Consider the following 44,675-nt stretch of genomic DNA (forward strand, 5'->3'; position numbering starts at 1 on the left):
TAATCTGCATTTTTTATTTCCTTTCTGCGGCATAAAATTGCAGCTGGTGCAGTAATCGTAGAACGATATTCTACCCTGCGTGCTTCCCAAATGGGAGCAACATTCCGTGGTGCACCAGATTACTGAGGTCCGTCTATAAGTCGGACTCGAAGTACCAAGGTTTTTCGACCTCATCGCCAGCCGCAGTGTATATTTTCTACTCGAGGGGGTTTTCATCCTTCCGATGGTGCCGCAGGCGGCATGATGGTCTATAATGATATTCAAATATGGCTTTGTGTCCTATTTTGCCATATTATTCAATTTTATTTTATTCGCTATAACTTTAAATTATCCTTCTTAATTCTGTCTTTTTTACATATATTTAGTTTTTTTTTTACAAAAGAAAGCCTGAAGTTAACACCTCAGGCTTTTATCAAACTAATGACATTTAATTTACGGCCAGCAGTCTATGAGCCTCATCCAGACCGGCAAAAAAGGCCCTCTTGTTCACTTCCAAAAAACCGGGCTTCCCTGTAAGCTTCTCGCCAATGGTTCTTTCGACTTCTTCCGGGTCCAATGCCCTCGTGACAGCGATAAATGCTCCCACCATAACCATGTTGGCTGATTTAGCGGAACCCAATTTTTCCGCAATTTCGCTGGCCGGTATGTACACGGCCCTGATGTCTTCCCTCCTGGCTTCCCTTTTTACCAGGGAACTGTTGACAAGAATAACTCCTCCCGGTTTTACTTCAGGCTCAAACCTGCCCAGGGAAGGCTCATTCATCACAATGACCGCGTCAGCCTGGTTGACAACCGGGGAACCTATTTCCTCCCCGGAGATGATCACGGTGCAGTTGGCGGTCCCTCCCCGCTGCTCCGGGCCGTAAGAAGGATAGTACGTGGCATATTTCCCCGCATAAGCGGCAGCATGACCCAGGATTTGACCGGCCAGCATAACCCCCTGGCCGCCGAAGCCGGCTATCAGCAAGCTAGTTTCCACGGCTTTCGCTCCCTTCCGGCGTCTTATACTCTCCCAGAGGGTAATAAGGAATCATGTTTTCCGAGATCCAGTTGAGCGATTCCTCCGGGGAAAGCCCCCAGTTGGTTGGGCAGTTGGAAAGAAGTTCAACAAAAGCAAATCCTTTATTCTCAAGCTGGAGGGTGAAGGCTTTTTTTATGCCTTTTTTTGCTTTGAGGATATTGGCAGGCGTGTTTAAGGCAAACCTGGCCACGTATACAGGCGCTTTGAGCGTCGACAATAGTTCGCACATGCGGATGGGATAACCGCTCATCTCAACCTGGCGGCCGCCCTGGGCAGTGGTCGACTTTTGTCCCACCAGGGTAGTCGGCGCCATTTGGCCCCCTGTCATCCCGTAGATGCTGTTATTGATAAAGACCGCGCTGAATTTCTCGCCCCTGTTGGCCGCATGGATTATCTCCGCCAGGCCTATGGCTGCCAGGTCGCCGTCACCCTGGTAAGTAAAAACAAAACTATCCGGCCTGCTGCGCTTGTATCCCGTGGCCACAGCCGGGGCTCGCCCGTGTGCCGCATGAATCGTGTCAAAATTTAAATAGGTGTAAGCTAAAGTGGCGCATCCCACCGGCATAATCCCAACGGCTCTTTCCCTGAGGCTCATCTCGTCCAGGAGTTCGGCAATCAGCCGCTGGGCCACGCCGTGCATGCAGCCGGGGCAGTACCCGCTCGAGCTTTTATACAATGATACCGGTCTTTGATACGTTTTTTCCATATTGCTATTTTCTCCCTCCTCCGGCCAACTCCAGCACCTTTTCTTTAACTTCCAGCGGCGAGACGATGACCCCGCCTGAACGGCCAAGAAAATAAACCGGTAATCTGTCGCCGACTCCCAGCCTCACATCTTCAATCATTTGGCCGGGAATGGTCATTTCCACTACAAGTATTCCCTTCACCTTTTTCTCGCCAAGACCAGCAAACGAGTCGTAAGGAAAAGGGACCAGCGTTGCCGGGCGGATCAGTCCAGCCTTAAGGCCCTCTTTTCTTAATTCCCTCACCGAAGTCCTGGCGACTCTTGCGCTGGTACCATACGCGGCTATCACGTATTCCGCGTCATCAGTCATAAACTCCTCCACGACGGCATCTTCTCGCTGCCACCTTTCATACATACCGGCCCGCTTTTTATTGAAATCCTCCAGGGCCAGAGCGTCAAGTATAAAGGAACGGATAAGTCGGGGTTCCCTTCCCCGGCAACCGTCGGCAATCCAATCCCCCTTGTCCGGTAGTTCCTTTTTGTATGGCGGCAGCGTCACAGATTCCATCATCGCCCCGATAACGCCGTCAACCAACACCATCACCGGGTTGCGGTCCCGGTCCGCATAATCAAAAGCCCGGCAGGTAAGATCAACCGCTTCCTGGACAGTGGAAGGCGCCATCACCATGATTTTGAACCCTCCATGACCCGGGGCTTTTGTAGCTTGAAAGTAATCGTTCTGCCCCGGCATGATATGACCAAGGCCCGGGCCAGCCCTCATGACATACACGATAACCGCCGGCAAGGCAGCGCCAGCCAAGTAAGAAATGCCTTCCGCTTTCAGGGAAAGTCCCGGCCCCGAGGAGGAAGTCATGGCTCTTTTGCCTGCTGCCGAAGCGCCATACAGCATATTAATTGAGGCCACTTCACTTTCTCCCTGGATGAATACCCCGCCTAGTTCCGGCAGCCTTCGCGACATGTATTCCGGAATCTCGTTCTGAGGGGTTATGGGATACCCCGCAAAGAAAGAACATCCCGCGCGCAGGGCTGCCTCAGCGATGGCCTCGTTCCCCTTCATAAACAGCTTTTCCATCATATCCCCCTTTAAACCAGTTTTATTTATAAACCTCGATGGCCGCATCCGGGCAAATCACGGCGCACAACCCGCAGCCCGTACATTCTTCGGCCCGGTACTGCTCGGCAGGCCTGTATCCCTGGGAATTGGCGTAATCTCCTGTTTTGATGATGTTCTGGGGACAGACCCCGATACACAACCTGCACCCTTTGCATAGTTCCACGTTGACCTCAATTTTGGGCATTTCACGACCTCCTCTCCCTGCCAATACATACTGCCTGGCTGCGGCACTATTTCACTTCACCATATATTTTAACTTATTTATGAAGGATTTTAAAACTGTTTATTTTAATATACTAGTCTGAGTATTTTTGAATAAGCCGGCAAAAACCAGGCTTGTCGCCTCGCATTATACCCTGCGCTGCGACAAGCCTGTACAAAACTTGCGGCTCTCGGCATGCTTTCTTTATTTCGTGGGGCTTGTTCACCATCCGGCATACATGTTGCCGTAAGGTCGCTTGTTGTAAGGAATCAACTTTAAAAAAGGCTTATCATAGATCTCTTCCTTGCTTTTTTGGAAATAATCAGCGAAACGACTAACGTATTTTTCCAGCACGGCATGGTCTTCTCTTTCCAGGGGTACAACCCTGACTTCTTTTCCCAGCTGGGAATCATCCACCTCGCCCCGCAAGTAAATAACGCCGCCGTGCATGCCCGTGCCGCAATAATTGCCAACTATCTTTTCTCCAGGTTCAAGTCCCAATCCCAAAACAATTTGGACCCCGCCCGCCATGTACTCGGCAAAAAAATCACCCGCTTTTTTACCGACAACAATCACCGGTACCTTATCGAGAAAACCCTTCATATGGATGCCCACCCGGCATCCGACATCGCCCAGGATATAGATTTCGCCGCCGCGCATGGCATAACCCAGCGTGTCACGGGCATCCCCGTAGATAACGACGGTCCCGTCATTCATGGTATTCCCCACCCCGTCCTGGGCGTTCCCATGCACCTCGAGAACGGGACCGTCCATGAAGGCGGCCAGGTCGTTCCCCGGGACGCCCTTGATGATGATCCTTCCCCTGCCTTTCAGCCCATCTCCAATGTAACGCTGCCCATTGACGTTTTTAATTTTAACCTCCCTGGCCCCATGTTCCAGGAAGTGTTTGACCATCTCGTTCAACTCTTTGTAATGCATGCCGCGCGCGTCAATGGAAACCATTATAACCCGCCTCCCGCCAGCACTCTTTCCCTGCGCAGTTCACACGGCCAATCAAGATAGCCGAAATCAGTTTTCACCAGTTTTTCTTTAAAAGACCCAACGTTCGTTCCTTCCTGAATCAGTCCGGTCAGCATGCCTATCCGGTTAATATCCTTCATGGCAATAAACCCCACCAGCCGGTTATTCTTTAGAACAATCTTCCGGTATGTCCTCTCATCCGGGTCCAGGACTGCCAGTTCCTCGTAATCAGGACCGCCCGGCACGCCGGCTGTGGCAATGGAATAACCGAAAAACCCGATGGCATTCATGGCAAACCCTCCGGAAAAGGCGGCCTCATCTCCCGCCATGTTCAACCCGGCTATCTCTCCCTGCCGGTAAGCATTGGGCAGGATGGGGATCACACGCCGCACACCCAGCACGGCATCATCGCCCTCCGCCACATCGCCTGCGGCATAAATGCCGGGAAGGCCGGTCTCCATTTTTTTGTTAACCACAATACCCCTGTTTACCGGAACCGGGCTGTTCTTCACCAGGTCCGTGTTGGGAATAACACCGATGGCCACAATAAGCAGGTCGCATTCCAGCCTGTTCCCATCCGCCAGTTCCACGCCTGTTACCCGCTCTTCGCCCAGTACCCGCTTCACAGTATTTTCGAAAACAAACCTGATCCCGTGATTTTCCATTACGTCCCTAACCAGGGCACCCGCCTGTTCGTCCAGGATCGAGCTCAGCACCCTGTTGGCCAGTTCCACCACGATAACTTCCGCCCCAAGACAGGACAGTGCTTCCGCAGCTTTCATGCCTATTAAGCCTGCCCCTATTATGATCGCCCTTGCCCGGCCATCAAGAGCTTTTTCAATCGCCTTAACATCATCGAGTTTATGAAAGGTGAAAATGTTTTTCTTATCCAGCCCGTCGATAGCCGGTACAAAAGGTTTTCCGCCCGTGGCCACAAGCAGCCTGTCATAGGGTATCTCATCCCCGCAGGCCAGCACAACCTTTCTGCCTTTCGTATCCAGAGCGGCGGCGGGTTTTCCGCCAATAAAACGGATGCCGTTGTGCTCATAAAAGCCCAAAGGCCGGTAATACATCTTATCTATCTTCACTTTGCCCGCCAGGTAATAAGATATCAGGGGGCGGGAATAAGTGTGATAAATCTCCGCCGAAACAACAGTAATTCTGCCGGTTTTATCCCTTTTGCGTATTCCTTCCACTGCGCCGATGGCTGCAGCTGAGTTGCCAACAATGCAGTATTCCACTGCGCCTCCCTCCTTCAAGCCTCTTTCTCTCTTTCACCACGATACTCCAGCGCCCCGTTGGGGCAACCGGCGACACAGGCCGGGACCTCATGGATACCGCTGCACATGTCGCATTTTGACGCCGCTTTTTTTCCCCGCTCATCGCGGGCAACAGCGCCATGCGGGCAGACCAAGATGCATGTCCAGCAGCCCACGCAGCGCGACTCGTCATTATTAACAACACCTGTTGCCGGGTCCCTTTGCATCGCCCCGGTGATACACGCCTTGACACAGGGGGCATCTTCACAGTGACGGCACTGCAAGGCAAAAGAAACGGGCCGTTGTTCCTCCACAATCACCCGCGGCAAGGGCCGGGGAAAAGTTTTCTTGTAAGCCTTCACGATATTGTCTTTATAGGGGGAATGGGCTGTGATGCAGTGCACCTGGCACAAACCGCAGCCCGTGCAGTATTCTTCCCGGGCATACACCTTTTTCATGACCAAAGGCCTCCTTCTATTCTCCAGCGGCTTTTATGCCGAGAATCTCCAGTTCTTTCTCCGTCAAGCCAATGCCCCGCAGCATTAAACGGTTCCCGCGCAGGCTCTCAAGGGCGTTGATGCCCATGCCTCCCAGCATTTCCTGGATTTCATGCTTCCAGCCCCGGAGAAGATTGGCCGCCCTCTGGGCTCCCAGATCGGGATTAAGTCGCTTGGTGAGATGGGGATCCTGCGTGGCAATACCCCAGTTGCACTTGCCTGTATAACACTTCTGGCACATATGGCAGCCCAGGGCCAACAGGGCGGCGCTCGCTATATACACGGCATCGGCGCCGAGGGCGACGGCCTTGACCACATCGGAACTGCTGCGAATACTGCCCGCCACCACGAGCGAGACCTCGTTGCGGATGCCCTCATTTCGCAAGCGCGTATCCACCGCGGCCAGAGCAAACTCGACCGGTATGCCGACATTGTCACGGATTCTTAAAGGCGCGGCTCCCGTTCCGCCGCGGTACCCGTCAATGGCGATATAATCCGCACCGGCCCTGGCAATACCCGAGGCGATGGCGGCTACATTGTGGACCGCCGCTATTTTTACCCCCACCGGCTTTTGGTAGCCGGTGGCTTCCTTCAGGGAAAAAATCAGCTGCCTCAAGTCTTCAATCGAATAAATATCGTGATGGGGCGCCGGTGAAAGCGCATCCGTCCCTTCAGGGATCATCCGTGTTTCCGAAATCTCTTTGCCCACTTTTTCTCCCGGTAAATGACCCCCGATCCCCGGTTTTGCGCCCTGGCCAATTTTAATTTCGACGGCCGAACCAGCTTCCAGGTATTCGGAATGGACCCCGAAACGCCCGGAAGCAACCTGAACAATGCAATTTTCGCCGTACGGGTAAAGTTCTTTGTGCAGCCCGCCTTCCCCCGTATTAAAATAAGTTCCCTCTTGCCGGGCGGCCCGGGCCAGCGACTTGATGGCATTCAGACTGATTGAACCAAAAGACATGGCCGAAAACATCACGGGAATATCCAGTTCCAGCTGGGGCGGTATCTTTTCCTTGAGCCTGCCGTTTTCAAAAACAAGGGACGCAGGTTTGCGCCCCAGAAAAGTTTTGCATTCCATCGGCTCTCTCAAGGGGTCAATCGAGGGGTTCGTCACCTGGCTCGCGTTTAAAAGCATATGGTCCCAGTAAACCGGGTAAGGTCGATCATTGCCCATCCCCGTCAGGAGAACCCCGCCTGTTTCTGCCTGGATATAAATGGACCTGATTACCTCCGGCGTCCAGTTGGCATTTTTGCGCAATTCATTGGGAGAACTGCGAATAACCAGGGCCCTGGTAGGACAAAGGGTAACACAGCGCTGGCAGTTGACACATTTCATTTCATCTGAATAAACTTCCCCGTCTTCATCATCATAGTAATGGACTTCGTTGGCGCATTGCTGGACGCACACCCTGCACTGGATACAACGGTCCTTGTTTCTCTCTATTAAAAAATCGGGTGTAAGGTAACTCTTTAATAAAGCCATGTAAATCTACCCTTTCTCCTGTCTCATGAGTTGATGGCAATCTTCTCGCTGCCCTGCGCAGGGCCGTACTGTGAAGCTGCATTCTCCAGCAAGCCGATGATTGGTTCCCCGCCGCGTGGAGCCCAAATTTTATCTGGCTTGGGGCACACCTCGCGAATACCGGCTTCCTCGCTGGCAACGTAAAGAAAATCCCCTTTCGTGGCGGCAACGCAAGGGCGCAGCTTAATCCGGTCATTGAGAGCGATCATGCCCTGGCTGGTACCAACCAGGATGGAGAAAGGCCCGTTTACCAAAAGACTTCCGTAAACAGCGCGCACGGCTTTCACCGTTTCCTTCCTGCCGGGCTCCATCCGGTCGATTTCCTGCCAGAACGGGCTGGCCATGGCCATTACTACCACCTCTAAAGAAAGACCCTGCTTTCTCGTCAGGAAATCAAAGATATACGCCATTACCTCGGTATCGGTGAGCAACGTGCACCGGTAGCCATACATCTCCAAGAAACGGCGGTTGGCGTCATAAGAAGAAATTTCCCCATTATGGACAACGGAGCATTCAAGCAGGGTAAAGGGATGCGCTCCTCCCCACCAGCCGGGCGTATTTGTGGGAAAACGTCCGTGCGCCGTCCAGAGCCAAGCCCTGTACTCGTCAAGCCTGTAAAATTCTCCTATATCTTCGGGATACCCCACTCCCTTGAAAGCCCCCATGTTCTTACCGCTGGAAAAGATATATGCTCCTTCCAGCTCGCTGTTTGTCTTCATCACGAATTTTACGACGTACTCGTCCTCGGGCAATCCCGCCTGCATCATCATTTTGGCCTTGGGCTGCACAAAATAACGCCAGATAACGGGGGCATCCTTAATAGCCTTCATTTCCCTGACCGGTACAGGCTCGTCGTAAACCACAGTAAAATACTTGTTTAACTGGACTTCCGCCGCTTCTTTCGCCTCTTTACTGTCAAAAAAGAAATGAAAGGCGAAATCATCTTTAAACTCCGGGTAAATACCGTAAGCGGCAAACCCGCCGCCCAGGCCGTTGGACCGATCATGCATGACGGCAATGGACCTGATAATATCCTGCCCGCTGGTCAGCTTTCCTTTTTTATTCATAATACCGCTGATTGAACACCCCGATGGTATTCTCACCGCACCTTCTCGCAGCATACCCGTTCCCTCTCCTTTCTCCCAACGGGACACCTCCCGCTGAATCCATGCAGTATAATAACAATCGCTTTTGTTTTATCCTATATTATAACAGCTTCATCCTTTTTGTGAACCGTTTCCACGGAGATATAATGTATACACGGAATTATATTGTATACTGTTCTATAACACCGTGTTCAGTATTTTGTATTTTACATCCCTGGTTATAAAGCCAAAAAAGCGCGGTCCGGGGATAAAGCTCCCCGGACCGGATTTGCTTTTTACACCTTTTATAACACGCTCTTAAACATAGTTGATCATATTTCAGTCTCTTCTTCATTTTTAGCGCCGCGCACCAGAGAAACAACCATCCCTATGATTCCCACGGCCATTGCCATCAGGAAGGTGTCATGCTGAGCCAGCGTAAACACCTCATCCTGGTATAAAAAATTTTCGCCGCCCTGCAGGCCAAACTGGCCGGCATAATAGAACAGCCTGCTGGAAAGAACGGCTCCGCCGACGGCAATCCCCAGCGCCTGCCCGATGCTGCGCATGGTGGCAACCATTCCCGAAGCCAGCCCAATCTGGTCTTTGGGCACGCTGCCCATAATAGCGCTGTTATTTGGCGTTATAAACAGGCCGTTTCCAAGTCCCGTTCCAAAAAGCGCCCCGGCAACCAACCCCGGAGAACTGGAAGGTTCAAGGCTGCTTAAACAATAAATGCTGGCGGAGATCAGGCCCATTCCCAAAGAAGCAGGAACCCGCGCACCTATCCTGTCGCTAATAATCCCGCTCAGCGGCGAAGTAACTATCATTGCCAGGGGAAAAGCCGCCATTACTATACCGGCCTGGCCCGAAGAGAGGCGTAGTATATTAAGCAGGTAAAACGGCATCAAGAAAGTCACAATATACTGGGTGATGTAATTGAGACCCTGGGCGATGTTTGCCGCTGTGAACTGCCTGTTGTTAAAGAGCTTGAAATGGAGCATCGGAAAACGATAATGTCTTTCCCGGTAAAAGAAAGCGGCAAAAAAAGCCAGGAAACCTAACAACAGGCCCAAGACAGGGCGGGAACCCCATCCCCATTGCTGGCCGTGGCTCAAGGCCAGCAAAAAACACATCAGGCACATGAAAAGTAAGAAAGCGCCAAGTATATCAAATTGTTGAGGACTTCCCTTCTTACCGGGTATTACACGCCAGGCCCATATGGTGCTGGCAATACCAATCGGGATATTGATGGCAAAAATAATCTTCCACCCAAAATGGGAGAGTAAAAACCCTCCCAGGCTCGGTCCAGCAGCAAGCCCAAGGGAAACGGAAACAGAGTTAAGTCCGATGGCCCGCCCCCTGATCCCCGGCGGAAATGCGTCGGCTATGATCGCCTGGACGACGGAAATGCCCATTCCCGCTCCCACGGCCTGGACAGCACGCGAAGCAATCAAGCTCAAAATATCGGGAGATAACACGCACAACAGGGAACCCACGGTAAAAATAAGGAATCCCCTGACATAAACTGGTTTATGCCCGTACAGGTCTCCCAGACGGCCAAAAGTAAGCATGAGGCTGCTCATAATAATTAAATAAACCAGGACCACCCATTCCACGCTGCTGAGAGGCGCCTGGTAATATGATGTGATTAGTGGTAAAGCGATATTCACCACGCTTGCATTAAGAGTCATAACAAACACGCCCAGGGAAGTTGACGACAGGACCATCCATTTACCGTGATCAAACAAATAATACATGCTCATCCGCTGCTTGCACCTTCTGTCTTTTGTCTTGTTAAACTTGTTGCAACTTCTACAGTTATTAATTATAGCTCAATTTATATATGTATTGGTATAGCAAAATGCAATAAACTTTTTAATACCTGTAGCATCATTTTTCGGCGCGCATAATATGTAAATGCGCCTGAAGCAGCGAGGACAATGGCGCCCTCTCGAAAGGCCGTGACACACTTTTGAGGGGCTTTTTCTTTGATCAAAAAAGGAGGTGCATAGCTACACATGTGCGGTATAACTGGCTGGGTAGACTGGGAAAAAGACCTTACCCATGAAAAACCTATTATCGAAAAAATGATGAATACCCTCACCATGAGGGGGCCGGATGATTCAGGAACATGGATTTCTAAACACGCCGCATTTGGACACCGGCGCCTGAGCGTAGTCGACCCTGCAGGCGGCGCCCAGCCCATGGTAAGACAAAGGAGCGATAAAAAATACGTCATCTGTTACAACGGCGAGCTTTATAACACGCCCGAATTGAGGAATGAACTGCTCCGGAGGGGCTACGTGTTTTACGGTCATTCCGACACCGAAGTCCTGCTCTATTCGTATATGGAATGGGGAGAGCATTGTCTCGAACGCTTAAACGGCATATTCGCCTTCGCTGTTTGGGACGATGCAGAGCAGAAACTTCTCCTGGCTAGAGACCGGCTGGGAGTAAAACCTCTTTTTTATACAGTACGAAACCGTTCCCTTATCTTCGGCTCTGAACTCAAAGCCCTGCTCGCCCACCCCCACATCAGCCCTGTTGTGGGTGAAGAGGGACTGGCGGAGGTTTTAATCATGGGCCCGGCCCGGACTCCCGGTCACGGAATTTATGAGGGAATACGCGAAATTCGCCCCGGCTGTTTTCTAACTTTTAACCTTGCAGGGGTCAGGCACAAAAGGTACTGGTCTTTAAAAAGCGCTCCTCACCCGGATAAGCCTTTCACCACGGCGGAGAAATTGAGGACCATGCTCCAGGACATTGTTGAAAGGCAGCTGGTATCCGACGTACCCGTCTGCACCCTGCTCTCCGGAGGAATTGATTCCAGCGCTCTCACCGTTTTTGCCGCTAATGCCTTCCGGGAAAGGGGCATGGACCCGCTTGACACCTATTCCATCGACTACAAGGATAACGAAAGATATTTCGAGGCAAGCCGCTTCCAGCCTAACGCCGACCCGTCCTGGGCAACCAGGGTATCAGCCCATTTGGGAACAAACCATCACCAGGTAATCATTGATACTTCCGAACTGGTTTCCGCCCTGCGGGAAGCCACGCTGGCCAAAGATTTGCCTGGGCAGGCCGACATCGACTCTTCCCTTTACCTGTTTTGCCGGGAGGTAAAAAAAGGCGCTACCGTGGCTCTTTCCGGCGAATGCGCCGACGAGATATTCGGCGGATATCCCTGGTTCCATGACGAAGAAAACCTCAAAAGGCCCATGTTTCCCTGGGTCAGGTTCCTGGAACACCGCGTCTCTTTGTGGAACAAGAACCTGTTTAAGAGCTTTGAACCCGCTGAATACGTGACACACAGGTACAATGAAACTCTTTCCGAAGTTCCTGCGCTTAACGGAGAAGAACCCCTTGAAGCCAGGCACAGGGAAATGTTTTATCTAAACATGAACTGGTTCATGCAAGCCCTGCTTGATCGGAAAGACAGGATGAGCATGGCCAGCGGCCTTGAAGTACGCGTACCCTTTGCCGACCACCACCTGGTTGAATACGTTTGGAATATTCCCTGGAAACTGAAAGCGTATGGAAATATGGCCAAAGGGATTCTTCGCCTGGCTTTAAAAGGCCTTCTCCCCAGCGACGTGCTCGGCAGAAAAAAAAGCCCATATCCCAAGACGCACAACCCCTCTTATACCCAGGCGGTGCGTTCCTGGCTGGGCGACATTCTCAACGATCCTTCCCAACCACTGCACGACGTCATAAACCGGGCTAAGGTGGAGGAACTTTTCCTTTCCCCGGAAGACATCTTTAACCAGCCTTTCTTCGGGCAGCTTATGTGCGGCCCGCAAATGATGGCCTACCTGATCCAGGTAAACACCTGGCTTAAGGAATATAAAGTGATAATCAAGTAAAAACCAATCCAGGCCCGATTAAGGTCCTCCGTTACAACAAGCCTGAAGACCTATCATCAACGCGACTGCAATCCGATTAATTAAAATGATTTTTATAATATAATTTAATTAAAAAGCGCGTGCGGTGAAACATGCTTAAAAAACACCTGTCAAACGAAAAAGGAACGGCAATCGTGCTTCTCGCCCTGGCAATGGCTTCTTTACTAGGCCTTACGGGGCTGGTCGCCGATGTGGGCCTCCTGTATGTAAAAAAGCAAGCGATGCAGAATGCTCTCGATGCCGCCTGCCTGGCCGGCGCGCAGGAGCTCCCCGACACCGGGGCAGCAGAAGCCAAAGCCCTGGAGTATGCCGCGTTAAACGGTGTAAATGCAGCGGAAATAGAAATTTTTTTTACAAACAACAACCAGAAACTTACTTTATCCTGCAGCAAAACCCAAAACCTGTTTTTTTTGCCGGTCCTGGGCATTGATTCTGCCAGCTTGCACGCCGTTGCCGCAGCAGAAGCCGGTACGCCGGGTCAGGCCTTTGATTATGCCCTTTTCTCCGGCAGCAGTTCCAATACGCTGCGCCTGAACGGAAACAACCTGTCCATAAAAGGTTCAGCGCACACCAATCAGAATTTCCGGGCAAACGGCAACTACATCCAATTGACAGGCGCCTGTGAAGCCGTGGGAACAATTAGTGCCAACGGGAATTATATCGAAATCCCTTACCGTTACCCCAATTCCAGCAACGTAGAAATGCCCGATTACAGCGATGAAATACAAGCCCAGGCACAGGCCGCGGGCCAGGTTTTTGACACAACAGTACAATTCAACGGCAACAACATCAATGTTGATCACAGCATCTACGTGAACGGCGATGTGCATATAAACGGCAATACTATCGACGGAACCGGGGCCATCCTCGCAGCCGGCGACATCCATATTAACGGCAACTGCGTCAGCGCTTCCGTCCAGGACCAGGTATGCATTTATTCCCAGGGTAATATCAGCATTAACGGCAACAACATAACAATAGAGGGCGTCCTTTACGCACCCGGCGGGTCGATTCAATTCAACGGCAACTACATTACTATCAAGGGAAAAGTTATTGGAAACACCGTTAGTTTCAATGGCAACTACATTTCCATCGCCGGCGATAAATGTACTGTCACCTCGCTCCCCCGCAGCGGCTCCCGTCTCGTGCAGTAAAGGATTGCCCTCAAAACCTCATTCCTCTGACGCTTAAAACAACAAAAGCCGCGACTTTTGCGCAACACCATTTTTAATTTCTATAAAGCCCGCCAAGAGCCAGTATCCTTTTCAGCGTCTTTTCTCTAATTTTATCAATTTCAGCAAAATTCATAGCTCCCACGTACAGCTTTTCCAGGTCATCGTGAAGCATCTTGGCCTCGCTTAGTTTCCTCCAGGCCCGTAAAAAACAGTCCTCAAGACGTTTTTTAGCCTCCTCAATTTCCCTGGTAAACACCTGGCAAACCCTTTCGTTCAGGTATTTATTAAAATCTATAAACTCAAGGTTCTCCAGGCTGGTCAGACACTTCGGGTCAAAGACCAGCCTTTCGTTTAGTCGAACCGCAGCGGTATTTATCGCCGGAATATTAACCGCTTCCAACTTTTGGGGTTCCAAAGGGCAATGATATACTTCGCAATCCATCCCCAAACGAACAGTCTCGCTTAACAGGACCTGCAGCGCTTTTTCTTTTCCAGTTCCCGGTTCACCTTTAAAAAGATACAATTTCCTCACTCCCTCCAGGAGTGAATCCAGGTAACTGACCGGACCGTTGGGCGTATTAGCGCTGGCAAACAAGCGGCGCACCTTAACTGCCCTATTGGGTACCGGCTCTATCCCGGTTAAGACCCCGGACGAAACCTCAAAGATTTGCTTGTTTACCCCTACCTGATCCAGGGCTCCGGAATAGTAGCCGGTAAGTTCGTCATGGACAACACGCGCTTCTTTAAGGCTGTTAAAGGCTACTTGGAATAATTGTTTTATCCTTTTATTGAGATCAACAACCTGGTTCTTAGCCTTTACCAGCAAGTCCTCGTTCCAGTACTCACCCAGGTTGATTATCGCGTCTACCGCGCCGGGATACGCGGGATCAACCACATGCAGTGTCGTGTCTACCGTAGAAACTATTACCCGCAGCAGCAGTTTCGAGAATGGCTACGGTTTCGGGTATAGTGTCGGGAATTTTGGCTTTGATGTCAATGCGCTTCCCGGTAACAGCAATCTCTTCAATCAAGAGATTAACCAGGCGCTTTTTCTCTTCAAGAGAAAGAGTGTCGAGAGCATCTCCGACGTGGGCAGCAAGCTCTTCTAACCGTTCCAATTCCTGCGCCGCCAGGTCGTGCCGGGAAAGTTCCCTTAAAATCCGCTCCCGGCGGCGCGAGAGGTACTCCCAGCGCTCCTTTACTTCCCTGAGCCGCTGTTCCATTTCAACTTCCGGTATCAAATCTTTTTGGAACATGGTCGCTACCCGTGACCGTTCTTTGGAGGCTTGAACCAATTCTTTTTCGATGGTGGCAAGCTCGATTTCCAAAGCCTTGGCAGTCTCGTCAGGAAAAGCGGCCTGCAGCTCTGCGCGAAGCCTTTCCGGATTTGTCAGCCAACCTGAGACTCTTTCCCAAACGATTTCTTCTAATTCCGGAGCATTAAGATATTGGGATTTGCAGCGTTCCCGACCCGGTATGCCTGGCGATTTCGCAGTGCAGACGTAATAAGCCCTCTTCTTTCCTTTTGACGTAACAAGATTCCCGTGTATAGTCGCGCCGCATTTTCCGCAGCGCATAAGGCCCGAAAGAAGATAAGGGTAAGTACTGAAGCTGCGCCAGCGCCTTCGAGAGTTCTCAAAACGCTTTTGGGCTGCCTCCCAGGTTTGTTTATCAATAATGGCGGGGACAGAAATAGGGACCCACTCTTCGCGGGGTCTTTCTTTTCTGCTTACCCTTTCTTCAGGCGGCTTATATTTATTGAACTTGACGTCCTTAGTATCATGGCGGCGGATATACAGGATGCCCGCATAAGCGCTATTGGCTAAAATACGTTTAACCGTTTGTTTGGCCCATTGTTTGCCTTTGGGACTAGGGATGCCCATGGCATTCAATCGCCGCGCTATTTCATAAGGACTGGCGTCTTCTTCAGAAGTGAACCATTGATACATAAGTCTTATAATCTTGGCCTCTTCTTCAATAATATTCAGGGTATCTGTTTCTTTATCAAATTCATAGCCGTAAAGTCCAGGGCTGTGAGTAAGTTTCCCCGCTTTTGCCTTGGCTCTCTTGCCAATTAAGGAACGGAGCCTAGTTCTGGCCCGTTCGTATTCGTCAACGGCGCTAAGTACGGTTAAGTGAAAACGGTCTTCAGGGGTGTCGGTAAACTTGGAGTTGACAAAAATCAGCTCCGCTCCCGCTTTTTTAATCTCATCAATCAATAAAAGCTGATGGGCTACGCTGCGTGACAAACGGCTGGTATCTAAACAAATAAACCAGCGGATGCCGCCGGCCTTAAGCTTTTCCAGTGCCGCCACCAGGGCGGGGCGCTCTAAGATTGAGCCCGAGACCCCTTCGTCTACAAATTCTGTTATTTCACTTGCGCCTAATTCCCGGGCCTTGGCCCTGCATTCCTCCCGCTGCGCCGCAATGGAATAGCCGCGTTCGGCCTGTTCCTCAGTGGACACTCGTAAATATATCAGTGCAGCGCTCACCTTCCCTGCCCCTCCTTCAGCCTGACTTTACTTTGACTTGCTTGCGAGAATTTCCTGCTCTGTTCAGGAAGGCGGGACAGGAGAAAGCAAATCGCTTCCCGGTAGGCTTGTTCACGTTCGTCTCGGGAGCCGGTGCGGGTTATGATCACCTCAAATTCCCGCTTTACCACGGCCCCCACCCCTGCACTTTTTTCATTAATTCAGTTTATGCTGGAGGCGTCTATGGACGACCCGGGGAGAAATAATTACCATTAATGAGGCCTCAGCGATGGAAAGCAGTTGAGTTTGGGTATTCTATATGGTACAATTTTACAAAAGAAGCGTCGATCGCCCAAATATGTTGCGGCAATTATGGCCTTATTAAAAAAACTCCTCAATTTGTGGAAACAATAACCTTTTCGAAGGCAAAAATAAGGGGGGAACTACCTGTGGAAAAAGTTCTTGACACAGTAGTCGAAAAGATAGTGAAGACTGTAGACCCCGATAAAATTATCCTTTTTGGATCAAGAAGCAGAGGGCAGGAAGGATCGCATAGTGATTACGATCTTTTGGTGCTGAAACGAGGAATAAATAATCGCCGCGCTTTGGCCCATCAGATCTATAGAATCCTGGTCGATGTTCCTGCTGCCGTGGACATACTTGTAGAAACCCCGGAAAAACTAGAAAGGTACCGTAATTCACGAGGGTTCGTGTATGCTGAGGCCGCAAGAGGGCGGGTAGTTTATGAGCGATGAATTATGGCGACTGTGGTTTCAAAGAGCAAAAAGCAACCTCGCCAGGGCCGAACTTGGCAGGCAAAGCTCAGATATTCTCTACGAGGATCTTTGCTTTGATGCCCAGCAGGCAGTTGAAAAGTCCCTAAAAGGCATAATGGCCTTCCTGGAAATGGATGCCCCGAAAACCCATTCTATTGGGTACCTTTTGAAGTCAATTGAAGAGACCGGGAAAGTTCAGGTTCCCGAAAGACTTAAAGAAGCCGCGATTCTTACTGATTACGCTGTAACAACCCGTTACCCGGGAGACTGGGAACAAATAGATGAAGCTGAATACAAACGGGCAGTCTCGCTGGCCCAAGAAGTTTACCGATGGGCGTTATCCCTCACCAACCAGGATGGAGAAAAATAAGCCCCGTAAAAGAAACCCTCTTATACCTGCCCAGTCCAAAAACAATTCAATTATCTATAGCTATCTGATTGATAATTGGCTAAGGGGATGGAGTACCATCCCCTGCTCTCTTTTCTCTTATCCCTGCATGTTGCCTGTATTGATGTGATTTGTACATCCTACCCCTGGTCCGGCATAGCCAAGGTTACGGTTTGAGGGTCATCCAGGGGCTGACTCTTATTCATATTCTCGTGGCCGTTCCAGTCAATGCTGAGGTTCTTCTTGATTCCCGCCACCAGGTTGCTATCTCGCACTGCTAGATTCGCTGTAGGTCAGTGCGAATACCGTGTCGGTCAGCCAGCGCCGGAACGACTCGTTGTCACTGAATTGCTTGAAGAGCTCCGTGTCATCCTGGAGCAACGCGGTCATCACCCGAACGAGGGCCTTGTCGTGCTCGATACGTGCGTTCTGTTTGTCGGAATACTTGCGTGCGTTCTGGTAGGCGGTGTCGGCCGCTACGCGTGCAGGAATCTCCTCCGTGATCAGTTTGCGCACCCGATCGGCGTCGGTCCAGGGAATGTTGCCGAACTGATCGTTAAAAGCCTTGATGATGTTCGAGAGACGGTCGAGCTCCGGTTCGGGCTTGTGTCCACCACCCGCAGTGGGCACCGGTTCGATCTCGGCATCCGCATCGGGAAGCGCGATCTTCATAGTCGCCTGCTTTTCGACCCGGTAGCTGTCCATGTCGATCGCCTCGAGGATGCCCTTTGAGAGGTCTTCCTCTTTCGGCGCCGGCAGCTTGGGTACCAGGAAGTTGAGGAAGATCGATAACTTCTCCCACTGGGCGTTCGTATAGGAGAGGATGGAAGAAAGAAAGTTGTAGGTTCGCAAAAATGCCTTAGCCTTACCCTTGAAGTCGACCTGACCGTCCTCGTCGAGATGCTCCATGTAGGTGGCGACGCAGGCGTCGAGGATGGGGTCGAGCTGGTCGCGATCGGCCCCGTTTAAGTACAGCCGCACCAGTTCGTCCACTTGCGCAGGCGCGTACACCTGGTAGCCGTCAAGATCGGCCTTAAGGTCGTGCAGCTTGTTCGGGTCGGTCTCGTCGGCGAGGATGGTCGTCCGGTAGTATGGCTCGAAGGCCTTTTGGATCACCTCCGGCTCGTTGACGAAATCGAGGACAAAGGTGTCGTGCTTCTGGGGGTGGGCGCGATTGGGGCGCGAAAGCGTCTGCACCGCCTTGACCCCAGAGAGTACCTTGTCCACGTACATCGTGTGCAGAAGCGGCTCGTCATAGCCGGTCTGAAACTTGTCGGCACAGATCAAAAACCGATACGGGTCCTCCCGGATCTTGTCGGCAATCTGGCTGGACGGGAAACCGTTCAGGCTCGCCTCGGTGACCTTTTGCCCGCCATACTCGTGCTCACCCGAGAAGGCCACAATCGCCCGATAGGGGCTCTTGCGCTCGGCAAGGTACGCCTTAAAGGCATGGAAGTACTGGACAGCTCGCTCGATGCTGCCGGTCACCACCATCGCCCGCGCCTGGCCGCCGATCTTGCCCTTGGCGATCACCTGCTCATGAAAGTGGTCCACCATGATCTCGGCCTTGAGCCGGATGGCGTACTCGTGCCCCTCGACGAAGCGGCGCAGCTTCTTTTGCGCCTTTTTGACGTCGAATTCGGGGTCGTCCTCGATTGTCTTGATGAGCTTATAGTAGCTCTTGACCGGTGTATAGTGGGCCAGCACATCCAGGATGAACCCTTCCTGAATGGCCTGTTTCATGGTGTAGCTATGAAACGGCCTGTGTTTAACCGTGCCGTCGGGCTGCGGGTCGGGTTCACCAAACATCTCCAACGTTTTGTTTTTAGGGGTGGCGGTGAAGGCGAAGTAGCTGGCGTTCGGCAAAAGCTTCCGGGCCTCCATTAGCCGGTTGATCTGATCTTCGAAAGTCTCGTCTTCGTCCTCTGCACCGGCCCCCGACAAGGCCATGCTCATCTTGGCCGAGGTGCGGCCGCCCTGACTCGAATGCGCCTCGTCAATGATAATGGCAAAACGGCGCCCGCGGTGCTCGTTGCCGATTTCGTCGAGGATGAACGGGAACTTCTGCAGCGTCGTGATGATGATCTTCTTGCCGCTCTCGATGAATCGCCGCAGGTCGCCGGAATGCTCGGCGTGCCCCACCGTAGCGCTCACCTGGGCAAACTGCTTGATCGTGTCCCGGATCTGCTGGTCCAGAATGCGCCGGTCGGTCACCACGATAATGGAATCGAAAACAGGCCTGCCGTCCCTCGCGAGACCGATCAGCTGGTGGGCCAGCCAGGCGATGGAGTTGGACTTGCCGCTGCCGGCGGAATGCTGGATGAGATACCGCCGGCCCACGCCGTGTGCCGCCGCGTCCGCCAAAAGTTTTTGCACCACGTCGAGCTGGTGATAGCGGGGGAAGATCTGCCGTCGCCGTTTCTTGCCGGTCTTGAGGTCTTTCTCCTCAACGAGTTGAGCGTAGTTTTCGAGGATGTCGGTCAGACTCTCGCGGGTGAGTATCTCCCGCCACAGGTAATCGGTCTTGAGCCCCTGCGGATTGGGAGGATTGCCCGCACCATCGTTCCATCCCTTGTTGAAGGGCAGGAACCACGACGCCTTGCCCTGAAGGTGGGTGCAGAACCACACCTCGTTTTCGTCCACGGCGAAGTGCGCCACGCACCGCCCCAATTCAAATAGCTTCTCGCGCGGGTTGCGGTCGCGCCTGTACTGCTCGATGGCGTCATGCACCGTCTGTTTGGTCAGCCGGTTTTTGAGCTCGAAGGTGAAGACCGGCAGGCCGTTAATGAAGAGCACCAGGTCCAGCGCCCGCTGCGTCTCGTCGCGGCTGTAACGGAGCTGGCGCGTGACGGTAAAGCGGTTCTGCTCATAGAGCGCCCGCGCCTGCTCGTTTCCGGGGGAAGGCGTGCCGTAGAAGAGCTCAATGCGGTAAGGCCCGTGCTGGATGCCGCCTCTCAGCACATCCACTACTCCGCGCTTGCTCACCTCGCCCTGAAGACGCGCCAGAAACTTGCGCCGCGTGGGGCTGTCGTTATCCAGATCGAGCGCTTCGGCGACCTCAGGCTGCGTCGAGTTCAGAAACGCCGCGAGCTGAACCAGATCGACGCAGTACTCCCGGTCGTAATCGGCCGGGTCGCCGGGGAGCCAACCCACACCGCCGTAGGGTGCCGGCGTCTCGGCAACGAACGCCGGAGTGCCGGCAGGTCGGGGTACGCAGTCGCTGCCAGTCAGTGTCCGGCAGATGAGGCTCTCAAGCCCGGCTTCGCTGGTGTCGGTGGGTGTCATGGTTCAACCTCCTCCGTTACGGCTCCCTGCTCGGCGTCGACAGGCGCCTCACCCTCTTCGCCAGTCCCCTCGTCCTCCATGACCTCCTCTTCCTCCTCGGGCGGTTCGTCCGGGAGCTTTGCAGCCACCTCGCGCACATCCAGCTTGCCAGTCACGACGTCGGCGATCAAACGCGTGCGGAACTCCTGCAGCAGCTCGATGGAGCGACGGTCGGCGGCAATGGCGGCGTCGAGCTTGGCCGTCTGCGCGTCGAGGTGCTCTGCGATGGCGGTTTGTTCGGGAAGGGGTGGGATAGGGACCCTTAAATATCTCACAATTTCAGCATTGATGTTCGGCTGTCCACCGCCATAACTCTGCTCAATCAAGTATGGTCGAGCCAAGTTCACTATTGCTTGGAGGAATATAACGGAACATGATGTTTTTGGTTCAGCAAGAACACAGCACGCCTGATTCGTGCATGCTTCCATTGCAAGTACCCCTGTCTTGCCAATCGTGGCTCCGTACATTGCGACAAGGAGCGATCCTGGGGGGAATAGTTTTAAAGCGCTTATTTTTTCGATAGCGGCGGGCGTGACGGTTCTTTTCGTTGTTGTGATTAAGCCATCATTGAGATCGCCCGTCATTACCCAAGGAATTCCGCCTCCAAAATATTCATCACCAGAAGGTGTCGTGCCACTGCCGTGGCGCCGAAACTGAGTTTGTAACTTCCGCACATCCCAATGCTCCGGCACCTGGCCCAGCCACTCCACGCCCGAGGGCTTGTAAGCGGGGTAGGGCTTGCCCGTGCGGACCTCGATTTTTCCGGTAACCGCCTGGTGGATGAGCGCCTGCTTGTACTCCTCGAGCAGCTTGATCCGTCGCTTGCGAGCACGGATCACCCGCCGAATCCGCCGCTCTGCCCAATCCAGGAACCGCACGATGGCGGTTTGTTCAGGGAGGGGTGGGATTGGGGTCGGGAAGTTCGCTATAAACTCAACAGGCACACGCTGTTGTCCTGCCGCACCAGTCATCTCGTCGGCGCCAAGCCGCCGGAATTCTGAAAGGGTAGTGACGCGATACAGATAGGCTGAAACAATCGTCTTGGATGGCCGGATGACATGAAATTCGGTCGAACCGAACCCGAAGGCTGTCGGTAGATTCTCAAGGCAAGCACCCTTACCGTTCTCAAAGCACGGCGTGATTTTCGCGACAATAACGTCACCCCGCCGAAAGTAGGTAAACCCGTTCCAGAGATCCGAAATGGGCTGCACCTCCGATGCATCGAATCGTCCGTCCGATCCCACGTGTTCCATGGGCAGGAATACGGCTCGACCGTCACGCAACGCTAATGGCACTTCCGACTTGCTAGGGTTGAGCCGCGCGATTCGTTTGACCCGCCGCACATCCCAATGCTCCGGCACCTCGCCCAGCCAGGGCACGCCGGAGTCTTTGTAGGCGGGGTAGGGTTTGAGATTATAGACCATTCGATACATATAATTTGCCGCCATTTTTTCAATTCTTATTCTCCACCGACTAACCTAAGGGTCCGCTTCACATAGCCGTGCAACTCGTCCTCGTTGATCGGTTCTATGTCGTCGTCCGGATTCTGCTGATGATGGTACCTCTTGGAGTAGTCGTTTATCGCTTCAAGTTCGGTTAGGTCGGCCTTGGCTTGTTGCAGACCGCTTGTCTCATCAGCCGCTCGTATTTTGGCAATGAAGTCACCAAGCCACTCGTTCGGTTGAAAGTGTCCAGGAAAACGGGTTCTCAGCAGGCCTTCAAGGAAGGGCCTAATGGCTCTGGCAACTGCGCGGGGGTCGCCTTTCCTCTCCCGGTAGAACGCGCATAGTACCGAGTAGTCTTTCATATAGGAGCTTTGCACCTCAGCTTCGATGTCACATTCCCCTATGACCGTGGCATTTCCTGCCTTGCTCATTTGGAGGGTCTTGGCGTTAGTAGCCGCCGAAGGGCACTCGTCATAGAGCAGCTTCAGGAATAGCGGATCGTGCGAAAGGACGACAACCTGCTGAGCCGAATCCAAGAGCCGTTGAATGAGTTGCTGAGTGGAGGTTCGGCGGAATCGGTCAAGACTGGTAAACGGATCGTCAAAGACGACAATTCTCCGCCCGATGTCCGAATCCTGTTTTAGCGCGGCCAGAAAGAAGGCCAAGGCCAAGGCGCTCCGGTCGCCGGAACTTAAAGCCGTCTTGAAGCAAGGCGTTCCGGCAGGAGTACGCGGGTCGCCGAGGTCCAAAGGTTTCTTGTTGATCTCGATTTGATAGTGTGAACTCGGTGTGCCGCCTCTGTAGAGATGGCGGGTGTTGGTGATGCGGAAGCCGGCGTTGAACTGGTCGAGGTACTCATTGATCGACTTTTCGTATGCGCTGAGAATGGTCTGGCAATACTGGTCGAGTTGCTGACGTGCCGTGTTCTTCTCCTGCTCAAGGCGTGTTTTGAGAGCCACAGCCTCCTGATAGGCCTTACAAGCCTCCGCGATTTCTGGTTCAAACCGCTTTTTCCGTGCCTCCAGTCGAACCAGTTCGTTCTTAACCGCCGTGATGTCGGGCTGTGAGCGCGCGGCAGCCTTCTGCTCGTTAACACGCGAATTCACCGCGTCCACGGCCGCGTTGTATTTAGCGACGGCCGTTCGCAGGGCATCCACTTCCGCGAGGGCCGTAGTGAATTCCGCGTCCAACTTGACCGACTCGGTCGGGCTTTCCTGCTTTCTCGTGGCGAGCTTCAGGCATTTTTCGTGGAGTGTGGCGTACTTCTGCTGAATGTCCGGGAAAGAAATATGAGGCAAGTCAACAGCAGTGAACTGCCTCCAAAACTCCGCGAGGGCCGCGTTGGCGGCGATTGCTTGCTGCACCGAGCTAAGGGCCGCCTCACCAATGGCACTGTTCACCCGCTGGGTCAGTTGGGCGACTTCCTGCTTGAGGCCCCTGTAGGCCGCGCTGAAGTGCGAGCGATAAGCCGCGATCAAATCGTTGGCTTGCACCCCTTGCCCGCAGAAGGGGCACCGGTCATCTTTGACGTAGGCCAAGCCCTGCGACAGCCAGGACTCGCCTTGGTGCTCCATCTGGTGTCGGGCAATCTGTTCTCGTACCTTCCTTTCGGCATCGACGACGATATCCGTCAGTTGCTTTGACAGGACCTCAGAGAAGTCAGACGGCAGGGAAGGGAGTTGAACCTTTACAAACAGCTGCTTCGCCTGAATCTCGCCGGCTTTCGCGGCGGCACGCTGCCGGTTGCTCAACTCCTCAGTCTTCTGTCGTATCTGCTCCTCGATATCAGCGAGAGGTTGCCATCCCAGGTAGTTATCGAACGCGATACCGGGCGGCACGTGCTTGGAGATTGATTCCTTCTTCTCCCGTAAATCCGCGTTCACATCTCGGATTTGCCCGTCCAGCTCCTCAATCTTCCTGGCAAACTGGACGCCTTGCGCCCCTACGATGACGCGGTAGAGGTTCTTTTTGTGTTCATGCTCGACATAGTCGCCGGAGTAGACGTTCTCATTCACGAACACGGAGTCAAAGATGAGGATGTCGGGATGTGAGTTGGTCCAAGCATTGCCGTCGAACTTGTAGTCGGCATTGTTGAGCCGGATGTGCACAAATGGCGCATCCGTTGCCTGCCCCCAGGGTCTGTCGCTCGGAGATGAACTCGGGCTGGCCGCTTTGCAGGGAGCGAAGTATCGCACAGAGAGTTGTCTTGCCACGGCCGTTTTCTGCAATCATAATTCCCCCTCGATGATCGACCAGACGTGATGATAGCTCTTGCCACGCTCACCGAGTACCTCTTGCCACGTTTTGACATCTGCAGCGCGAAGCTTCGCCCGTATTTTGTTGAGTGGTTCGGAGCCCCTAATGCCAAGCGTTCGCGCGAGCGGGGCTGCGGCCATACGCGGAACGCCTAGTAGCCGTAGGGCCAGTGCTTCATCGGAGTTTACTCCGTAGTACACGCGTGCCGGCAGGTTTCTCAAAGCTTTCCGCTCTTCCTCCGTCATGGTCTCAAACGAACCATGAAGCGTAAGCGACTGCAACGCGGCAAGACCCCATGATGCAGTCTGCGTCAGACGGCCGAATATGCTTTGGCAGCACCGAGTCATGGCATCAATCGGGTCGGTGCCACCGCCTTCCTTTGTGAAGTATTCAGCCGCCATATCGGTAAGCGGGCGACCCTGCACCCAATCGCAGATGATGCGCGCGAGCGTGTCGCCATCGGGTTTGGGTCCACCTGTCACCTCCTTGAGTTGTTCGCGGAGCTCCGGGACCTCAAGAAGGACTCCCATCATTCGCCGGAGATCGTCACGGCGCGTAGTAAACAGGTCAGGGGTCCAGACCTCGCTCGTCACGCGCGCCTGGTTCAGGCGGACAAGGGTGTTGGCGACCGACTCCCACGAGAAACCCGTCGCGTCGACGAGGTTCAACGGCTTACCCTTGATGCGTTCGGCGTAGTTGTAGACGCCCTGAACCAGCTTGTCCGCCCAGCCCTTGTGACTCCTGCGTAACGCCTGGAAACCCAGGGTTCCGCGCAGCACCTGCTCCACCTCTGCAGCGAAGCGTTCATGGTTTCCAATCTGACGGTACGTGTGCGCCAAGTACTGCAGGAACGATGACCAGCCAGGCTGCGAAGCTAACGTCTGGAGTTGCAGAAGGCTCCCGCTCTCGGCGACCTGCTGCACCATCTCAATGAGTGTAGAATTGAGCACTCCAACAGAACGATTGATAAACTCTCTAAGCTGCTCTGTTTTGGCATCGTTATTTCCGGCGAGCACTATGTTCCCGATATCTTCCTGGTCCACACGCCCAGCTCGTCCCGCGATATTCCAAAAGTCCTCGGGCGGCATGTCCTGGCCGTACGGATACTGATGGCTTGCGAACACGACCCCTGATACAGGAAAGTTCACCCCCTGGGCAATCGTTGTCGTAGCGACGAGCACTCTCAGCTTGCCTTGCTCGGTGAGCCACTCGACGAGTGTACGGGTATCCTCGGAGAGTCCGGCGTGGTGGACACCGACACCAAACTCGAGCAAGGAAATGAGAGGGAAGTCCTGGCCCATCTCGTCAGCAAGAAACTGCAGGATGTGGGTAAGGTCCGGGTCAGCATCCGTTAACCGGTTCTCAGCGACCTTGAACGCATTGGCCACACTCCAACTGTTCCGAGGCGTGTTGACGAGCACGATCACCGTCCCACGACGCTGCAAAACCTGCGCGGTCGCGGCAGCAAGCTTCCCTGGCGAGCCAGACACATCGGACCAAGACAAACCGAGGGGCCCTTCGTCCCCAAGCTCCAGCGTCTCAGGTATGCTCAATGTGTTTCGGGTCGTGTGCTGTGTTTCGAGCCGAATCCCGAAGCCACGTCGCTTCTCACCTCGCACAGGACGAGCAATGGAGATGACGCGGTCGTTCGGACTCCACTCGATGCCTAACTCGATACTCTTGTTGCTGTCGGGCGACAGCCAGCGGGCAATGTCCTGAGCGTTGGGGATGAATGGCGTGAGAAGTAGAAATTGCGCGTATCGGCATTCCCTGTTTATAGTGGCCAGCAAAAGCTCCAGCTTGAGACCTCGGGCTTGTGACGCAAGTCCATGCGCCTCGTCCACTACAACCAGCGTCAAAGGCCGCCCAATCTTTTCCTCCCATCCTCCACGCACCAATAGATCGAGCTTCTCAGGCGTTGTAACGAGAATGCGGAACTGTCGTCCCTCGTCCCTATCGGTAAGCATGTCCGCTTCAATTCCGTCAACCTCTAGGGCGGGGCTGACTTTTTCAACAATTACGTCCAGCGGTGAAAAATCACGACGGAGGCGAATCGTAAGCTGATTCACCAGCGCTCTCGTTGGCGCAAGGTAGGCTACCCAGCCCCGCTCGTGATCGAACTGGTTGAGTGCCTGCAGGATCCGGAACTCTGCAATAAACGTCTTGCCACTTGATGTGGGCAGGCTGACGACAACAGAGCGATGCCCGGAGCCCAAAAGGCCCTCTTCGCGAAGCGTGCGCCGCTGAGGTGGTAGCATTTCAAAAATCGGCTGTTTGCGGTTGCGTGAGACGACTGATTGTACAAACTTTGTCACACGACTGTTCACTGCCCGCGTGACGGTCCAAATACTGTTGTCAATCATGGCCCGGGCAGTGCGAGCCAGCAGGCGGGCAAACGTCTCGCGCTCCATCAACTGGCCCTTCGCCGCCATTGTGATGGCGCGATCGAACTGAGCCTCAAGCTGCTGGCGAACGTCGTAATGCCCTTCGATCGAGCCCTGGCAGAAATAGGTGCCCAAGATTTCCGCTGCCTTTGCAAGGTGGTACTGCGACATCAGCTCCCAGGCAGGACGTGCGTCCTTTCGGCGCTCAGCCTCCTCAAGGAAGTCGGGCTCTCGTTCCCGCTGCTTTGCCCGAAGCTCCGCAATGCCTGACTGCACGCCGTCGAGATCCTCCCAACCCTGTTTGCGCAGAAGCCTGATCCAGATGTCCAACACCGTTGCGCTGACTTGATCACCCCAGTTAGCCGAATTATGGTAAATGGATTGCGTATTAAATGTTGACAGCAACCTCCGGACATCAGGGTTCCGATCGCCCAACACCCCCAGACAACCGATGCGGACCAACTCAGACGCCTTCTGTAGCGGCTTGTCTGGAAGCGGCAGTGCCCTCGCCACCTGGAACGCCTCAGCCGCGGCTACACGCAGGGCCTCCGTGTCATCTGATTCCAGCAGATCAAAGACACGCAATTCCAAGGCATTCGCAACAAAGCGAAGCTTATTGTCCGAGACGACCGTGGGGACGCCGACGCCGAGAGTCGATGCGAGCCGCCGGCGGGTCGCTTCATTGTGAACCTCGCGCTTTTTGTCAGCGCCAATCGAGTCAAGTATCCACGAACCGCCGTTCATGGCCCCTCCTCCTGCAATAGTTTCGACCAATCAGAAATGGGGACCGGCAGGTACCATGCAAAGAGTTTGGTTTTGGTCGGCTCAAGGAGTTTCTGCGAGAGCCACTTGCCGCGGCGTTGGAGGTCGTCCTCGTTGGGTGTCGTATCGCGAAGAAGCACCCCGACGATCAGCAACTCTTTGCCCTCGGATGCGAGGAAACGCCCGACCGCCTGCTCATATAAAGTCCGAAAGGGCTCGTTCGTGCAACGGGCGCAGAGCCACTGGAGTAGCGTCCGCTGGATATCCAAAAAAGCCGCGCACTTTTCGAGCTGCCACGCCATCCCGCTGCCGCCGTTCATTACGTCTGGCGGTGTATTTAGATCGGATGATGTTTTTACCTCACCGAACACGAGCAACACCACATCGTCATGTTTACTAAAGCCCACGAGGTCGGCTCCTGGCAGGCTAGCCCGCGGCGTACGCCGGTCTCGAACTGTGTTCCATGGCCAATGAATATCAAGTTCAGAATCAGTCTTGAGGATGCACTCGGCTAAGGCTTCCCCGATCTCCCATCCTTGAAACTCGGGAACTACCTGCAGTAAGCGCTCGACAAACTCAGTCGCCATGCCCGTGGTGGCCAGAGCCCGTAAGTCTGCTTCGAATCCCAAATCCGAATCATATACCCGAGGTTTCACAACCTCCTGCAAGTATTTTGCGAAACGCTTGGCATCGTCGACATGCCGTCCACACCAGGAGATGTTGCCGTGACTCCCGGAGTAACAGGTGATTGAGCCGAGAGCAGTACCCATCACTTGCCTGTCCTCCAAATTAACTTCTCGAGTCCCTTGGTATTGAGACTCCCACTGATGATTTTCTCCAACAACCCCTTAGCCTCCTTCTCCACCGCCAGCAGGTCGGCGCGGATTTCTTCCAGCGGCCGCAGGGCCTTTGGCTTGTAAAAGTATCGGTTGAAGTTGATCTCGTAGCCCACCTTGACGCTGGCCGGGTCGTACCAGGCATCCGGCGCGTAGGGCAGCACCTCGCGGCGCAGGAAGGTCTCGATGGCCTTGCGCTGGTCTTCCGGGCTCGGCAAGTAGCCCGGTTGATGGCATGCCGGGCACTCGAGGAACGGGATCTGCTCGCTGTCGCGAAGTTCCGTGTCAGGCTCGTATTCCACCACGCGCGGTTTGCTACCGATGACAACCTCAAACAGCCCGCGCAGCGGGTCAGGCGCCGTGCCGGGTTTGTGGATTTTATTGATGACCGGCGGTGCGTCGTCGGCACGTTCAGCCGTTTCCCGAAGCGCTTTGATCTCCTTAGGAGTGTAGGCGCGCTCGGGGTCGATACCTTTCAAGCGCAGGGGGCGCTCCACCGTCACCTTCCAGTAGCCGAAGGCCGCGTTGGGGAAGATCTTGGACTGCGCGGTCTCCTCGAATTTGAGGAAGGTATCGAGGATGCGGCGGATGTCCTCTTCGGACAGCTCGCAGTTCTTCTTGCCCAGGTTCTTGCGCAGGGGCTTGTACCACTGCGTGGCATCGATGAGCTGCACGCGGCCTTTGCGGTGCTCGGGCTTCCTGTTCGTGAGCACCCAGACGTAGGTGGCGATGCCGGTGTTGTAGAACATGTTGAGCGGCAGGGCGACGATCGCCTCGAGCCAGTCGTTCTCGATGATCCAGCGGCGAATGTTGCTCTCGCCCTGGCCGGCGTCCCCCGTAAACAGCGACGAGCCGTTGTGCACCTCAGCGATGCGACTGCCGAGCGGGGTGTCGTGCTTCATCTTGGAGAGCATGTTCACCAGGAACAGCATCTGCCCGTCGCTGGTGCGGGTGATCAGCGAAAGCTCCTCGCCCCGTTGCTGCACGACAAATCGTGGGTCCTTGATGCCAGCCTTGCCGCCCATGCGTTCCAGGTCGCTCTTCCAACTCTTCCCGTAGGGCGGATTGGAGAGCATGAAGTCGAAGGTGCGGCCGGGGAAGGCGTCGTTGGATAGGGTCGAATGCTCTGGTCCGCCCACGATGTTGTCGGCGGCATCGCCCTCGCCCTTGAGCAAAAGGTCGGCTTTGCAGATGGCGTAGGTCTCGGCGTTGATCTCCTGGCCGAAAAGGTGCACCGAGACCTGCTTGCCGCGTTCTTTCGCCAGTTGCAACAGGGTTTCCTCGGCCACCGTGAGCATCCCGCCGGTGCCGCAGGCACCGTCGTAGAGCAGGTACGTGCCGGATTCGATCCTGTCGGCGATCGGCTCGAAGATCAGGCGGGCCATCAGCCTCACGGCGTCACGCGGGGTCCAGTGCTCGCCGGCTTCTTCGTTGTTTTCCTCGTTGAATCGGCGCACCAGTTCCTCGAAAATGGTGCCCATGGCGTGGTTATCGAGGCCGGGCAGCCGGACGGTGCCGTCGCTGCCCCGCACAGGGTAAGGACTCAGGTTGATGGACGGGTCGAGGAACTTCTCGATGAGCGTGCCCAGGGCGTCGGCTTTGGCCAGGCGGGGGATTTGGTTGCGGAACTCAAAGTTGTCGATGATCTCCTGCACGTTGGGCGAGAAGCCATCGAGGTAGGCGCGAAAATCCGCCTCGAGTTGCTGGCGGCTGGCACGCGCCTTGAAGTCGCGTAGCGTGAAGGGAGAGGTGTTGTAGAAGGCTTGACCAGCGGCCTGTCGCAGAGCAGCGTCTTGGTGTACGATCCCCGCTTTGTCGAGCGAAGCTTTCATGTTGATCACGGACTGCTTGGTGGGCTCCAATACCGCATCTAGTCGGCGGATTACGGTCATCGGGAGAATGACATCGCGGTACTTGCCGCGCACGTAGAGGTCGCGCAACACGTCGTCGGCGATGCCCCAAATGAAATTGGTGATCCAGGTCAGTTGGCCGTTTTCCATGTTAAACTTTCCTCCACAAAGGTTGCATGCTTTACTAGTGGCGGCGGCACGCCGTATTTCCAGCGCTTATCCTCCTGTTGTCGCTCCCCGCCCCACTCCTTCATGTTAAAGGACGGATTGGAAGCGTCCGAGAAATATTTCAAAAAGAACAGCCTCAGGATAAACCGAAAGTTTTACGAAACAGCGGGTTTTTAAATGTTCAAACCGTAAAGACGCATACTGCCGCAACTGCCTTTTTTTGTTTTATTCGCCAATCACCGCCATTTTTCCTGCCGAACCCCTCACAGCGTCAATTATCTCTTCTTCCCCATTTTCTCAGCTGGTGTTAGCGCTCGTCACGGGGCAGGCGGCTTCCCTTCGCCCGCATCTTTTCCATTGTTCGAGCTTCTTTTTCTATCGAAATAGTACCCGATATGCCAGCAAGTTCTCATGCCGCTCGTGTTGAGCGGCATGAGAAAAAGGCCGCAAACCTCATTTAAAAACCACTACCTCGAAGGCTTGTCCACTGTTTCTTGGGTAGACACGACCCTGTGCGGCGCCGTCCCATCGATAATTGCCGCACCTACGGCTGGCACCGCAATGGCGTCCAGTGAATCATTATCTGAGGAGCAATAAAAGAACTCCACATCATAGCCCCTGTCCACCAAGTCCAAGCCGGTATTTTTCATAAACGTGGACTTCCCTGTTCCCGGACCTCCTTTAATAATGAACACTCTTTTTGCTTCCGGTCCTATAATGTGTTCAAAAAATGAAAAAAACCCCTCCGATGTGTTGTTGCCGGGGAATGCCCTTCTGACCCTGCCTTTTCTCAACTCCCGCCATCTCCTTTCGATGTTCAAAGAAGTTAAATCAATTCTTAATACCAGATTATGCGGAATAAACCTTTCTAGTTACATAAAACAAGGCAATTGAAAGGCGGGAACAAAATAAAAACAGCTCTTCACAATTATGAGCTGCTGATCGTCCGGTTCATTTGTTCCGGTTTACAGCCTGGACTGCCTGCGAAGTATCCTCATGAGAGCCAAAACAACCTCATGGTCGTAACCAGGCCTGTACAGTTCCTTGATAATATCCTGCATTTTCAAGGGAGGACGATAAGGACGCTGCGTGCTCATGGCGTCAAACACGTCGGCAACAGCCACAATCCTGGCAGGGATAGATATCTCGTCACCCTTCAAGTTATATGGGTACCCCGAACCGTTGAGCCTCTCGTGGTGGAGGCTGATCCCTTCGAAAACCTGTGCAGGCAGATCAGACCAGTTAATATTAATAAACCTTGTTCCCAGCTGGGGATGGTAACAAATCATATAACGTTCCTTTTCGGCAAGTTTTCCCGGATAATTAATCATCTCCGGCATGAACACCTTTCCGACGTCGTGCAGCAGGCCGGATAAAGCAACATAAGAAACCTCCGGTTTTTTAAAACCCAGTTCTAGGGCAATGAGCTCGCACAGTTTTCCGACTCGAATGCTGTGTTCCCAAGTGCCGGAGTCGCACTTTTTCATTATTTCCTGCAGAAAATTCCTTAATAACTGCTCCTGCATATTTCGGCTCAGCATAACTCCCTCCACCGTTCTGCATTCCATATCTAGTGTATGATTAAGGAACACTCACTAAATATATTACTATATATTGTCACTTTTTGCAAACTATTAGGGAAAAAATCCTTTATGCAAAAGGAATTTTGTAAGCTTTTCAGGTTTTTTGATTCAGTTTTTAGTTTTTTTGATGTAAAATTATGAATATGATTTCCATGACAAACCTTTTAGTTGGAGGGATAACAATGTCTGTAGAAAAACTAATACGGATAAAAGACCGTGTTAATTTCAACCTGCCGGTGCCCAGGCTTATCGAACTTTCCTTGGCATGCAAAGAAGGGAAACTTACGGATACCGGAGCTCTCAGCGTAAACACTGGAAAATACACAGGTCGCTCACCAGGAGACAAATTTTTTGTGGAAGAACCAACCAGCATTAGCGAAATCAACTGGGGCCCTGTCAACCAGCCCCTGCCGGAACATTGTTTCCGAAAACTCTATCAGGATGTTGTTTCCTACCTTGAAAACAAAGAGCTTTTTGTCTTTGATGGGTTTGCGGGTTCCGACCCCCGCTGCCGGCTTCGCATACGTGTTATCAATGAACTGGCCTGGCAAAATCTTTTCATCCGCCAGCTCCTTATCCGCCCTTCCGCCAGCGAACAGGCCTCTTTCCGGGCCGATTACCACATAATTTGCGCTCCCGGTTTCAAAACAGACCCTGCCGTACACGGCACCAATTCCGAAGCGGTTATCTGCTTCAACCTTCAAGAAAAAATCATAATTATTGCTGCCACTTCTTATGCAGGTGAAATTAAAAAATCCGTGTTTACCCTCATCAATTACATCCTGCCTAAAATGAATATCCTTTCCATGCACTGTTCGGCCAATATTGGAAATAACGAAGACGTCGCCCTGTTTTTCGGCCTCTCCGGCACGGGAAAAACCTCCCTTTCCGCCGACCCCGGCAGACGGCTGATCGGGGACGATGAACACGCCTGGTCCAGGCATGGCATTTTTAATATTGAAGGCGGCTGCTATGCCAAGTGCATCGGTTTAAACGCCGCCGACGAACCGCAAATTTGGAATGCCATTCGCTTCGGAACGGTACTGGAAAACGTTGTTGTTGACGAAACATCCCGCACAGCCGATTACAGCTCCAGGGTAATCACTGAAAACACACGGGCAGGATACCCCATTGAATACATCCCGGACCCCGTTATCCCGGGAATAGCCGGTCATCCGCAGACAATTTTTTTCCTTACCGCCGACGCTTTCGGTATTTTACCGCCAATTGCCCGGCTTAACAGGGAACAGGCCATGTACCATTTTCTCTCCGGTTACACAAGCAAACTGGCGGGAACCGAACGGGGGATTGAGGAACCACAGGCAACCTTTTCCGAATGTTTCGGGGCTCCTTTCCTTCCTCTCTCCCCTGTAGTTTATGCCAATCTCCTCGGTAAAAAACTCGCCGAGCACAAAACAAGGGTATTCTTGGTCAACACCGGCTGGACCGGCGGTCCTTACGGGGTCGGCCAGCGTTTCAGAATAGCTCACACACGGGCTATTGTTAAGGCCGCGCTGGAAGGGGTTCTTGATAGCGTCCCTTACCGGAAGGACCCGGTTTTTGGTTTCGAAGTGCCGCAGGTCTGCCCCGGCGTGCCCGAACAAATCCTCACACCTAAACACACCTGGCCCCAGCCATCCGAATACGATGCAAAGGCCCGTGAACTTGCCGCCCGCTTTATCAATAATTTCAAGAAATTCAAGGACATCCCGGAAAATATCCTCGCCGCCTCACCTGTTGTTGTTTGACCTTCCTCGCTTCTTTCCGGAACCGCGGAACACAAACCGCGGAACTGCGCCTTGACATAAACTATTGCCCGTGTTAATATATAACTTGCTCGATTTTCTAACAAAGGAGCGGAAGTGCTGGAATTGGCAGACAGGCACGTTTGAGGGGCGTGTGTCGAAAGGCGTGCGGGTTCAAGTCCCGCCTTCCGCACCAAATTCCTTGTATTATCAAGCTTTGTGGGTTTTCGATTAGGAAAACGCGCAAGGCTTTTTTTCATGTTGAGGTTTGTATAATGAAATGGGAAGCAATTCCTGGCTATAGAGTATATTACAGCTTCACTGAAAACGGCCAAAACAAAACTGCTGCATCAATACCTCAGCAGTTTCGTACGGCGTATGGTTACAAGTTCTATCTTTTTAGTATAAAAACAAGGCTGACGAGGTTTCTCGAAATAATTACTCCCCAATTATTTTTACCAGGACCCTTTTCCTCCGCCTACCGTCAAATTCCCCGTAAAAAATTTGCTCCCAGGGGCCGAAATCAAGCCGCCCGCCTGTTACAGCCACCACGACCTCCCGGCCCATGACCGAACGTTTGAGGTGCGCATCGGCATTGTCTTCATACCCGTTGTGGCGGTACTGGGAATGAGGTTTTTCCGGAGCCAGCTTCTCCAGCCATTCCTCGAAATCCTGGTGAAGGCCGGTTTCATCATCGTTTATAAAAACGCTGGCCGTGATATGCATGGCGTTGCAGAGCAGCAGGCCTTCCCGGATACCGCTTTCCTTCAAGCATTTTTCAACCAGGGGCGTGATATTCAGGAATTCCCGCCTTTTTTTTGTTTCAAACCACAGTTCTTTGCGGTAGTGTTTCACAAAAACAACCTCCCTTTTCATAACCATATCTGCGTAGCAATGACCGCCAAAGTTGAACAAAAAAAGCCTGAGGCAATGCGCTGAACGGCAGCCTCAGGCTTTTAGTTGCCTTAATAATCCATGGGCGGCATAGGCGGCATGTTTTCTTTTTTGGGTATATCCGTGATCATGACATCGGTGGTCAGGAGTAAAGCCGCGATGCTTGCTGCGTTTTGCAGCGCGCTGCGGGTAACTTTGGTCGGGTCCACAATACCCTTTTCCATCAAGTTAACATATTCGCCGGTAGCGGCATCGAAACCATGTCCACCGGGAAGGCCTTTCACCTTCTCCACCACCACTGAGCCTTCCATCCCGGCATTGGAAGCGATTAGACGCAAAGGTTCCTCCAGGGCCCTCTTTACGATCTGGACGCCCAGGGTCTCGTCCCCCTGCAGATTAAGGCTGTCAAGTGCTTTGGAAGCCATTAACAGAGCAGCGCCGCCGCCCGGCAAGATACCTTCAGCTACGGCCGCGCGGGTGGAGTTAAGTGCATCCTCCACGCGCATTTTTTTCTCTTTGGCTTCAGTTTCAGTGGCAGCCCCAACTTCCAGCACAGCGACTCCGCCCGACAATTTAGCCAGTCGTTCTTCCAGCTTCTCGCGGTCATAGTCGGATTTTGTCTCTTCTTTTTCTTTGCGGATTTGGGCTATCCTTCCTTTGATAGCATCCGGATCGCCAGCTCCGTCGATGATTGTGGTGTTTTCCTTCTCTACTTTGACCATCCTGGCCTTGCCGAGTTGAGCCAGTTTCACGTTCTCCAGCTTGTAGCCAACTTCTTCGGAAATCACCTGCCCGCCGGTGAGAACGGCAATATCGGCAAGCATGGCTTTGCGGCGGTCACCGAAACCCGGAGCTTTCACCGCGACGCACTTTAAGGTGCCGCGCAGCTTGTTCACGACAACTGTGGCCAGGGCTTCTCCTTCCATGTCTTCGGCAATAATCAAAAGCGGCTTGCCTTCCCGGATCACTTCCTCTAAAATTGGCAGGAGCTCCCTGATGTTGCTGATCTTTTTATCACAGATAAGGATGTATGATTCTTCCAGGACAGCTTCCATCCGCTCGGTGCTGGTCACCATATACGGAGAAATATAGCCCCTGTCAAACTGCATTCCTTCCACAACTTTCAGATTGATACCCATGGTCTTGCCCTCTTCCACGGTGATGACCCCTTCGCGGCCCACTTTTTCCATGGCATCGGCAATAATGCTGCCGATTTCAGGGTCATTGGCGGAAATGGTGGCTACCTGGGAAATTTGAGACCTGTTTTCCACTGGTTTGCTTATGCGGTGAAGCTCATCCACAAGAGCGTTTACAGCCGTTTCAATTCCTTTTTTAAGAAAAACCGGGTTGGCTCCTGCTGCAACGTTTTTCAGTCCTTCCTTAATAATTGCCTGGGCGAGCACCACCGCTGTGGTGGTTCCGTCGCCGGCAACGTCATTGGTCTTGCTGGCTACTTCTTTCACCAGCTGGGCTCCCATGTTTTCATTGGGATCCTCGAGCTCGATTTCCTTGGCAATGGTTACACCATCATTTGTTACTGTCGGGGAACCGAACTTTTTAGCAAGCACCACATTACGTCCTTTGGGCCCCAATGTAACTTTCACGGCATTGGCCAGTGTGTCCACGCCCTTTTCAAAAGCCCTCCGGGCCTCTTCCGAATAAATCAAAGCTTTCGCCATCGATTTGTTCCTCCTTTCATTTCACCGTATAGCAAGATACTCTAAATCATCAAAGTGGTTAAATAAGGACGGCCAGGACCTCGCTTTCTTTCATTATATAATACTTTTTCCCGTCCAGCTTGATTTCTGTGCCGGCATATGTGGAGAAAATTACACGATCTCCCGTTTTAATCTCCATGGGAATACGCTGGCCCTTGTCGTTAACCGCTCCCGGTCCAACAGCCAGGACTTTTCCTTCCTGGGGTTTTTCCTTTGCCGTATCCGGGATAATGACCCCGCCAGGACTGACAGTGTCTTTTTCCAGGGGCTCAACTAAAATCCTGTCAGCAAGTGGTTTAACATTCATCAGTATTCACCTCCCGTTGGTTTTGTTAGCACTCTATCGTAGTGAGTGCTAATATCTAATTGCATTATATTTACCGCGCAGTACTGCATTCAAGGGATAAAAATTTGAAAAATGCCGTGGGGTGCTAAATTAATCATGATTATCGCAAACTAGCTTATAATATCTTATCCGGACGCATGCTTTCTCGCTTATGCAGGGAAATTTTAACTCCTATTATTATTTATTTCCCAGTAAATTGACAATTATGCCTTAAAAACTTACGATCGGATTTCAACATCTAAAAAAATACTTTCGGTGGCAGTTTCCTCAATTGCCTTTTGGTTGTCTTTAATAATGCCGACAAAAACATCAACTATCAACGGATCGAACATTTTACCTTTCTCCTTATAAATAATATCAATTGCTTCTTTATGCGTTACAGCCTGGCGATAAACTCTTTCTGAAATTAAAGCCTCGTATACGTCGGCAACACACAAGATTCTCGACGCCAAGGGTATTTCATTACCCTGTTTGCCGTATGGATAACCTTTGCCGTCATATCTTTCATGGTGATAAAGAATATATTCCGCCACATTTGAAAGGAATTTAATATTTTTCAGAGCATTATATCCTATCACCGGGTGCATCTTAATTATTTCAAATTCATCATCCGAGAGCTTGCCAGGTTTTTGCAATATTGCTTCCGGGATACCGATCTTTCCGATATCATGCAATATAGCTGAAATGGAAATGTCTCGAATAACTTCACTTGATAGATTCATTTTTCGGCCGATTGTTGTAGCAATATTACAAACACGCATGCTGTGGGAACCCGTGTAATTATCACGACTCTCAATAAGTTTTGACATCGAAATTACTGTTTGTAAATATGTATCATGTTTTTCCTTTTCTAGCTCCATCTTCATTGTCATATCCAGTGTAATTTCCAGCGCGTATTTTATTGATCCTTTGTTATCAAATATTGGTATGGCCGTTTGCTCAACATAAAGTTCCATTTCTTTTGAAACGCTTATCTTTTTGTTTCCTTTATGGATTTCTCGAGTTTGAAATGTTTTTTTTACAAGACAATCCGAACATATGTATTCTGACCCAAAAACTTCATAACACTTTTTCCCGATTAATTTAGAAGGTTTTGCCCCTACCAGCCTTCCTGCTTTTTCATTTATCATTAGAATATCAAATCTCGGCGATACGGCAACTAGAAAGCAAGGCACATTTGAAAATAGGTTTTTGAGCAAAACATCTTTCTCTCGAACATGATTTTTTTCATAAAAATAATCAAAAACAATATATATAATTAGCAATAAACACAATAAATAAAACCACCTTACTGCAATTAATCCCGTTAAGTCAAATCTTTTGTTATAAACTGTTGATAAATAAATAAAAATAATGGCCATGATAAGAAATGCTAAACGTTTCATGAATAAGTAGTCTCCTAACTGCGTTTTTTTATTATATAATTATATTTAATTTTAGTCTATTGGTCCTATATTTTCTGCCGCTTACGTCCTAATTCGCCATTGCAGTAATAATTCCTGCCTCTTAAAAAAATTCATATACCGTAAACACTGTTAGTATTTTCTTCTTTTGGTCCTTGAAAAGGAGTTAAAATGTGTTAAGATATTCTCATTGGTTCAGTGAGTAATACTCTTCCAATTTACAAGAGCGGTAATCGTGTTTATGATGAAGGAGAAAATGTATTATGCGTCCAACAATAAAAATTTCTGGCCAGTCGCTATCCGTGCCAGGATTGATGAATCTTCTGGTTGTATACCTTGTCTGGAGCAGTACATACCTGGCTATTCGAATAGCCGTGAGGCCAGGCAGCGGCTTTACGCCTTTTGCTCTGGGAGCATCGAGAATGTTAATTGCCGGCCTGATCCTCCTGGGGTTAGCCTATTGGAAAAAGCAAAGGATCATTCCTACCGCAGCCGAACTATCCCGGCTAGCCGCATCCGGCATTTTTCTCTGGCTTGGAGGAAACGGCCTTGTCATTTGGGCCGAACAGGTGGCCGACTCCAGTTTTACCGCCCTTATGGTCTCATCCGCACCCATTGCCGCAGCCGTCATTAATGCTGTGATTGCTCACCGTCTTCCCTCTCTTCGCTTAATGGGCGCTCTATTATTGGGCTTTGGAGGACTGGGCATCCTGGCAGCCCCTTCCATGCTTAAAGGCGTTTCCCTCGAATTTTACTCCAGTTTGGCTCTCTGCTGCGCTCCCGTTATGTGGGCTATCGGCTCCGTTCTTCAATCGCGTCACCCGCTGGAACTATCCGCCACAGCATCTTCTGCCTATCAACACCTGTGCGCTTTTTTTGGCTTTCTGCTGGCAGCCCTGGTACTCGGTGAACCCATCCCTCATCCCACCACGGAAGCGTTGATGGCCTGGTCTTACCTGGTGCTTTTCGGTTCGGTTCTCTCTTTTACTTCTTATATCTCCAGCCTGCGTCTATTGCCAATCCATATTGCGATGACTTACGCTTATGTTAATCCGGTTATTGCTCTTTTCCTCGGTTGGTATTTCCTGGATGAACCCGTTACCACCTGGACACTTATTGGAGCGGCCTTGGTGGTTTTGGGAGTAATGGGCGTCTTCCGGCAAAAAAACCACCAGCAGCGTAAAGAAGTGCCCAAAAGCCTATGCGAAACCGTTAATACCCGCTAATACATCTTTATTTGTTCGACAGCAGTCAATATGTTTATTAAAAATGCTTGCGAGTTTTTATTTTAAAGAAAACACGTAGGCATTTCTATTTATTTTTACCTTTTTTCTACATTAACAAATCGGCTGGCAGTGTTATGATATTTTACGCAATTGCTCCACGCGATAAAATAGGGAAAGCCATGGGAGCCTTCGGCATGGTTTTTGTAGTGGCACCCTCCATTGGACCTACTCTGGGAGGTTATCTTGTGGAGTATGTCAACTGGCGCTGGATTTTTACCATTAATATACCGGTCGGCGTCATCGGTTTATTCCTGGCATACCTGGTGATACCTGAATTTAAAGGTATAAACCCGGGCAAATTCGACCTGTGGGGTGCCCTTACTTCCGCATCGGGTATGTTTTGCCTTCTATTCGCTTTATCCGAAGGACCATCCTGGGGCTGGACCTCTGAACCAATCGTTTGCTTGTTTTATTTCAGCCTTGTGTCCTTCGTCCTCTTCATTTACCACGAACTGCATACTCCCGAACCTTTACTCGATTTACGCATTTTTACCAGCCCGGTTTACACTGTCGGCAACGCGGTCCTGGTTGTTTTGACCTTCGGCATGTTTGGAGCGCTTTTTTACATTCCGGTATTTTTGCAAAGCGTACGTGGTTTAGGCGCCCTGCAGTCCGGAATGCTGATGCTCCCGCCCGCCCTGGCATCCGCAGTAATGATGCCCATAAGCGGCGCCCTATACGATAGAATCGGCCCCAGGCTGCCGGTACTGACAGGTATCCTACTGCTTGCGCTCAGCACCTTCCTTTTTTCAAAGGTGGACCTCAACACACCATTGAGCACCATTATCTTTTGGAATGTATTGCGTTCCATGGGAATGGGTTTGACGATGATGCCCACGCAGGCCTCGCTGATGTCCGAAATCCCGACGGAAAAGGTAGGACGCGCCTCAGCTGTAAACAATATCATTGCCAGGGTATCCGGCTCATTTGGAATAGCCGTGCTGACCGGTATTATGACCGGCCGAATGGCGCTCCACACTGCCAATCTAAACTGGGCAATCTCCGCCTCAAACCCGCTGGTTTACGGCCAGCTGTTGGAGCTTTCGGAAAGCCTTGCCGGTTCAGGTCCGGAAAGCGTGCCGCTGAATAACATAACCTTATCAATTATTGGAAAAAAATTTGCCAGATGTCTTTTGTCCAGTCGATGAATGACCTGTTCATCATTACTTCCGCATTTGCGCTGCTTGCCTTTTCCCCGGCCTTGATACTGAAGAAAGGCCATGATAAGGCTCGTGCCAGGGAAACTGTAATTGAATAAGACAAAAGGAGGAGCAAAATGGGCAGGAAAAAGATAATGGCCCTGGTCATTCTGGCAATCCTGACCGGGGCTGGTTTAATAGCCTTGTACTTTGGCTATAACTCATATTAGTATGTTTCGACGGAAGGTGACCCAGTTGATTCCGGTAAAAATCCGCTTCCCGGAACTTCCCAAGCTTAATGCCAAGCTGGGAATGAACGTCACGGTTAGAATTCACATAAGGTAAGGATGTGCAACTATTTATGAAAACGAGTAAATTTTATAAGTCTGCCATGCTGATCGCCGCCTTGCTCATTGTCGTGCTGGTTTCGTTCCTGCTTGTTAAACCGGCGGCCCGGTTGCAGGTTAAAACCGTTTCCGTTCCTGCCGGCCAGTTTTTCCCCATCGAAATAAGCGTTGCCAATACCCAGCTGCTCTTGAAAGCTGGTATGACTGCTTATGCCAATATAGTCGTGGAAACCAGCCGGCCAATACTGGCGATATCAAAAAACGCACTGCTGGAAAGAGACGGCCGGCAGTATGTATTCGTTTTGAAGGACGGCAGGGCTAAGCTTGTTCCCGTTCTCACCGGGTTAAGCGGCGAGAATGATATAACCATCCTGGAAGGACTGTCAAGAGGCGATCAGGTTATCGTTTCTGGCGCCGGCCAGGTAATGGAAGGCCAGCCGGCTAAGGCCAAATCCTTTCAGTAAATATTTTAATACAAACTGGTTATCATAAATCTAAACATTATTTATACCGGTGATTATAATGCCCAAACAATTTATACCTTTTATCCCTTTAATCTATACTTTAATTTTTGCCCTGATTCTCGTGGCTGTTGTGCCCAGAAAAGATATTCACCGGCTTTCCATTTACGGAATCCTTTTTGGGGCAATAGGCGATGTTTTTGTAATTATTTCCGGAAAAGTTTTCGGCCTGTTCGAGTATGTTAATTACGAACCTTTCGGTCTTATGGGCATACCCTTCTTCGCTCCCATCTCCTGGACGATCTATTTCATACTATATTTCTATTTCATGCCAAAGGAAAGGCCATTTATATATATTTATGTAATCTCCGCCATAGGATACAGCATCTTATTCGGGAACCTGCTCGTAAACCTCGGGCTAATGATCTATCATTACAACAGGCTTATCCTGCCTTTGATCACTTTCTCCTTCTGGTTTGTTTTGATCACTTGGGGCTACTTGAAATTGACAAAAACGAAAACCTAAATTCTCCATAAGCCTCCCTGCATTGCACCATACGCCATTTTTAAGCATTTTTGACCTCTTCTTGCGAAAAAATCCGGATAAACCTTTCCACCAAAAAGGGGTCAAACTGTGTCCCTGCGCAGCGCTTTAATTCGTTTACGGCTTCCTCGTGAGACATAGCTTTCCGGTAAAGCCGGTCGCTGGTCATGGCTTCATAGGCGTCAACAATCGCCAGAATACGGCATTCCAAAGGGATCTCCATCCCTTTCAGCCCAAGGGGATACCCGCCGCCATTCCACCACTCGTGGTGTTTCAGTATCCAATCGGCTATAGCCGCTAAGTCGGGCGACGACTGGGCAATCCGGTAACCTATTTCGCTGTGTCTCTGCATCTTTTTAATTTCGTTGGGAGTAAGGGGTGATTTTTTTAATAGAATGCTATCGGGTATCCCAACCTTGCCAATATCGTGAAAGCGGGCCAGCAGGCGCAAATCCGAAATGTTCTTTTCGGATAGCCCTATGGCTGAAGCCATATCCAGGGCAAGCTTCTCCACTCTCTCCGTGTACCCTTCCGTGATAAAATCTCTCGCCTCCAGCGCGCTCATAAGCGCCTGAACTATCGTGTTGCGGTTGCTAAGCCGTCTGTGCAGCTTTTCACGGTACATATTATTATCAGCTTCCCTGTAAAGATCCGTAATGCTGGTTGCGCTGTCATCCCTGACGGCAAATCCCACCGAAACGCTGAGCGGCAGGCCTGATCTGGCCTCATTGTGTTTGACGATGCCTTCCCTGATCCTGCGGTATCCTTCTTCCATCTGTGCATCCGTCACATTTTTGAGAAGCACGGCAAACTCGTCTCCTCCAATACGGGCTATAACGCCGTTCTCCCGGAAAGCGCCTTTCAGCACCCTGGCGGCTGCCCGGAGCAGCTTGTCCCCGCTGTCATGCCCAAGAGAGTCATTGATAAGCTTGAGCCCGTCCACATCACAAACAAATATCCCTATTCTTTCCTCTTTTTGATTAATTTGCTTTATTTTTTGTTGAAAAAAAGTACGGTTGTGCAAACCCGTTAGCGAATCATGAAGGCTGAGAAATTTTAACTTCTCCTCCAACTGCCTGCGCTCTGTTATCTCCTGCTGCAACTCCCGGTTTGCTCTTTCCAAATCCCACGTCCGTTCTAGCACTTTTCTTTCCAGCTCGTCCCGGGCTGTGCGCAGCTCTTCTTCCGCTCGCTCGCGCTCGCACATTTCCAGGTGAAGTTTTTTATAAGCAAGACTCCCTTCTATTGATATGACGAATTTTTCCAAAACGTTTCTTAGCTGATTAATGAAAATATCATCAAAACCGTAATCCTCTCTTTTGGAATACAATTTCAAAATTCCCAAATCACCAAGAGCAAAAACTATACAGGAACCGCTCTCCACCTCCCTGTGCTTCGCCGTCCTAATAACCGCATTTTGCTTATTGTTCAGGATGAGATAGCCCTTCTTATTCACATTTTTAAAAAGAAAATTCTCCAGCGACATTGTTTTTCTTTCCTTGGTATAGCAGTCAGGAACCGCATAAACAAGAGTCGCGAAGCCATCATCTTTTTCCCCGGGCAGGTGCTTGTTTTTAATCCACAGGGAAACAAATCCCAGATTAAAGCGAGCCATCAGTGTTTTTAAAAAGTTGTCGCAGTTTTCGACAAGATCAAGTGACCTGCCGATGGACAGAGACAACTCGTAGAGGATCGACATATCTCTAATACCCTTTGTAAAATCTATGCTGTTTTCACTCATACAAGACACCCACAACTATGGTTTTATTGAAAAATTCCAGAAACCCTTCACCGGAGGAAGATATTTCGCCCAAAGAAAGAATCCCCTGCAAAGGCTGGTTCTTTAACAGCTTTTTCAGCACTTCTTTTACCGCGCCAACCTCTTTGTCAAAAGCCTCCTCCAGGAACAGGACCCTGGAAATGCAGTCAATAACAAAAGGCATTTTTATATCCTTGCCCATGGCGGGTATACATTCCGTAGCGGCCTTGACCGCTGCGTTCAGCAGCGAATCACCGCTGCCTTTCAAGATGCCAAGAACAGTATTCTCAGGTACCTCGCCGACACAAACCAGTTCTCCCCGTTCGTTTACAGCGATGGGATCACGCACAATATTTTCCGCACCCTCTTTTAAGATGCCGAAAGGATATCCCTTGGCTATCTCAAAGAAATTATCGCCGGCAAACATCTTTTTGCTGTCCATTTCCACAACCCGGCGATAAACGCTGAATGCCGGCTCCCAGTTCAACTCGGCAACCACGTTCTTTTGGGTGCGGGTGGCAATCAGGGGACCCTTTATCAACTCCCAGCCGTGTTGCACGCCTAAACAGCTCTCCCACCGGATAAAACACACAACAGCTGCATTCAAAAAAAACCCTTCCTCCGTAAATATGCACGGCTTCTGTTCGAGGCTGAGCGAACCGGCACCGCCGCCCAGGTAATTGACGGCATTGCCCAGCTTGTTGAAAACAGACATGAGAAACAGTGATATGTTCGCGGCTAAACCGTCCACCATGATCAGCGCAGTATACTTTTTCTCCATCTGTTCATGGATGTTTTCCCATTCCTGCGGCAAAGAAAAACTCTCTTCTTCCAATCCACTGATCAAAAAAGGTTTCTCAACAATGGGTACACTGAGCACGAGCGCGCCTTTACGGCAACTTTTTTCGCCATAAATCAGCCCAGGGAAAACGCCGCCGAAAAAACTTATGCCGCTGCTGGACAAAACTTCAATCAATTCCGAAATGTCCAGGGAATGTTCCTCGGCAAGAAGAATCATGACGGACTCGTCCCGCCCGACCTTTTTTTCTTTAACCGCCGCCAGTATTGACTGGACCGTAGGTTCAGGTAAATACATCTTGAAACACCCTGCCTCCGCTCGGCCAATTGTAAATTGTAGTCCCATTCCAATAATTATATCTATTACTATTGTTCTACATTTTTCATTCATTTCCTCTATTATTTGATACCATTCCATTCCCCTGGCAGGCAAAAACAAAGCACCGCACCAATCATGTAGACGGCATATAGAGCTAATTGCTATGTTCAGGGGGCCAAACAGCACAAGCGTTGAAAGGAACG

36 protein-coding genes and 1 tRNA gene are annotated in these 44,675 nt (G+C 51.5%); 10 read left to right on the forward strand and 27 right to left on the reverse strand.

Annotated elements, in window-relative coordinates:
- Positions 1-427 precede the first annotated feature (427 nt).
- The 10 genes from NUV48_10030 to NUV48_10075 form a co-directional block, all read right to left on the reverse strand.
- Positions 428-979 carry a 2-oxoacid:acceptor oxidoreductase family protein gene (locus tag NUV48_10030; protein ID MCR4442476.1) on the reverse strand — a complete coding sequence of 184 codons (552 nt, stop codon included), beginning with the start codon at positions 977-979 and terminating at the stop codon, positions 428-430.
- Positions 969-1,727 carry a thiamine pyrophosphate-dependent enzyme gene (locus tag NUV48_10035; GenBank protein MCR4442477.1) on the reverse strand — a complete coding sequence of 253 codons (759 nt, stop codon included), beginning with the start codon at positions 1,725-1,727 and terminating at the stop codon, positions 969-971. The genes NUV48_10030 and NUV48_10035 overlap by 11 nt, the downstream gene beginning before the upstream one ends.
- A 4-nt stretch (positions 1,728-1,731) precedes the next feature.
- Positions 1,732-2,799, reverse strand: coding sequence for a 3-methyl-2-oxobutanoate dehydrogenase subunit VorB (vorB, locus tag NUV48_10040; GenBank protein ID MCR4442478.1), 1,068 nt, complete (start codon positions 2,797-2,799; stop codon positions 1,732-1,734).
- A 22-nt stretch (positions 2,800-2,821) separates the two neighbouring features.
- Positions 2,822-3,025: a 4Fe-4S binding protein gene (locus NUV48_10045; GenBank protein ID MCR4442479.1), complete on the reverse strand. Its 204-nt coding sequence runs from the start codon at positions 3,023-3,025 to the stop codon at positions 2,822-2,824.
- Positions 3,026-3,265: 240 nt separating this feature from the next.
- Entirely contained in the window at positions 3,266-4,006 is a 741-nt protein-coding gene (locus tag NUV48_10050; GenBank protein MCR4442480.1) for a hypothetical protein, read from the reverse strand.
- The gene (locus NUV48_10055; protein ID MCR4442481.1) at positions 4,006-5,265 is read right to left on the reverse strand and encodes an FAD-dependent oxidoreductase; all 1,260 of its coding nucleotides are present in this window, start codon (positions 5,263-5,265) and stop codon (positions 4,006-4,008) included. The genes NUV48_10050 and NUV48_10055 overlap by 1 nt, the downstream gene beginning before the upstream one ends.
- 14 nt (positions 5,266-5,279) lie before the next feature.
- On the reverse strand, positions 5,280-5,741 hold the full coding sequence (locus tag NUV48_10060; protein MCR4442482.1) for a 4Fe-4S dicluster domain-containing protein: 462 nt from the start codon (positions 5,739-5,741) through the stop codon (positions 5,280-5,282).
- A gap of 16 nt (positions 5,742-5,757) precedes the next feature.
- Positions 5,758-7,266, reverse strand: coding sequence for a glutamate synthase-related protein (locus NUV48_10065; GenBank protein MCR4442483.1), 1,509 nt, complete (start codon positions 7,264-7,266; stop codon positions 5,758-5,760).
- A 23-nt stretch (positions 7,267-7,289) separates the two neighbouring features.
- On the reverse strand, positions 7,290-8,426 hold the full coding sequence (locus NUV48_10070; GenBank protein MCR4442484.1) for a glutamine amidotransferase family protein: 1,137 nt from the start codon (positions 8,424-8,426) through the stop codon (positions 7,290-7,292).
- A 296-nt stretch (positions 8,427-8,722) separates the two neighbouring features.
- Positions 8,723-10,156 (reverse strand): MFS transporter, encoded by a 1,434-nt coding sequence (locus NUV48_10075; GenBank protein MCR4442485.1) that lies wholly within the window; start codon positions 10,154-10,156, stop codon positions 8,723-8,725.
- 255 nt (positions 10,157-10,411) lie between these two features.
- Between NUV48_10075 and asnB the strand changes: the two genes are divergently transcribed.
- Together asnB and NUV48_10085 are read left to right on the forward strand one after the other, a co-directional pair.
- Complete coding sequence (asnB, locus tag NUV48_10080; GenBank protein ID MCR4442486.1) at positions 10,412-12,256, forward strand: asparagine synthase (glutamine-hydrolyzing); 1,845 nt, start codon at positions 10,412-10,414, stop codon at positions 12,254-12,256.
- A gap of 131 nt (positions 12,257-12,387) precedes the next feature.
- Positions 12,388-13,449 carry a pilus assembly protein TadG-related protein gene (locus tag NUV48_10085; protein MCR4442487.1) on the forward strand — a complete coding sequence of 354 codons (1,062 nt, stop codon included), beginning with the start codon at positions 12,388-12,390 and terminating at the stop codon, positions 13,447-13,449.
- 73 nt (positions 13,450-13,522) lie between these two features.
- On the opposite strand, the gene NUV48_10090 is transcribed toward NUV48_10085, so the two are convergent.
- From NUV48_10090 to NUV48_10100, 3 genes are read right to left on the reverse strand one after another with little or no spacing between them, the layout of a single operon-like run.
- Positions 13,523-14,365 (reverse strand): hypothetical protein, encoded by an 843-nt coding sequence (locus tag NUV48_10090; GenBank protein ID MCR4442488.1) that lies wholly within the window; start codon positions 14,363-14,365, stop codon positions 13,523-13,525.
- Entirely contained in the window at positions 14,358-15,962 is a 1,605-nt protein-coding gene (locus tag NUV48_10095; protein MCR4442489.1) for a recombinase family protein, read from the reverse strand. The genes NUV48_10090 and NUV48_10095 overlap by 8 nt, the downstream gene beginning before the upstream one ends.
- Positions 15,959-16,132, reverse strand: a complete 174-nt coding sequence (locus NUV48_10100; protein MCR4442490.1) for a hypothetical protein — start codon at positions 16,130-16,132, stop codon at positions 15,959-15,961. Before NUV48_10100 ends, NUV48_10095 begins: the two co-directional genes overlap by 4 nt.
- Positions 16,133-16,390: 258 nt before the next feature.
- Between NUV48_10100 and NUV48_10105 the strand changes: the two genes are divergently transcribed.
- Positions 16,391-16,696 (forward strand): nucleotidyltransferase domain-containing protein, encoded by a 306-nt coding sequence (locus NUV48_10105; protein ID MCR4442491.1) that lies wholly within the window; start codon positions 16,391-16,393, stop codon positions 16,694-16,696.
- A complete protein-coding gene (locus NUV48_10110) occupies positions 16,686-17,087 on the forward strand; it encodes a HEPN domain-containing protein (GenBank protein ID MCR4442492.1) in 402 nt (133 codons plus the stop codon). Before NUV48_10105 ends, NUV48_10110 begins: the two co-directional genes overlap by 11 nt.
- Positions 17,088-17,369: 282 nt before the next feature.
- Here the strand turns inward: NUV48_10110 and NUV48_10115 are convergent, their stop codons facing one another.
- From NUV48_10115 to NUV48_10150, 8 genes are all read right to left on the reverse strand, one after another.
- Positions 17,370-20,390, reverse strand: a complete 3,021-nt coding sequence (locus NUV48_10115) for a type I restriction endonuclease subunit R (GenBank protein ID MCR4442493.1) — start codon at positions 20,388-20,390, stop codon at positions 17,370-17,372.
- Positions 20,387-21,862: a restriction endonuclease subunit S gene (locus NUV48_10120; GenBank protein ID MCR4442494.1), complete on the reverse strand. Its 1,476-nt coding sequence runs from the start codon at positions 21,860-21,862 to the stop codon at positions 20,387-20,389. The genes NUV48_10115 and NUV48_10120 overlap by 4 nt, the downstream gene beginning before the upstream one ends.
- Before the next feature lie 26 nt (positions 21,863-21,888).
- Positions 21,889-24,102, reverse strand: a complete 2,214-nt coding sequence (locus NUV48_10125; protein ID MCR4442495.1) for an AAA family ATPase — start codon at positions 24,100-24,102, stop codon at positions 21,889-21,891.
- Positions 24,103-27,258 (reverse strand): DEAD/DEAH box helicase, encoded by a 3,156-nt coding sequence (locus NUV48_10130; GenBank protein ID MCR4442496.1) that lies wholly within the window; start codon positions 27,256-27,258, stop codon positions 24,103-24,105.
- Positions 27,255-28,049: a hypothetical protein gene (locus NUV48_10135; GenBank protein ID MCR4442497.1), complete on the reverse strand. Its 795-nt coding sequence runs from the start codon at positions 28,047-28,049 to the stop codon at positions 27,255-27,257. The genes NUV48_10130 and NUV48_10135 overlap by 4 nt, the downstream gene beginning before the upstream one ends.
- Entirely contained in the window at positions 28,046-30,112 is a 2,067-nt protein-coding gene (locus NUV48_10140; protein MCR4442498.1) for a type I restriction-modification system subunit M, read from the reverse strand. The genes NUV48_10135 and NUV48_10140 overlap by 4 nt, the downstream gene beginning before the upstream one ends.
- A 485-nt stretch (positions 30,113-30,597) precedes the next feature.
- The gene (locus tag NUV48_10145) at positions 30,598-30,924 is read right to left on the reverse strand and encodes an ATPase (protein MCR4442499.1); all 327 of its coding nucleotides are present in this window, start codon (positions 30,922-30,924) and stop codon (positions 30,598-30,600) included.
- 171 nt (positions 30,925-31,095) lie between these two features.
- On the reverse strand, positions 31,096-31,671 hold the full coding sequence (locus tag NUV48_10150; protein ID MCR4442500.1) for an HD domain-containing protein: 576 nt from the start codon (positions 31,669-31,671) through the stop codon (positions 31,096-31,098).
- A gap of 224 nt (positions 31,672-31,895) precedes the next feature.
- On the opposite strand from NUV48_10150, the gene pckA reads away from it, so the two are divergent.
- Both pckA and NUV48_10160 read left to right on the forward strand, forming a co-directional pair.
- Positions 31,896-33,461 carry a phosphoenolpyruvate carboxykinase (ATP) gene (gene pckA / locus NUV48_10155; protein ID MCR4442501.1) on the forward strand — a complete coding sequence of 522 codons (1,566 nt, stop codon included), beginning with the start codon at positions 31,896-31,898 and terminating at the stop codon, positions 33,459-33,461.
- A gap of 108 nt (positions 33,462-33,569) precedes the next feature.
- Positions 33,570-33,654 (forward strand) — tRNA-Leu (locus tag NUV48_10160).
- A 242-nt stretch (positions 33,655-33,896) separates the two neighbouring features.
- Here the strand turns inward: NUV48_10160 and NUV48_10165 are convergent.
- From NUV48_10165 to NUV48_10180, 4 genes are all read right to left on the reverse strand, one after another.
- A complete protein-coding gene (locus NUV48_10165; protein ID MCR4442502.1) occupies positions 33,897-34,313 on the reverse strand; it encodes a secondary thiamine-phosphate synthase enzyme YjbQ in 417 nt (138 codons plus the stop codon).
- A gap of 110 nt (positions 34,314-34,423) precedes the next feature.
- Entirely contained in the window at positions 34,424-36,031 is a 1,608-nt protein-coding gene (gene groL / locus NUV48_10170) for a chaperonin GroEL (protein MCR4442503.1), read from the reverse strand.
- Positions 36,032-36,089: 58 nt separating this feature from the next.
- Positions 36,090-36,377, reverse strand: coding sequence for a co-chaperone GroES (gene groES / locus NUV48_10175; GenBank protein MCR4442504.1), 288 nt, complete (start codon positions 36,375-36,377; stop codon positions 36,090-36,092).
- Positions 36,378-36,634: 257 nt separating this feature from the next.
- Complete coding sequence (locus NUV48_10180) at positions 36,635-37,801, reverse strand: HD domain-containing protein (GenBank protein MCR4442505.1); 1,167 nt, start codon at positions 37,799-37,801, stop codon at positions 36,635-36,637.
- A gap of 281 nt (positions 37,802-38,082) precedes the next feature.
- Here NUV48_10180 and NUV48_10185 point away from each other — a divergent pair, with 281 nt between their 5' ends.
- The 4 genes from NUV48_10185 (at position 38,083) to NUV48_10200 (ending at position 41,578) form a co-directional block, all read left to right on the forward strand.
- Complete coding sequence (locus NUV48_10185; protein ID MCR4442506.1) at positions 38,083-39,045, forward strand: EamA family transporter; 963 nt, start codon at positions 38,083-38,085, stop codon at positions 39,043-39,045.
- 134 nt (positions 39,046-39,179) lie between these two features.
- On the forward strand, positions 39,180-40,253 hold the full coding sequence (locus NUV48_10190; GenBank protein ID MCR4442507.1) for a DHA2 family efflux MFS transporter permease subunit: 1,074 nt from the start codon (positions 39,180-39,182) through the stop codon (positions 40,251-40,253).
- Between the two features lie 352 nt (positions 40,254-40,605).
- A complete protein-coding gene (locus tag NUV48_10195; protein MCR4442508.1) occupies positions 40,606-41,055 on the forward strand; it encodes a hypothetical protein in 450 nt (149 codons plus the stop codon).
- A 58-nt stretch (positions 41,056-41,113) separates the two neighbouring features.
- Entirely contained in the window at positions 41,114-41,578 is a 465-nt protein-coding gene (locus NUV48_10200; GenBank protein MCR4442509.1) for a hypothetical protein, read from the forward strand.
- A gap of 40 nt (positions 41,579-41,618) precedes the next feature.
- Here the strand turns inward: NUV48_10200 and NUV48_10205 are convergent, their stop codons facing one another.
- Positions 41,619-43,337 carry a diguanylate cyclase gene (locus NUV48_10205; GenBank protein MCR4442510.1) on the reverse strand — a complete coding sequence of 573 codons (1,719 nt, stop codon included), beginning with the start codon at positions 43,335-43,337 and terminating at the stop codon, positions 41,619-41,621.
- Complete coding sequence (locus tag NUV48_10210; protein ID MCR4442511.1) at positions 43,330-44,451, reverse strand: FIST C-terminal domain-containing protein; 1,122 nt, start codon at positions 44,449-44,451, stop codon at positions 43,330-43,332. The genes NUV48_10205 and NUV48_10210 overlap by 8 nt, the downstream gene beginning before the upstream one ends.
- Positions 44,452-44,675 lie beyond the last annotated feature (224 nt).

The organism is Peptococcaceae bacterium (assembly GCA_024655825.1).
Lineage (GTDB): Bacteria > Bacillota > Peptococcia > DRI-13 > PHAD01 > JANLFJ01.

What these genes read in the sequence shown, in the direction of transcription:
- NUV48_10035 (MCR4442477.1), bottom strand. Translation starts at nt 1,727, where the DNA reads ATGGAAAAAACGTATCAAAGACCGGTATCATTGTATAAAAGCTCGAGC.
- vorB (MCR4442478.1), bottom strand. Translation starts at nt 2,799, where the DNA reads ATGGAAAAGCTGTTTATGAAGGGGAACGAGGCCATCGCTGAGGCAGCC.
- NUV48_10045 (MCR4442479.1), bottom strand. Translation starts at nt 3,025, where the DNA reads ATGCCCAAAATTGAGGTCAACGTGGAACTATGCAAAGGGTGCAGGTTG.
- NUV48_10050 (MCR4442480.1), bottom strand. Translation starts at nt 4,006, where the DNA reads ATGGTTTCCATTGACGCGCGCGGCATGCATTACAAAGAGTTGAACGAG.
- NUV48_10060 (MCR4442482.1), bottom strand. Translation starts at nt 5,741, where the DNA reads ATGAAAAAGGTGTATGCCCGGGAAGAATACTGCACGGGCTGCGGTTTG.
- NUV48_10065 (MCR4442483.1), bottom strand. Translation starts at nt 7,266, where the DNA reads ATGGCTTTATTAAAGAGTTACCTTACACCCGATTTTTTAATAGAGAGA.
- NUV48_10070 (MCR4442484.1), bottom strand. Translation starts at nt 8,426, where the DNA reads ATGCTGCGAGAAGGTGCGGTGAGAATACCATCGGGGTGTTCAATCAGC.
- NUV48_10075 (MCR4442485.1), bottom strand. Translation starts at nt 10,156, where the DNA reads ATGAGCATGTATTATTTGTTTGATCACGGTAAATGGATGGTCCTGTCG.
- asnB (MCR4442486.1), top strand. Translation starts at nt 10,412, where the DNA reads ATGTGCGGTATAACTGGCTGGGTAGACTGGGAAAAAGACCTTACCCAT.
- NUV48_10085 (MCR4442487.1), top strand. Translation starts at nt 12,388, where the DNA reads ATGCTTAAAAAACACCTGTCAAACGAAAAAGGAACGGCAATCGTGCTT.
- NUV48_10110 (MCR4442492.1), top strand. Translation starts at nt 16,686, where the DNA reads ATGAGCGATGAATTATGGCGACTGTGGTTTCAAAGAGCAAAAAGCAAC.
- NUV48_10115 (MCR4442493.1), bottom strand. Translation starts at nt 20,390, where the DNA reads ATGACACCCACCGACACCAGCGAAGCCGGGCTTGAGAGCCTCATCTGC.
- NUV48_10120 (MCR4442494.1), bottom strand. Translation starts at nt 21,862, where the DNA reads ATGTATCGAATGGTCTATAATCTCAAACCCTACCCCGCCTACAAAGAC.
- NUV48_10130 (MCR4442496.1), bottom strand. Translation starts at nt 27,258, where the DNA reads ATGAACGGCGGTTCGTGGATACTTGACTCGATTGGCGCTGACAAAAAG.
- NUV48_10140 (MCR4442498.1), bottom strand. Translation starts at nt 30,112, where the DNA reads ATGGAAAACGGCCAACTGACCTGGATCACCAATTTCATTTGGGGCATC.
- NUV48_10150 (MCR4442500.1), bottom strand. Translation starts at nt 31,671, where the DNA reads ATGCTGAGCCGAAATATGCAGGAGCAGTTATTAAGGAATTTTCTGCAG.
- pckA (MCR4442501.1), top strand. Translation starts at nt 31,896, where the DNA reads ATGTCTGTAGAAAAACTAATACGGATAAAAGACCGTGTTAATTTCAAC.
- groL (MCR4442503.1), bottom strand. Translation starts at nt 36,031, where the DNA reads ATGGCGAAAGCTTTGATTTATTCGGAAGAGGCCCGGAGGGCTTTTGAA.
- groES (MCR4442504.1), bottom strand. Translation starts at nt 36,377, where the DNA reads ATGAATGTTAAACCACTTGCTGACAGGATTTTAGTTGAGCCCCTGGAA.
- NUV48_10180 (MCR4442505.1), bottom strand. Translation starts at nt 37,801, where the DNA reads ATGAAACGTTTAGCATTTCTTATCATGGCCATTATTTTTATTTATTTA.
- NUV48_10185 (MCR4442506.1), top strand. Translation starts at nt 38,083, where the DNA reads ATGCGTCCAACAATAAAAATTTCTGGCCAGTCGCTATCCGTGCCAGGA.
- NUV48_10190 (MCR4442507.1), top strand. Translation starts at nt 39,180, where the DNA reads ATGATATTTTACGCAATTGCTCCACGCGATAAAATAGGGAAAGCCATG.
- NUV48_10195 (MCR4442508.1), top strand. Translation starts at nt 40,606, where the DNA reads ATGAAAACGAGTAAATTTTATAAGTCTGCCATGCTGATCGCCGCCTTG.
- NUV48_10200 (MCR4442509.1), top strand. Translation starts at nt 41,114, where the DNA reads ATGCCCAAACAATTTATACCTTTTATCCCTTTAATCTATACTTTAATT.
- NUV48_10205 (MCR4442510.1), bottom strand. Translation starts at nt 43,337, where the DNA reads ATGAGTGAAAACAGCATAGATTTTACAAAGGGTATTAGAGATATGTCG.
- NUV48_10210 (MCR4442511.1), bottom strand. Translation starts at nt 44,451, where the DNA reads ATGTATTTACCTGAACCTACGGTCCAGTCAATACTGGCGGCGGTTAAA.